General features: G+C 61.1%; 56 protein-coding genes, 1 other RNA gene and 1 riboswitch (2 of these 58 cut by a window edge). Of the genes, 39 read left to right on the top strand and 18 right to left on the bottom strand.

The features are described 5' to 3' along the window. The 8 genes from mlaD to hisC all read left to right on the top strand — a co-directional run. Positions 1–231, top strand: partial view of an outer membrane lipid asymmetry maintenance protein MlaD gene (mlaD, locus tag LIY45_RS12335; protein WP_017477724.1) — the 3' portion only. It extends 237 nt beyond the left edge of the window; 231 of the gene's 468 nt are visible here — the last part of the coding sequence; the start codon falls outside the window, past its left edge; the stop codon is at positions 229–231. 11 nt (positions 232–242) lie between these two features. Beyond that, positions 243–896 carry an ABC transporter substrate-binding protein gene (locus LIY45_RS12330; RefSeq protein ID WP_017477723.1) on the top strand — a complete coding sequence of 218 codons (654 nt, stop codon included), beginning with the start codon at positions 243–245 and terminating at the stop codon, positions 894–896. Continuing rightward, on the top strand, positions 893–1,198 hold the full coding sequence (locus LIY45_RS12325) for an STAS domain-containing protein (protein ID WP_010170571.1): 306 nt from the start codon (positions 893–895) through the stop codon (positions 1,196–1,198). Before LIY45_RS12330 ends, LIY45_RS12325 begins: the two co-directional genes overlap by 4 nt. A 114-nt stretch (positions 1,199–1,312) precedes the next feature. Beyond that, the gene (locus LIY45_RS12320) at positions 1,313–1,552 is read left to right on the top strand and encodes a BolA family protein (RefSeq protein WP_017477722.1); all 240 of its coding nucleotides are present in this window, start codon (positions 1,313–1,315) and stop codon (positions 1,550–1,552) included. A gap of 23 nt (positions 1,553–1,575) precedes the next feature. After that, positions 1,576–2,841 carry a UDP-N-acetylglucosamine 1-carboxyvinyltransferase gene (murA, locus tag LIY45_RS12315; RefSeq protein WP_017477721.1) on the top strand — a complete coding sequence of 422 codons (1,266 nt, stop codon included), beginning with the start codon at positions 1,576–1,578 and terminating at the stop codon, positions 2,839–2,841. Between the two features lie 247 nt (positions 2,842–3,088). Beyond that, positions 3,089–3,724, top strand: coding sequence for an ATP phosphoribosyltransferase (gene hisG, locus LIY45_RS12310; protein WP_003188599.1), 636 nt, complete (start codon positions 3,089–3,091; stop codon positions 3,722–3,724). 127 nt (positions 3,725–3,851) lie between these two features. Beyond that, on the top strand, positions 3,852–5,177 hold the full coding sequence (gene hisD / locus LIY45_RS12305; protein ID WP_017477720.1) for a histidinol dehydrogenase: 1,326 nt from the start codon (positions 3,852–3,854) through the stop codon (positions 5,175–5,177). Between the two features lie 3 nt (positions 5,178–5,180). Next, complete coding sequence (gene hisC, locus LIY45_RS12300) at positions 5,181–6,233, top strand: histidinol-phosphate transaminase (RefSeq protein WP_226476496.1); 1,053 nt, start codon at positions 5,181–5,183, stop codon at positions 6,231–6,233. 138 nt (positions 6,234–6,371) lie between these two features. On the opposite strand, the gene LIY45_RS12295 is transcribed toward hisC, so the two are convergent. Both LIY45_RS12295 and upp read right to left on the bottom strand, forming a co-directional pair. Then, entirely contained in the window at positions 6,372–7,646 is a 1,275-nt protein-coding gene (locus LIY45_RS12295; protein ID WP_226476495.1) for a uracil-xanthine permease family protein, read from the bottom strand. A 2-nt stretch (positions 7,647–7,648) separates the two neighbouring features. Continuing rightward, positions 7,649–8,287, bottom strand: a complete 639-nt coding sequence (gene upp, locus LIY45_RS12290) for a uracil phosphoribosyltransferase (protein WP_003216149.1) — start codon at positions 8,285–8,287, stop codon at positions 7,649–7,651. Positions 8,288–8,452: 165 nt separating this feature from the next. On the opposite strand from upp, the gene LIY45_RS12285 reads away from it, so the two are divergent. From LIY45_RS12285 to LIY45_RS12270, 4 genes are all read left to right on the top strand, one after another. Next, a complete protein-coding gene (locus tag LIY45_RS12285) occupies positions 8,453–9,010 on the top strand; it encodes a hypoxanthine-guanine phosphoribosyltransferase (protein WP_076014418.1) in 558 nt (185 codons plus the stop codon). Positions 9,011–9,013: 3 nt separating this feature from the next. Continuing rightward, positions 9,014–9,481 carry a WbuC family cupin fold metalloprotein gene (locus LIY45_RS12280; RefSeq protein ID WP_226476494.1) on the top strand — a complete coding sequence of 156 codons (468 nt, stop codon included), beginning with the start codon at positions 9,014–9,016 and terminating at the stop codon, positions 9,479–9,481. Positions 9,482–9,516: 35 nt separating this feature from the next. Beyond that, on the top strand, positions 9,517–10,002 hold the full coding sequence (locus LIY45_RS12275; protein ID WP_226476493.1) for a hypothetical protein: 486 nt from the start codon (positions 9,517–9,519) through the stop codon (positions 10,000–10,002). 208 nt (positions 10,003–10,210) lie between these two features. After that, on the top strand, positions 10,211–10,498 hold the full coding sequence (locus tag LIY45_RS12270; protein WP_063027173.1) for a PA4642 family protein: 288 nt from the start codon (positions 10,211–10,213) through the stop codon (positions 10,496–10,498). 94 nt (positions 10,499–10,592) lie between these two features. On the opposite strand, the gene mqo is transcribed toward LIY45_RS12270, so the two are convergent. Next, a complete protein-coding gene (mqo, locus tag LIY45_RS12265) occupies positions 10,593–12,101 on the bottom strand; it encodes a malate dehydrogenase (quinone) (protein ID WP_063027175.1) in 1,509 nt (502 codons plus the stop codon). A gap of 397 nt (positions 12,102–12,498) precedes the next feature. On the opposite strand from mqo, the gene LIY45_RS12260 reads away from it, so the two are divergent. Next, a complete protein-coding gene (locus LIY45_RS12260; protein WP_152416375.1) occupies positions 12,499–12,819 on the top strand; it encodes a hypothetical protein in 321 nt (106 codons plus the stop codon). An 8-nt stretch (positions 12,820–12,827) separates the two neighbouring features. On the opposite strand, the gene LIY45_RS12255 is transcribed toward LIY45_RS12260, so the two are convergent. Beyond that, complete coding sequence (locus LIY45_RS12255) at positions 12,828–13,061, bottom strand: hypothetical protein (protein ID WP_017477714.1); 234 nt, start codon at positions 13,059–13,061, stop codon at positions 12,828–12,830. Positions 13,062–13,245: 184 nt separating this feature from the next. Between LIY45_RS12255 and LIY45_RS12250 the strand changes: the two genes are divergently transcribed. Continuing rightward, positions 13,246–13,830, top strand: coding sequence for a YajG family lipoprotein (locus tag LIY45_RS12250; RefSeq protein ID WP_003216157.1), 585 nt, complete (start codon positions 13,246–13,248; stop codon positions 13,828–13,830). A gap of 103 nt (positions 13,831–13,933) precedes the next feature. Here LIY45_RS12250 and LIY45_RS12245 read toward each other — a convergent pair whose 3' ends face one another. Beyond that, a complete protein-coding gene (locus tag LIY45_RS12245) occupies positions 13,934–14,143 on the bottom strand; it encodes a hypothetical protein (RefSeq protein ID WP_008434269.1) in 210 nt (69 codons plus the stop codon). Between the two features lie 181 nt (positions 14,144–14,324). Here LIY45_RS12245 and LIY45_RS12240 point away from each other — a divergent pair, with 181 nt between their 5' ends. Further along, on the top strand, positions 14,325–14,582 hold the full coding sequence (locus tag LIY45_RS12240; RefSeq protein ID WP_226476492.1) for a hypothetical protein: 258 nt from the start codon (positions 14,325–14,327) through the stop codon (positions 14,580–14,582). Between the two features lie 134 nt (positions 14,583–14,716). On the opposite strand, the gene LIY45_RS12235 is transcribed toward LIY45_RS12240, so the two are convergent. After that, entirely contained in the window at positions 14,717–15,880 is a 1,164-nt protein-coding gene (locus LIY45_RS12235; RefSeq protein WP_226476491.1) for a 1-acyl-sn-glycerol-3-phosphate acyltransferase, read from the bottom strand. Positions 15,881–16,024: 144 nt separating this feature from the next. Between LIY45_RS12235 and LIY45_RS12230 the strand changes: the two genes are divergently transcribed. The 3 genes from LIY45_RS12230 to LIY45_RS12220 are packed head-to-tail and all read left to right on the top strand — an operon-like array spanning position 16,025 to position 17,132. Next, positions 16,025–16,204 (top strand): CPXCG motif-containing cysteine-rich protein, encoded by a 180-nt coding sequence (locus tag LIY45_RS12230; protein WP_017477711.1) that lies wholly within the window; start codon positions 16,025–16,027, stop codon positions 16,202–16,204. 10 nt (positions 16,205–16,214) lie between these two features. Beyond that, complete coding sequence (locus tag LIY45_RS12225; RefSeq protein ID WP_017477710.1) at positions 16,215–16,475, top strand: DUF2007 domain-containing protein; 261 nt, start codon at positions 16,215–16,217, stop codon at positions 16,473–16,475. Between the two features lie 36 nt (positions 16,476–16,511). Continuing rightward, entirely contained in the window at positions 16,512–17,132 is a 621-nt protein-coding gene (locus LIY45_RS12220; RefSeq protein WP_003216163.1) for an SOS response-associated peptidase, read from the top strand. 130 nt (positions 17,133–17,262) lie between these two features. Here LIY45_RS12220 and LIY45_RS12215 read toward each other — a convergent pair whose 3' ends face one another. Continuing rightward, positions 17,263–19,401, bottom strand: coding sequence for a methyl-accepting chemotaxis protein (locus tag LIY45_RS12215; protein ID WP_226476490.1), 2,139 nt, complete (start codon positions 19,399–19,401; stop codon positions 17,263–17,265). A 252-nt stretch (positions 19,402–19,653) separates the two neighbouring features. Between LIY45_RS12215 and LIY45_RS12210 the strand changes: the two genes are divergently transcribed. Then, entirely contained in the window at positions 19,654–20,472 is an 819-nt protein-coding gene (locus LIY45_RS12210; protein WP_076014407.1) for a M48 family metallopeptidase, read from the top strand. Positions 20,473–20,632: 160 nt separating this feature from the next. On the opposite strand, the gene LIY45_RS12205 is transcribed toward LIY45_RS12210, so the two are convergent. The 3 genes from LIY45_RS12205 to LIY45_RS12195 form a co-directional block, all read right to left on the bottom strand. Beyond that, positions 20,633–21,217 (bottom strand): TMEM165/GDT1 family protein, encoded by a 585-nt coding sequence (locus LIY45_RS12205; protein ID WP_017477707.1) that lies wholly within the window; start codon positions 21,215–21,217, stop codon positions 20,633–20,635. A gap of 88 nt (positions 21,218–21,305) precedes the next feature. Next, positions 21,306–21,425, bottom strand: a riboswitch (yybP-ykoY riboswitch). A 51-nt stretch (positions 21,426–21,476) separates the two neighbouring features. Beyond that, a complete protein-coding gene (locus LIY45_RS12200) occupies positions 21,477–22,475 on the bottom strand; it encodes a class I SAM-dependent methyltransferase (RefSeq protein WP_226476489.1) in 999 nt (332 codons plus the stop codon). A gap of 30 nt (positions 22,476–22,505) precedes the next feature. Beyond that, complete coding sequence (locus LIY45_RS12195) at positions 22,506–23,471, bottom strand: 2-hydroxyacid dehydrogenase (RefSeq protein WP_226476542.1); 966 nt, start codon at positions 23,469–23,471, stop codon at positions 22,506–22,508. 84 nt (positions 23,472–23,555) lie between these two features. On the opposite strand from LIY45_RS12195, the gene LIY45_RS12190 reads away from it, so the two are divergent. The 5 genes from LIY45_RS12190 (at position 23,556) to LIY45_RS12170 (ending at position 32,643) form a co-directional block, all read left to right on the top strand. Beyond that, positions 23,556–24,188, top strand: a complete 633-nt coding sequence (locus tag LIY45_RS12190) for a LysE family transporter (protein WP_226476488.1) — start codon at positions 23,556–23,558, stop codon at positions 24,186–24,188. Between the two features lie 131 nt (positions 24,189–24,319). After that, the gene (locus tag LIY45_RS12185) at positions 24,320–26,002 is read left to right on the top strand and encodes a fatty acid--CoA ligase (RefSeq protein ID WP_017477704.1); all 1,683 of its coding nucleotides are present in this window, start codon (positions 24,320–24,322) and stop codon (positions 26,000–26,002) included. A 330-nt stretch (positions 26,003–26,332) separates the two neighbouring features. Next, on the top strand, positions 26,333–28,195 hold the full coding sequence (locus LIY45_RS12180) for a DUF1302 domain-containing protein (protein WP_226476487.1): 1,863 nt from the start codon (positions 26,333–26,335) through the stop codon (positions 28,193–28,195). A 43-nt stretch (positions 28,196–28,238) separates the two neighbouring features. Then, positions 28,239–29,603, top strand: coding sequence for a DUF1329 domain-containing protein (locus tag LIY45_RS12175; protein WP_017477702.1), 1,365 nt, complete (start codon positions 28,239–28,241; stop codon positions 29,601–29,603). Positions 29,604–29,913: 310 nt separating this feature from the next. Further along, positions 29,914–32,643 carry a LuxR C-terminal-related transcriptional regulator gene (locus LIY45_RS12170; protein ID WP_226476486.1) on the top strand — a complete coding sequence of 910 codons (2,730 nt, stop codon included), beginning with the start codon at positions 29,914–29,916 and terminating at the stop codon, positions 32,641–32,643. On the opposite strand, the gene LIY45_RS12165 is transcribed toward LIY45_RS12170, so the two are convergent. From LIY45_RS12165 to LIY45_RS12150, 4 genes are read right to left on the bottom strand one after another with little or no spacing between them, the layout of a single operon-like run. Then, entirely contained in the window at positions 32,635–33,195 is a 561-nt protein-coding gene (locus LIY45_RS12165) for a PqiC family protein (protein ID WP_226476485.1), read from the bottom strand. The genes LIY45_RS12170 and LIY45_RS12165 overlap by 9 nt on opposite strands. A gap of 17 nt (positions 33,196–33,212) precedes the next feature. After that, entirely contained in the window at positions 33,213–34,868 is a 1,656-nt protein-coding gene (locus LIY45_RS12160) for an MlaD family protein (RefSeq protein ID WP_226476484.1), read from the bottom strand. Then, positions 34,849–35,493 carry a paraquat-inducible protein A gene (locus LIY45_RS12155; RefSeq protein WP_226476483.1) on the bottom strand — a complete coding sequence of 215 codons (645 nt, stop codon included), beginning with the start codon at positions 35,491–35,493 and terminating at the stop codon, positions 34,849–34,851. The genes LIY45_RS12160 and LIY45_RS12155 overlap by 20 nt, the downstream gene beginning before the upstream one ends. After that, positions 35,490–36,086: a paraquat-inducible protein A gene (locus tag LIY45_RS12150; RefSeq protein ID WP_226476482.1), complete on the bottom strand. Its 597-nt coding sequence runs from the start codon at positions 36,084–36,086 to the stop codon at positions 35,490–35,492. The genes LIY45_RS12155 and LIY45_RS12150 overlap by 4 nt, the downstream gene beginning before the upstream one ends. Positions 36,087–36,265: 179 nt before the next feature. Here LIY45_RS12150 and LIY45_RS12145 point away from each other — a divergent pair, with 179 nt between their 5' ends. Both LIY45_RS12145 and LIY45_RS12140 read left to right on the top strand, forming a co-directional pair. Further along, complete coding sequence (locus LIY45_RS12145; protein WP_226476481.1) at positions 36,266–36,910, top strand: MBL fold metallo-hydrolase; 645 nt, start codon at positions 36,266–36,268, stop codon at positions 36,908–36,910. A gap of 218 nt (positions 36,911–37,128) precedes the next feature. After that, on the top strand, positions 37,129–37,899 hold the full coding sequence (locus tag LIY45_RS12140; protein ID WP_026077998.1) for an OmpA family protein: 771 nt from the start codon (positions 37,129–37,131) through the stop codon (positions 37,897–37,899). Between the two features lie 67 nt (positions 37,900–37,966). Here LIY45_RS12140 and LIY45_RS12135 read toward each other — a convergent pair whose 3' ends face one another. The 4 genes from LIY45_RS12135 to LIY45_RS12120 all read right to left on the bottom strand — a co-directional run bounded on the left by LIY45_RS12135 (position 37,967) and on the right by LIY45_RS12120 (position 41,413). Continuing rightward, complete coding sequence (locus LIY45_RS12135; RefSeq protein ID WP_017477695.1) at positions 37,967–38,548, bottom strand: BON domain-containing protein; 582 nt, start codon at positions 38,546–38,548, stop codon at positions 37,967–37,969. Continuing rightward, entirely contained in the window at positions 38,545–39,138 is a 594-nt protein-coding gene (locus LIY45_RS12130) for a phosphoheptose isomerase (protein WP_003216190.1), read from the bottom strand. The genes LIY45_RS12135 and LIY45_RS12130 overlap by 4 nt, the downstream gene beginning before the upstream one ends. 92 nt (positions 39,139–39,230) lie before the next feature. Further along, positions 39,231–39,602, bottom strand: a complete 372-nt coding sequence (locus LIY45_RS12125) for a YraN family protein (protein ID WP_226476480.1) — start codon at positions 39,600–39,602, stop codon at positions 39,231–39,233. Then, positions 39,602–41,413 carry a penicillin-binding protein activator gene (locus LIY45_RS12120; RefSeq protein WP_017477693.1) on the bottom strand — a complete coding sequence of 604 codons (1,812 nt, stop codon included), beginning with the start codon at positions 41,411–41,413 and terminating at the stop codon, positions 39,602–39,604. Before LIY45_RS12120 ends, LIY45_RS12125 begins: the two co-directional genes overlap by 1 nt. 175 nt (positions 41,414–41,588) lie before the next feature. Here LIY45_RS12120 and rsmI point away from each other — a divergent pair, with 175 nt between their 5' ends. The 13 genes from rsmI to murC all read left to right on the top strand — a co-directional run. After that, positions 41,589–42,494 carry a 16S rRNA (cytidine(1402)-2'-O)-methyltransferase gene (gene rsmI, locus LIY45_RS12115; protein WP_177325523.1) on the top strand — a complete coding sequence of 302 codons (906 nt, stop codon included), beginning with the start codon at positions 41,589–41,591 and terminating at the stop codon, positions 42,492–42,494. 95 nt (positions 42,495–42,589) lie between these two features. Next, positions 42,590–42,943: RNase P RNA component class A (gene rnpB / locus LIY45_RS12110), an RNA gene on the top strand. Between the two features lie 355 nt (positions 42,944–43,298). Further along, positions 43,299–43,754 carry a division/cell wall cluster transcriptional repressor MraZ gene (gene mraZ / locus LIY45_RS12105; RefSeq protein WP_003171868.1) on the top strand — a complete coding sequence of 152 codons (456 nt, stop codon included), beginning with the start codon at positions 43,299–43,301 and terminating at the stop codon, positions 43,752–43,754. 2 nt (positions 43,755–43,756) lie between these two features. Further along, positions 43,757–44,698 carry a 16S rRNA (cytosine(1402)-N(4))-methyltransferase RsmH gene (gene rsmH, locus LIY45_RS12100; protein ID WP_085984641.1) on the top strand — a complete coding sequence of 314 codons (942 nt, stop codon included), beginning with the start codon at positions 43,757–43,759 and terminating at the stop codon, positions 44,696–44,698. Next, positions 44,695–44,988: a cell division protein FtsL gene (ftsL, locus tag LIY45_RS12095; protein ID WP_003216203.1), complete on the top strand. Its 294-nt coding sequence runs from the start codon at positions 44,695–44,697 to the stop codon at positions 44,986–44,988. Before rsmH ends, ftsL begins: the two co-directional genes overlap by 4 nt. Further along, complete coding sequence (locus LIY45_RS12090; protein WP_017477691.1) at positions 44,988–46,730, top strand: penicillin-binding protein 2; 1,743 nt, start codon at positions 44,988–44,990, stop codon at positions 46,728–46,730. Before ftsL ends, LIY45_RS12090 begins: the two co-directional genes overlap by 1 nt. Then, complete coding sequence (locus tag LIY45_RS12085) at positions 46,730–48,193, top strand: UDP-N-acetylmuramoyl-L-alanyl-D-glutamate--2,6-diaminopimelate ligase (protein WP_226476479.1); 1,464 nt, start codon at positions 46,730–46,732, stop codon at positions 48,191–48,193. The genes LIY45_RS12090 and LIY45_RS12085 overlap by 1 nt, the downstream gene beginning before the upstream one ends. Next, positions 48,186–49,556 (top strand): UDP-N-acetylmuramoyl-tripeptide--D-alanyl-D-alanine ligase, encoded by a 1,371-nt coding sequence (gene murF, locus LIY45_RS12080; protein ID WP_226476478.1) that lies wholly within the window; start codon positions 48,186–48,188, stop codon positions 49,554–49,556. Before LIY45_RS12085 ends, murF begins: the two co-directional genes overlap by 8 nt. Beyond that, complete coding sequence (gene mraY, locus LIY45_RS12075; RefSeq protein ID WP_017477688.1) at positions 49,556–50,638, top strand: phospho-N-acetylmuramoyl-pentapeptide-transferase; 1,083 nt, start codon at positions 49,556–49,558, stop codon at positions 50,636–50,638. The genes murF and mraY overlap by 1 nt, the downstream gene beginning before the upstream one ends. A 6-nt stretch (positions 50,639–50,644) precedes the next feature. Further along, positions 50,645–51,991 (top strand): UDP-N-acetylmuramoyl-L-alanine--D-glutamate ligase, encoded by a 1,347-nt coding sequence (murD, locus tag LIY45_RS12070; RefSeq protein ID WP_226476477.1) that lies wholly within the window; start codon positions 50,645–50,647, stop codon positions 51,989–51,991. An 8-nt stretch (positions 51,992–51,999) separates the two neighbouring features. Next, positions 52,000–53,211 (top strand): putative lipid II flippase FtsW, encoded by a 1,212-nt coding sequence (gene ftsW / locus LIY45_RS12065; protein ID WP_177020518.1) that lies wholly within the window; start codon positions 52,000–52,002, stop codon positions 53,209–53,211. Beyond that, a complete protein-coding gene (gene murG / locus LIY45_RS12060; protein WP_226476476.1) occupies positions 53,201–54,271 on the top strand; it encodes an undecaprenyldiphospho-muramoylpentapeptide beta-N-acetylglucosaminyltransferase in 1,071 nt (356 codons plus the stop codon). Before ftsW ends, murG begins: the two co-directional genes overlap by 11 nt. Then, positions 54,264–55,142, top strand: the 5' portion of a protein-coding gene (murC, locus tag LIY45_RS12055) for a UDP-N-acetylmuramate--L-alanine ligase (RefSeq protein WP_017477685.1). The gene runs 567 nt beyond the window's last position; only the first 879 of its 1,446 coding nucleotides appear in the window; its start codon is at positions 54,264–54,266; its stop codon lies off the right edge, out of view. The genes murG and murC overlap by 8 nt, the downstream gene beginning before the upstream one ends.

Raw genomic sequence — 55,142 nt, 5'->3', positions numbered from 1 at the left:
GGCCGGGTGACGATGCAAGTGAACAAGAAGGTCGATAACCTGCCGACTGACTCCACTGCGTCTATCCTCACCGCTGGTTTGCTGGGCGAGAAGTACATCGGTATCAGCGTGGGCGGGGAAACAGCTCTGCTCAAGGATGGTTCGACCATTCATGACACACAGTCGTCGTTGGTGCTGGAGGACTTGATCGGTAAATTCCTGCTCAATACCGTCAATAAAGACGCCAAATGAGGAATGTGTTGATGATCTCTACTTTGCGACGTGGCCTGTTGGTACTGCTCGCGGCACTGCCGTTGATGGCTAACGCCGCTGCCGGCGGCTCTGCACATGACCTGGTGCAGGACACCACCAACAAGATGTTGGCTGACCTGAGCGCCAACAAGGAAAAGTACAAGCAAGACCCGAGTCAGTTTTATAACGCGCTGAACACGATTGTCGGGCCTGTGGTGGATGCTGAAGGCATTTCCAAAAGCATCATGACCGTCAAATACTCGCGCAAGGCGACCCCGGAGCAGATGACCCGCTTCCAGGAAAACTTCAAGCGCGGCCTGTTCCAGTTCTATGGCAACGCATTGCTCGAGTACAACAACCAGGGCATTACGGTTGATGCGCCGAAGTCCGAAACGGGTGACCGTGCCGAAGTTGGCATGACCGTGAAAGGCACCAATGGCGCGGTGTATCCGGTGTCCTATACCCTGACGAAGATCAATGGCGAGTGGAAACTGCGTAACGTCGTGATCAACGGTATCAACATTGGCAAGCTGTTCCGTGACCAGTTCGCGGACGCCATGCAGCGCAATGGCAACGACCTGGACAAAACCATCAATGGTTGGGCCGGTGAAGTGGCCAAGGCCAAGGAAGAAACCGACAAAGCTGCCGGGAAGCCTGCCCAATGACCGAGTCGGCCATTCGCCTTGGCGAGTCCGGTGAGCTGCTGCTCAGCGGCGTGCTGGATTACAGCACCGGGCCAGCCCTGCGCAAGCAGGGCCAAGCGCTGATCAACGCCAGCACCGCGTCCGCGCTGGTGCTGGATTGCTCGGCGGTGGTGAAGTCCAGCAGTGTCGGCTTGTCGTTGCTGCTGTGTTTCATGCGTGATGCGCAGGCTGTCAAAAAGCCGGTGAGCATCCGTGCGCTGCCCGAAGACATGCGTGAAATCGCTGAAGTTTCCGGGCTGACCGAGCTGTTGGCGCATCCTTAATACGCATTATTAAAGAAGCCCCCCGTCAGAGTCCTGCTATGCGGGGTTCGCAGGCGCGGGGCTTTTTTGTATGATGTGCGACCCGCGCGCACTGGGCGCCGATAGAGGTTGAGCATGCAGGCCTTAGAAGTGAAGCGCTTTCTCGAAGAAAAGCTCCCCGAAACTCAAGTAGAAGTTGAGGGCGAAGGCTGTAACTTCCAGCTGAACGTGATTAGCGATGAACTGGCGGCATTGAGCCCGGTCAAGCGTCAGCAGCAGATCTATGCCCATTTGAACCCGTGGATCACCGATGGCAGCATCCATGCGGTCACTATGAAATTTTTCAGCCGCGCGGCCTGGGCCGAGCGCACCTGAGCCCCCAAGGCGTCGAGATTCTTATGGATAAATTGATTATTACCGGCGGTGCTCGTCTTGATGGCGAGATCCGTATTTCCGGGGCGAAGAACTCCGCCCTGCCGATCCTGGCAGCGACCTTGCTGTGCGATGGCCCGGTTACCGTGGCCAACCTGCCGCACCTGCACGACATCACCACCATGATCGAGCTGTTCGGTCGCATGGGCATCGAGCCGGTGATCGACGAGAAACTCAGCGTCGAAATCGACCCGCGCACCATCAAGACCTTGATCGCACCGTACGAGCTGGTGAAAACCATGCGCGCCTCGATCCTGGTGCTGGGCCCGATGGTTGCCCGTTTCGGCGAAGCCGAAGTCGCACTGCCTGGCGGTTGCGCCATCGGTTCGCGTCCAGTGGACCTGCACATCCGTGGCCTCGAAGCCATGGGGGCAACCATCGACGTCGAAGGCGGCTACATCAAGGCCAAGGCGCCGGAAGGCGGCCTGCGTGGCGCGAACTTCTTCTTTGATACCGTCAGCGTGACCGGTACCGAGAACATCATGATGGCTGCTGCCCTGGCCAACGGCCGCAGCGTCCTGCAAAACGCCGCGCGCGAGCCTGAAGTGGTCGACCTGGCCAACTTCCTGATCGCCATGGGCGCCAACATCACCGGCGCCGGCACCGACACCATCACCATCGAAGGTGTGAAACGCCTGCATTCGGCCACCTACAAAGTGATGCCGGACCGCATCGAGACCGGTACCTACCTGGTGGCTGCTGCCGTCACTGGTGGCCGCGTCAAGGTCAAGGACACCGATCCGACGATCCTTGAAGCCGTCCTGGAAAAACTCAAGGAAGCCGGCGCCGAGATCACCACCGGCGAAGACTGGATCGAGCTGGACATGCACGGCAAGCGGCCAAAAGCCGTCAACGTGCGTACTGCTCCGTACCCGGCGTTCCCGACCGACATGCAGGCGCAGTTCATTTCCCTGAACGCGATTGCCGAAGGCACCGGTGCCGTGATCGAGACCATCTTCGAAAACCGCTTCATGCACGTGTATGAACTGCACCGCATGGGCGCCAAGATCCAGGTCGAAGGCAACACTGCCATCGTGACCGGCATCGAGAAGCTCAAGGGCGCGCCAGTGATGGCCACCGACCTGCGTGCCTCGGCCAGCCTGGTGATCTCGGCGCTGTGCGCTGACGGCGACACCCTGATCGACCGCATTTACCACATAGACCGTGGTTACGAGTGCATCGAAGAGAAGCTGCAGATGCTCGGCGCGAAAATCCGCCGCGTACCGGGCTAGTTCCAGGAACTGCAAACACGGTCATTGTGTCGAGGGAGCTTGCTCCCGCTGGACTGCGCAGCAGTCCCCGTCTTTTTAAACAAAGACCAGGGCCGCTTCGCGCCCCAGCGGGAGCAAGCGCCCTCGCCACAGGACGATGTATGCTGTTAACTGATTTGTTTCAAATCGAGGCTGTAATGGCCTCGATCTGTGTCTGGCGCCGATTGCGACCGGACAGCAATAGCCTGATGAAGGACTGACGTTTCCCATGTTGACCATCGCACTGTCCAAGGGCCGCATCCTTGACGACACTTTGCCGCTTCTGGCTGAAGCGGGCATCGTGCCAACCGAGAATCCGGACAAGAGCCGCAAGCTGATCATCCCCACGACCCAGGACGACGTTCGCCTGCTGATCGTGCGTGCCACCGACGTGCCAACCTACGTTGAGCATGGCGCGGCCGACCTCGGCGTCGCGGGTAAAGACGTGTTGATGGAATACGGCGGCCAGGGCCTGTACGAGCCGCTGGACCTGCGTATTGCCCTGTGCAAGCTGATGACCGCCGGCCGCGTCGGTGACGTCGAGCCCAAGGGCCGCCTGCGGGTGGCGACCAAGTTCGTCAACGTCGCCAAGCGCTACTACGCCGAGCAAGGTCGCCAGGTCGACATCATCAAGCTTTACGGTTCGATGGAGCTGGCACCGCTGATCGGCCTGGCCGACAAGATCATCGACGTGGTCGACACCGGCAACACCCTGCGCGCCAACGGCCTGGAGCCCCAGGACTTTATCGCCGACATCAGCTCCCGCCTGATCGTCAACAAAGCTTCGATGAAAATGCAGCACGCCCGTATCCAGGCGTTGATCGATACCCTGCGCAAGGCAGTGGAGTCTCGACACCGCGGTTGACTCACCCGCGCGGCCCTAAGCCGCGCCCGTCTATCCGCCTCATAGCCAGAATTCTCAGGTGCCCAAGCGGAAACGACTGCTAGTTTAGGGCGCCTGAGTTTTTGCCAATTCTATTGAGGCCCTCGCTATGACCACGTCCACTGCAATTGCCCGACTCAACGCTGCCGACCCGGATTTCGCCCATCATCTGGATCATCTGCTGAGCTGGGAAAGCGTGTCCGACGATACGGTCAACCAGCGGGTGCTCGACATCATCAAGGCCGTGCGCGAGCGCGGTGACGCGGCGCTGGTGGATTTCACCCGGCAGTTCGATGGCCTGGACGTCGCCTCCATGGCCGACCTGATCCTGCCCCGCGAGCGCCTGGAACTGGCCCTGACCCGCATCACCGCGCCCCAGCGCGAAGCCCTCGAAGTGGCGGCCGCACGGGTGCGCAGCTACCACGAGAAACAGAAACAGGATTCCTGGAGCTACACCGAGGCCGACGGCACCGTACTGGGCCAGAAGGTCACGCCGCTGGACCGCGCCGGCCTGTACGTGCCGGGCGGCAAAGCGTCGTACCCGTCCTCGGTACTGATGAACGCGATTCCGGCCAAGGTGGCCGGCGTGACCGAAGTGGTCATGGTGGTGCCTACGCCGCGCGGCGAAATCAACGAACTGGTGCTGGCAGCGGCCTGCATCGCGGGCGTCGATCGCGTGTTCACCATCGGTGGCGCCCAAGCCGTGGCGGCCTTGGCTTATGGCACCGAAAGCGTGCCGAAGGTCGACAAGGTGGTGGGCCCGGGAAACATCTACGTGGCCACGGCCAAGCGCCATGTATTTGGCCAGGTCGGCATCGACATGATCGCCGGTCCTTCGGAAATCCTCGTGGTGTGTGACGGCCAGACCGACCCGGATTGGATCGCCATGGACCTGTTCTCCCAGGCCGAGCACGACGAAGACGCCCAGGCGATCCTGGTCAGCCCGGACGCCGAATTCCTGGACAAGGTGGCAGCGAGCATCGCCAAGCTGCTGCCGACCATGGAGCGCGCCGAGATCATCGAGAAGTCGATCAATGGCCGTGGTGCCCTGATCCAGGTGCGCGACATGGAGCAGGCCATCGAGGTGGCCAACCGCATTGCGCCGGAACACCTGGAGTTGTCCGTCGCCGACCCACAAGCCTGGCTGCCGCTGATTCGTCACGCGGGCGCGATCTTCATGGGCCGCCACACCAGCGAAGCCCTGGGCGACTACTGCGCGGGCCCCAACCACGTGTTGCCGACCTCGGGCACCGCGCGGTTCTCCTCGCCCCTGGGCGTGTATGACTTCCAGAAGCGCTCGTCGATCATCTTCTGCTCGCCCCAGGGCGCGTCGGAGCTGGGCAAGACCGCGTCCGTGCTGGCCCGTGGCGAGTCGCTGACCGCCCACGCCCGCAGCGCCGAATACCGCATCGTTGACGATAAGCAGGGGAACTGAAACATGAGCAAATTCTGGAGCCCGCTCGTCAAGGATCTCGTGCCTTACGTGCCCGGTGAGCAACCGAAGCTGACCAAACTGGTGAAACTCAACACCAATGAAAACCCCTACGGCCCATCGCCCAAGGCGCTGGCGGCCATGCAGGCCGAGCTGAACGACAACCTGCGTTTGTACCCGGACCCCAACAGCGACCTGCTCAAGCAGGCGGTGGCGAAGTATTACGGGATCGACGCGGGCAAGGTGTTCCTCGGCAACGGTTCCGATGAAGTCCTGGCGCACATCTTCCACGGTTTGTTCCAGCACGACCTGCCGCTGCTGTTCCCGGACATCAGCTACAGTTTCTACCCGGTGTACTGCGGCCTTTACCGCATTGCCTTCGACGCCGTGCCGCTGGATGAGCAGTTCCAGATCCGCGTGTCGGACTACGCCAAGCCCAACGGCGGGATCATCTTCCCGAACCCGAATGCGCCGACCGGTTGCGTAATGGCGCTGGACGCCGTGGAGCAAATCCTCAAGGCCAGCCCGGACTCGGTGGTGGTGGTCGATGAAGCCTATATCGACTTCGGCGGCGAAACCGCTATCAGCCTGGTGGACTGCTACCCGAACCTGCTGGTGACCCAGACCCTCTCCAAGTCGCGCTCCCTGGCCGGTTTGCGGGTGGGCCTGGCCGTGGGCCACCCGGACCTGATCGAGGCGCTGGAGCGGGTCAAGAACAGCTTCAACTCCTATCCGCTGGATCGGCTGGCGATTGTCGGCGCGGCCGCCGCTTTTGAAGACCGCGAATACTTCCAGAACACCTGCAAGTGGGTAGTCGACAGCCGTGAAAAGCTGGTGGCGCAACTGCAGGCCAAGGGGTTTGAAGTGTTGCCGTCTGCGGCCAACTTCATCTTTGCCCGTCACCCACGGCACGACGCTGCCGGGCTGGCGGCCAAAGTGCGGGAACAAGGGGTGATCGTGCGGCACTTCAAGCAGGAGCGGATTGCCCAGTTCCTGCGGATCAGCATCGGCACGCCAGAGCAGAATCAGGCGCTGATCGATGCGTTGGGCGAGCTGTAATCGTCATTGACTGAACCGGCGCCATCGCGGGCAAGCCCGGCTCCCACATTGGAATGCACTGTCAGAAAGAATGCAGTCCCCTGTGGGAGCCGGGCTTGCCCGCGATGAGGCCATCAGCAACACCGAAAAGCTAAAGCCTTACAGCAACGGCTCATCCGGCTTCTTGTGCTTCCAGCCGTCATTGCCCGGCAGCAGCAGATTCAATGCAATCGCTACCACCGCACACAGGGCAATGCCCTTCAGGCCAAAGTCATCCGGGCCGGTGCCGGTACCTACCAGCACGCCGCCAATCCCGAACACCAGGGTCACCGACACAATCACCAGATTGCGTGCTTCGCCCAGGTCGATCCTGTGGCGGATCAGGGTGTTCATCCCCACCGCAGCAATCGAACCGAACAGCAGGCACAGAATCCCGCCCATTACCGGGACTGGAATGCTTTGCAGCAGCGCGCCGAACTTGCCGATAAACGCCAGGCTGATGGCAAACACCGCCGCCCAGGTCATGATTTTCGGGTTGTAGTTCTTGGTCAGCATCACTGCGCCCGTCACTTCCGCGTAGGTCGTGTTGGGCGGGCCGCCGAACAGGCCGGCAGCGGTGGTGGCGATACCATCACCCAGCAGCGTGCGGTGCAGGCCAGGCTTCTTCAGGTAGTCGCGACCAGTCACGCTGCCCACTGCAATCACACCACCGATGTGTTCGATGGCCGGGGCCAGGGCTACCGGGACGATAAACAGGATCGCCTGCCAGTTGAATTCCGGCGCGGTGAAGTGGGGCAGGGCGAACCACGGTGCGGCAGCGATCTTCGCTGTATCGACTACACCGAAGTAGAACGACATGGCGAAACCCACCAGCACGCCGGAGATGATCGGCACCAGGCGGAAAATGCCTTTGCCGAACACCGCCACGATCAGCGTGGTCAGCAGCGCCGGCATCGAGATCAGCATGGCGGTCTGGTAGTGGATCAACTCGCTACCGTCACCCGCCTTGCCCATCGCCATGTTGGCGGCAATCGGCGCCATGGCCAGGCCGATGGAAATGATCACTGGCCCGATCACCACCGGCGGCAGCAGCCGGTCGATGAAACCGGTGCCCTTGATCTTCACCGCCAGGCCCAGGAAGGTGTAAACGAAACCTGCCGCCATCACGCCGCCCATGGTCGCCGCGAGGCCGAACTGGCCCTTGGCGAGAATGATCGGAGTGATAAACGCAAAGCTCGACGCCAGGAACACCGGCACTTGGCGCCCGGTGACCACTTGGAACAACAAGGTGCCCAAGCCTGCGGTAAACAGGGCGACGTTTGGATCGAGACCGGTGATCAGCGGCATCAACACCAGCGCGCCAAATGCTACGAAGAGCATCTGTGCGCCAGACAGGATCTGGCGCCAAAGCGGGTCGTTGAATTCATCCTGCATGGTCACGCGTCCTTCTGCTTGGTACCGAAGATCTTGTCGCCGGCGTCGCCCAGGCCCGGGATGATGTAGCCGTGTTCGTTCAGGCGTTCATCGATCGAGGCGGTGTAGATCAGCACGTCCGGGTGGGCTTTCTCGACGGCGGCGATGCCTTCGGGGGCGGCCACCAGCACCATGGCGCGGATGTCCTTGCAGCCGGCTTTTTTCAGCAGGTCGATGGTGGCAACCATCGAGCTGCCGGTGGCGAGCATCGGGTCGATGATCATCGCCAGGCGCTCGTCGATTTCCGGTACGAGTTTTTCCAGGTAGGTGTGGGCCTGCAGTGTCTCTTCGTTGCGGGCCACGCCCACGGCGCTGACCTTGGCGCCCGGGATCAGGCTGAGTACACCTTCGAGCATGCCGATACCGGCGCGCAGGATCGGTACCACGGTAATCTTCTTGCCGGCGATTTTCTCGACCTGGACGGGACCACACCAACCGGCGATCTCGTAGTTTTCCAGGGGCAGGTCTTTGGTCGCCTCGTAGGTGAGCAGCGCTCCGACTTCCTGAGCAAGCTCGCGGAAGTTCTTCGTGCTAATGTCGGCGCGGCGCATAAGGCCGAGTTTATGTCGGATCAGCGGGTGGCGGATCTCACGGATGGGCATGGGGAAAGGCTCCGGCGGCGGGCAAAAAAAGCGGCCTAGATTAATCTATCCGAGGGTGTTGTCCTATAGACATCTAGTACGTTAGTCCATTAAGGCTTGAACGTTGCGCCTCACATGCGTACCTTTGCCCGCTTTTCTTGCCACAGCACCCCCTTGGAGAGCGCCATGTCCGCTGATCTCGAGCATATCCGTCAAATCATGCGCGAGGCTGACTGCCTGTACACCGAAGCGCAAGTCGAAGAGGCCATCGCCAAGGTCGGCGCGCACATCTCCCGTGAAATGGCCGACACCAACCCGGTGGTCTTTTGCGTGATGAACGGTGGCCTGATTTTCGCCGGCAAATTGCTCACCCATCTGCAATTCCCGCTGGAAGCGTCCTACCTGCACGCCACCCGCTATCGCAACGAAACCAGCGGCGGCGACCTGTTCTGGAAAGCCAAGCCGGAAGTCTCGTTCATCGACCGCGATGTGCTGATCATCGACGACATCCTCGACGAAGGACACACCCTGGGCGCGATCATCGACTTCTGCAAACACGCTGGCGCGCGTAAAGTGCACACCGCCGTGCTGATCGACAAGAACCACGACCGCAAGGCCCGTCCGGACCTGAAGGCCGATTACGTAGGCCTGCCATGCATTGACCGTTACATCTTCGGTTACGGCATGGACTACAAAGGCTACTGGCGTAATGCCAATGGGATCTACGCCGTTAAGGGGATGTAATCAATGGCCAGCTTTCTTGATCAAACGCTGTTTGCAGAGTTGGCCGAGAGAGCGGCTGACAGTCCTCGTGGCCGGCATCACCACAACTTTCATCAGATGGAAGAGCCATGCCATCGCATGGTCGTCGCAATGCAGCCCAACACCTATGTGCCGCCTCATCGTCATCTGAGTGCCGATAAGGCGGAAACCTTGCTGGTGCTGAAGGGCCGTCTTGGCTTGTTGATTTTCAGCGAGACCGGCGAGGTGCTGGCCAAGCGCGTGATGCAGGCGGGCGGTGAGTGCCAGGGCGTTGATTTGCCGCCCGGGGTGTTTCACGGCCTGGTGGTGCTGGAGCCCGATACTTTGATGTTCGAATGCAAAGCCGGACCGTATCGACCGGTGGGCGAGGGTGAGCTGGCCAGTTGGGCTCCCCGTGAAGGCGACGCTGAAGTGGCTGAGTATCAGCGCTGGATGCTTGCCCAGTTCGATTGAGCTAAAGTGCTGGGCCATCTTCCACGGAGCGGCCCATGCGCCTTTTGATCCGCAGTTGCGCCGCCCTGGCGCTGACCCTCAGTTTGCCCCTGGCGGCCGCTCCGGCGCCGTTGCACAGCCAGTTCCTGCCGCCTGACGACCTGACCTTGCGCGCCGAAGCTGCGGACCAGCAGCAATTGCTGCAAGTCACCGAGTATTCGGTGGTGGTCGGCAACCAACGCCAATCCACCCAGCAGCCGATCCCGGTGACCTCGCCGTTGATGATCCGCCTCAAGGGCAAGCCCCTGAACAAGGGCGCGACCCTCGCCCAGGTGATCCTCAACTTCGATGCCGAAAGCAAAAGCCTGAAAAAACCGGTGTTCGACGATAAAAGCAAAACCCTGACCTTGTCGTACCCGATGACCCAGTATCGGGTGATCGTCGATCTGCTGCGCAACGACACGGTCTATGTGCAGTTCCTCAGCTACGCCAACGGCCATATCTGGGCCGATTTGCACACCGGGGCGGTGCGCGCCAAATAATCCAGCCGACGCGGATTCGGTGGCGTAAATACAGTCAATGTGGAAGCTGGCTTGCCTGCGATAGCGGTGGGTCCGTTGGCTCATCTGTTACTGATGCACCGCTATCGCAGGCAAGCCAGCTCCCACATTGGTTCGCGTCGCTTTCGAAGCCGCTGTGCCGCAGGTAAACTGCTTTTCCCGTGTAAATGTCTGCAGGCTGGAGTCGGTAATGCGTAAAGATAAGAAACAGGTGATTGGTGATGAAATCGGCGACGAGCAAATCAAGCTGTTCCTGGATTTCGAGCCGGTAGACGCCACTTCGCCGTCCCTGCACAAGCTGATCAAGGCCTACCGTGGCCTGCGTATCGACGACTTCGAGCGCTTCCTGGGCTTTTTCAAGGAAGCCGGCCTGGACCTCGATGGCAAGGACGAGCATGGCCAGACCTTCGTTGAAGTGATCAAGGACCAGCGCAACGCTGCTGAGTACATCGAGCTGATCGAACAAGCTCGCGGCTGATTGTTGCGGGCGAAAAAAAACGCCCCGTTCGGGGCGTTTTTCGTTCCTGCGTTCTGCGTGGGAATGCATCAACTGACGCTCTGCGTCACGACGCTCAAGCGTAGCTTTCGGTCTCGCTGCTCTGCTCAACCAGTTCCAGGCTGATGTTGTTCTGCGTGTTGATCTTGCGATACAGCTCGGCATCGGTCTCCAGGACCTTTTCCCGAGCCGGGAAGATCTCGTGCAGCTTGGCAGCCCATTCACCGGCCGCTTTGGTCGGGAAGCAGCGTTCGATCAGTTCCAGCATGATCGACACCGTCACCGAAGCGCCTGGGGATGCGCCCAGCAGGGCGGCCAACGAACCGTCCTTGGCCGCAACCAGTTCGGTACCGAATTGCAGCACGCCGCCTTTCTTCGGGTCTTTCTTGATGATCTGCACCCGTTGGCCGGCCACTTCCAGGCGCCAGTCTTCGGCTTTCGCCTCGGGGTAGAAGCGACGCAGGGATTCCAGGCGCTGCTCCATGGACTGGCGCACTTCGCTGACCAGGTACTTGGTCAGGTCCATGTTGTCCCGGGCCACGGCCAGCATCGGGCCGATGTTGCCGGCGCGAATCGACAGGGGCAGGTCAAGGAACGAGCCGTGTTTGAGGAACTTGGTGGTGAAGCCGGCGTAGGGCCCGAACAGCAGGGACTTCTTGCCGTCGACCACACGGGTGTCCAGGTGCGGCACCGACATCGGTGGCGAACCCACGGCCGCCTGACTGTAGACCTTGGCCTGGTGATGCTTGACCACTTCCGGGTTGTCGCAACGCAGCCACTGGCCGCTGACCGGGAAACCGCCGAAGCCTTTGCTTTCTTCGATGCCCGAGGCTTGCAGCAGCGGCAGGGCCGCGCCACCGGCGCCGAGGAACACGAACTTGGCGTCCACATCACGGGAATTGCCGCTGTTGACGTCCTTGATGCTCACGGTCCAGCCGGCGCCGTTGCGCTTGAGGCCGGTGACGCGCTTGCTGTACTTGACCTGGGCATCCGGTGCGCTGGTCAGGTGCGAGAGCAGTTGGTTGGTCAGGGCGCCGAAGTTGACGTCGGTGCCGTTCATCACGCGGGTGGCAGCAATTTTTTCGTCCAGCGGGCGGCCGGGCATCATCAGCGGCATCCACTCGGCCATCTCGCTGCGGTCTTCGGTGTAGTGCATGTCCGAGAACGCGTGGTGCTGGCTGAGGGTTTCAAAGCGCTTCTTGAGGAACGACACGCCTTTCTCACCCTGTACGAAACTCAGGTGCGGCACGGGGCTGATAAAGGACTTGGACGAGCCAAAGGTGCCTTTCTTGGTCAAGTAAGCCCAGAACTGCTTCGACACCTCGAATTGGGTGTTGATGTGCACGGCTTTCTTGATGTCGATGGAGCCGTCAGCGGCCTGCGGTGTGTAGTTCAGCTCACACAGCCCGGCGTGGCCGGTACCGGCGTTGTTCCACGGGTTGGAACTTTCCGCGGCACCCGAATCCATCAGCTCAACGACTTCCAGCTTGAGGCCGGGGTCGAGCTCTTTGAGCAGTACGGCGAGGGTGGCACTCATGATGCCCGCACCTACCAGTACTACGTCGACTGCTTCGTTATGCGCCATTTAACGCGTCTCCAAAATCTGCAGCACCAAATTGACGGCATGGCTGCCAGGAGTGACGGGGCGGTTCACGTGATGCCCCAGGTTACCCATGGCCAGGATCGCCATGTCCGATTCTTCGCAATTTATCGCAAGCGGACGCTGCCGACCGGGCCTGATCTGCGTATGAACGCATTTAAGGGCACCTGTGGCAATTCGACTTATGGTCAAGCTCGTCCGATCGTGCAACCAAATCCGTAGCGGACAGGCTTCAAGCTCCGGTTTTTGAGGAGTACTCGGTCCTGTGTGGTGGGGCTGTTCCAGACGCTGATGGTGCTTGTACAAACGCAAAACTATTCATTTGCTCGCCACACTCTTGTGAAGTTGTGAAAACCCGTTTTTTTCACGCTCTTTTGAAGACGTGAACCTCAAAAAAGGGCTGCCCCAGCCTGGCACCTGGCCCGAAATCACTGCCGGCAAGCGGCAAAACGGGCAAACAACTCAAGTGGCCGAGCGCATGGCAGCTCTGGCAGATTCGGGTAAAGACGATGGTTTGCAGAGAAAACAGCAAGCTCGCCAGCTTCACTCGATCTGTGTGGGCGGCTCTCTGTGGGCGGTGCGGGGAGCTAATACCAGTGCATTAGCGATGCTGCGAGGCCCGATCAGGAGACGTCCTTATAATCGGGGGGAGATTGTAGCGAAGAAATGCGCGCAAATGGGCGTGTTTAATGACTTTTATTAGCAGTCTGGTCAGGAGGCCAACACATGCCGTTGCTGTGGCTGCGAAACCCGTGGGTTGATGCGGGCGCTGGCCGGCAGCGGGCGGTGCATCCAGCTCAGGCGAGTCTCTTCGACTTCGACCCAGCCTTCGCCGACGGGCGGCAGGCTGCACTGCTTGAAGGCCTGGCAGCAGCCTTGGGCGTCGAGCAGGGCGAAATGGCGAAGATGGTCGTGGGAAAAGAACAATGATTTGAGAAGGCGCATTATTTTGTACCCGGTTCGTTACATGCTGCGAAGATTGGCAGTCTGGCATGACAGTGGGGTGACGGTTCTGTGTGAAAATTGTAATTTCGCTGACAGTTCAGGCGCCGTTCAGGAATTCTGGTGAGTGGCGAGCGCTCACCGTTATACTGGCGCCCTGTTTGCATCTAGTCCTGGAGAAATGAGTATGTTGCAACGCCTGTTGTTCGGTTTGATCACTGTGACCAGTTTGACCCTGGTTGGCTGCGCCCACAGCCCGCAACAACTCAGCCCGCAACCGAAAATCACCACCCAGCTGGCGCCTGTCGGCCATGGCCAGCCGGTGTCGGTGCGTGTGGTTGATGGGCGTCCGTCGCCGACCCTCGGCACCCGTGGCGGCCTGTACCCGGAAACCAGTGCCATCACGGTGACCGGTGCGGACGTGCTGCCCAAGCTGCAAGCCCAGGCCGAAGCGGCCGTGCGCCTGTTGGGCTTCACCCCGTCCAACTCGCCCGGTGCTCCACAACTGACCATTACCCTGGCCGAGCTGAAGTATCAGTCGCCCAAGGAAGGCCTGTACGTGACTGAAGCCACCATCGGCGCGACCTTCAAGTCCGACGTGACTGCCGGCACCCGTCGCTACAGTGGCCGTTACGGTGCCTCCCTGGACCAGCGCTTCGGCATGGCGCCGAATCAGGAAACCAACACCAAGCTGGTCAGCGATGTGTTGAGCGATGCCCTGACGCGTCTGTTCAAGGACCCGAGTATCGGTTCGCTGCTCAGCTCGCAATAACTGTCAGGCGGGCGCGGAGCGCCCCAGTCGGCATTCCTTTGCGGCGCGTGGGAACGATCAACCGGGCTCAGCGATGAGCCCGGTTTTTTTACGCCTGCGGTTTTCATGCCGCCGTTTCGACATAAAAGTCCAGCACACTCACCCCAGTCAGTAAATCCAGCTCCGGCAGGTCGGCATGCTGATGCCCGCCGAGGGCGCAATACACCAGCCAGTGGCGGTCCTGCACATTGAACGCGAGGCCGCCTACCAGCGCCTCTTGTTCGTCGCTTGGGGCAATCAAATACAGTCGATCCTGGTTCTGCGCGTGCAACATGACAAGCTCCCGGGCTTTCGAAGGGCAACAGAGTGGCTTGTTAAGGTGACGTTCAGGTGACGCTGTAAATTACTGGATACATTAGCCGTCAATGGGGAAGGAGTAATAACGCGCAGGCGGCGCATATCATTCAGGTTTGTATCTGAACTGATACCAAGACACTGAAACATCGAGGTTTGCGATGTCGCTGACCGCACTACTGCTCAATTCCCTTGCCCTGTTGCTGGCCTGCCCGGCGGCTTGGTTGCTGTTTATCACGCGCCTGCGGGAACAGCGCGCGATAGCCAGGCTTGCCGCGCAAAGCGAGCTGCGTGCCATTGATCAACCGATGCTGTTTCTTGATGTGCTGACCCAGCGTACCCATCGCCTGTTCTACCGGCTGGGGTTTGCCTGTCTGGGGCTGGCATTGCTGGTGTCCTTGTTCAGTACCCGATTGTAAGAGCACCCTGAAACAAATGTGGGAGCGGGCTTGCTCGCGAAAGCGCGGTGTCAGTCAATAGATGATTGGCTGATCCACCGCCTTCGCGAGCAAGCCCGCTCCCACATTAGGTTTGCGCGGTTGCGGGTACCGGGCTACAGGGCAATCCCGGCCCTGACCCGGTACTGATTCCTCACTGGCGTCGCGTATTGCAGCACCAGATACGGCCGATGCTCGGCCGGGCACGCATTCAAGCGCCGCTCCCACTCGGCTTTCGCCTTGGCCAACTCATCTGCCGGGAATACCTCGGCTGCGGTCGGCACCTGCAATTGCGGGTCGGCATCGCTCCATTGGGCGTACGCCAGGTAATGCACCGGGAACAACCGATAACCGCCCAGGATCTGCCGGTCCATCTCGATCGCCAGCAGCTTGGTGTCTTCGAAGGCCTGGGTGATCGGTGGCGCGAAGTTGACGTGTACCCGGCCCTTGTAGCCGGTGATACCCAGGGCAATGCTCACGTCATCTTCCCCCGGCGCCTTGCTGTAGGTGCCGGTGGTGGCGCGGATGTATAGCTCGCGGGCCTTGGCTGCGTCGCACGGGTCGTATTCGTAGCTGATGGACACCGGCGTCAGGTTCAGTGACTGAATGACCTCGGCGAACGGCTCGTCCTTGCGGCTCATGTGGAACATCTTGAGGATCGCCGACTCGGTGCGATCATCCCCATCCTTGGCGCGGCCTTCGGCCTGGGCGATCCAGATCGACTGGCAGTCGTTGCGAATCGAATGGTTGATGTACGCCGACAACAACTGATAAGCCGCCATCTTCTCTTTGCGCCCGGTAATCGAGCGGTGCACGATGAAACTCTTGTTCAGGCGCATCAGGTCGCTGACAAACGGCTTTTGCAGCAGGTTGTCGCCGATGGCGATGCGTGGCGTGGGCAGGCCGGCGTGGTACACGGCGTAGTTGACGAAGGCCGGGTCCATCACGATGTCGCGGTGGTTGGCCAGGAACAGGTAGGCGCTGCCAGACTTGAACTGCTCGACGCCGGTATAAGTTACGCCGTCGGTCGCTCGCTCTATAGTGTGGTCGACGTAAAATTCGACTTTGTCCTGCAGCGTGGCCACGGTGGTGACGCCGGCGAACTCACGGCGCAGTTTATGGGCGATCATCGGCTTGAGCAGCCAGCCGAAGGCGCCGGCAAAGCGCGGGAAGCGAAAGTGGGTCAGGATGTCCAGAAAGGCCTTGTCACTGAACAGTCGGGCCAGCACTGCCGGGACTTCGCTGTCGTTGTAAGGTCGGATGGTATCGAATTCGCCCATCATGCTCTCTTGTTAGAAACGGCTAGGGTAAGTAAAGGGTTGGAACAATAAATATCAGGGCGTGGTCCGGGCAATTGGCCGGGACGAAAAATAGCCCTGTAAATAGACCGGCGATTATACGCACAAGTCACCTTGGAGACCGCGATGGAAGAGGAGTCGTACGAATGTCCTTATTGTGGCGAGGTAGTCACGGCGTTACTGGACCTGTCGGCAGGCGATCAGGAATATATAGAAGATTGCCCGGTGTGCTGCCGGCCCATCGTTTTCGAACTGCAGGTGCATGGCGACGAATGGATGCTCAACGTGCGCAGCGAGAACGAATAAAGGTACGCCCATGCAGCGAATCTACGAGCCGGAAAACCTGATGGAAGGCGAGCTGCTGCAAGGCATGCTCGAAAGCGAGGGCATCACCGCGCATCTGGTAGGACGCGATTTGCTCGGTGGCACGGGCGAATTACCGATCTATGGTCTCCTGGCCTTGGCGGTGGAGAACGACCAGGCCGCTTATGCCCGCGAGCTGATTACCGCCTACAACGGTGCGCAACCGTTGCCCGGTGATGAACCCGACAGCTTCCCCGACGTGTTGGTCTGTTAGGCTGTCGGCCAGTTTCTCCAAGAGTCGTGTTGCCCCATGTGTGGACGTTATGCCCTGTTTCGCTGGAACCCCGCGTTTGCTGCCTTGCCGGGCTTTCCGGCCGACCAGCAGGCCCAGTGGAACATTTCTCCGAATGATTCGGTGCTGATCCAGCGCCTGAGCGACGGCCAGCACACCCTGGCGCGGGCGCGCTGGGGCCTGACGCCGCCCTGGCTGACCGATCTCTCGCGCACCCCGGCCCATGCCCGGGCGGAAACCCTGGCAGAGCAACCGATGTTTCGCGAAGCCTTTCGCCAGCGCCGCTGCCTGTTGCCGGCCAATGGGTTCTACGAATGGCGCGGCACCCAGCGCAAGCGCCCGTACTGGCTGACGCCGGGGGAGGGCAGCACGCTGTTCTTTGCGGCGATCTGGGAAGCGTATCCGGTGCAGGAACAGGTGTGGCTGAGTACGGCGGTGGTGACCCAGGCGGCGCAGAGCCAGCGCCGGCCGCTGATCCTGGATGCGGCGGGGCAGGCAGCCTGGCTGAACCCCGAGACGCCGTTGCACACCTTGCAGGCTTTGTTGGCCAGTGAACCCACCGCGTTGCGCGAGCGGGTGTTGGCCAATATGGTCAACGACCCGAAGCTGAATGGACCGGAGTGCCTGACTCCGGGTTGAGTTAGATGTTGAATCAGCTGGCCTCTTCGCGAGCAAGCCCGCTCCCACATTTGATTGCATTCCACAGGTGAAAATCGGTCGAATGTGGGAGCGGGCTTGCTCGCGAAGGCGGCCTGAAGGGCGCCGCCAGCTAAACCTTGAACTGATTGATCAACCGCCGCTGCTGCTCCGCCAGCTTGGTCAGGTCCGCGCTGGCCGCGCTCGACTCATCCGCCCCACCAGCGACTTCATTGGCCACCTGCCCGATATTGATCACGTTACGGTTAATGTCCTCGGCCACCGCGCTCTGTTCCTCGGCGGCGCTGGCGATCTGGGTGTTCATGTCGTTGATCACCGACACCGCCTGGGTAATGGTCTCCAGCGCCTGAGCCGCCTTGGCCGCGTGTTGCACGCTTTCATCGGTACGGTTCTGGCTGTCTTCCATCACCCGCACCACGTCGCGGGTGCCTTGCTGCAGTTGCTGGATCATGGTCTGGATTTCTTCAGTGGCCTTTTGAGTCTTCTGCGCGAGATTGCGCACCTCGTCGGCCACCACCGCAAACCCGCGTCCCTGTTCTCCGGCCCGTGCGGCTTCGATCGCTGCGTTGAGCGCCAGCAGGTTGGTCTGCTCGGCAATTCCGCGAATCGCTGTAAGGATGGCATTGATGTTTTCGCTGTCCTTGGCCAGCGCCTGCACCACACCGACCGCCTTGCCGATTTCCTCGGCGAGGGCACCGATGGAGGTGGAGGTGTCGCGCACAATCTGCATGCCCTGGCTCGCCGCTTGATCAGCGTGGCTGGCGGCTTGTGCGGCCTGGGTGGCGTTGCGTGCCACGTCCTGGGCGGTCGCGGTCATCTCGTGCACGGCGGTGGCCACCTGGTCGATCTCGACCATTTGCTTGTGCACGCCCTGGTTGGTGCGAATCGCGATGTCGGCGGTGTGCTCCGACGAGTCGCTGACCTTCTGCACCGAACTCACCACCTGGGTAATCATCCCCTGCAACTTGGCCAGGAACGTGTTGAAGCCGCTGGCAATCGCCCCCAGTTCGTCGGCGCGATCACTGGTCAGGCGTCGCGTCAGGTCACCTTCGCCCTGGGCGATGTCATTGAGCATCGCCACCATTTGCTTGAGCGGCCGGGCAATCCCGTGACCCACCAGCCAGATCACCAGCAAGCCAATGCCGGCGATCAGCAGCCCGGCCACGGCCATGCCGAAAATATCGGTTTTGCGCTGGGCGTCGAGGTCGTGTTGCATCGCCTGCAAGTCCGCCATCACCGCGCTCAAGGGCAGTTGCAGCAACAGGGTCCAGCGGGCATCGGTCTGGCCGATGTTGAACGGCAGGAACAACTCGATATGCCCGTGTTCCTTATCCACGTCGTAACGCACTTCGCCGATCTTTAACTGGCCGAGGTTGGACAGCTCGTTGCTGTCGAGCAGGTCGCTGGCTTTTTCCCCCAGCTTGCTGGCGTCCTTGGTATAGGCCACCAGGCGGCCGTTGCTGGAGATCAGCGCCAGTTCACCGGCGCCGTTGTACAAATTCTGATCAGCCTTGGTGAGCATTTCCTGGATGAAGTTCACCGACAGGTCGGCGCCGACGATGCCCTGGAAGGTGCCGTCGATCATGATCGGTTCGATAAACGAAGCAAGCATCACCATTGCGTTGCCCACCTTGTAAGGGGCCGGGTCGATGGCGCAGGGCTTTTTGCTTTCCTTGGAGCACAGGTAGTACTCACTGGCGCGCACACCCGTGGACAGGATGGTCTGGTCCGCCACGTCGGCGAGTTTATCCAGGCCCAGGCTGCCGTCGGCATTACGGAACCACCACGGCAGGAAGCGCCCGTTGGTTTCGATACCCACCACCGGGCTGTTCACGTAGGCGGCGTCGTTGTGGTCGATGGCGTTGGCTTCCCAACCAATATAGGCGCCGAGAATCTTCGGGTTACGCACCACGGTTTCGTGGATCAGGTTGATCAGTTGTTCGCGGGAAACGGTCAGTTGCGGGTTGCCGTTGGCGTCCTTCATGCCCATCAGGGCGTTGACGGTGGCCAGGCCCTTGGCCGTCACCAGCGGTGCTTCGAGTTCGCGCTGGATCAGCGTCGCCTGGGTGTGTGCCAGCGCCGTCAGGCGTTGTTCGATGATCTGTTCGAATTGCCCTTGGGTGCGTTCCTGCACCATCTCCTGGGTGCGCGCGCCGGCGAACAAGGCGTACAGCACCAGCACCGCCACCACGCTCAGGACAATGGCCCCGGCCAGGGCTGCGACAGAAAATTGAATCGACTTGAACTTCATGACGGCTCCGAGCGCGGGGTGAGATTAGCTGCTTGTTTGTATCGGCCGCGGGCGGGGGAGACATGAGGGCGACACCCTCGAAATGACTGTGCCGGATCGGCGAATGTCGCAAATGGAATGATTGCCAGCGTTTATGAATTTTTTGCGGCAGTGTGGGATGTATCTGAAAATAGACGGCTACACGTCTGTTGTATCTGGCGTCGATACAATTGGCCGACTACGATACGCGCCATGTTTTCAGGGAGCAGGTTGATGAAAAAGACAGTAGCGGTATGTGCATTGGGCGCGGCGGTATTGCTCGCCGGTTGCCAGTCGGTCAACACCACCAGCGGCGGTGCCGTGGGCGTTGAGCGCAAGCAGTACATGTTCAGCATGTTGTCGAGCCAGGAAGTCGACCAGATGTATGCGCAGTCGTACCAGCAGACCCTGGGTGAAGCCAGCGGCAAAGGCCTGGTGGACAAGACCAGTGCCAACGCCAAGCGGGTGCAGGCGATCGCCAACCGCTTGATCGCCCAGGCGCCCACTTTCCGCCCGGACGCGGCGCAGTGGAAGTGGGAAGTGAACCTGATCAAAAGTGACGAGATGAACGCCAACTGCGGGCCAGGCGGCAAGATCTTTGTCTACAGCGCGTTGATCGACAATCTCAAACTGACCGACGACGAACTCGCCGCCGTGATGGGCCATGAAATTGCCCACGCCTTGCGTGAACACGGCCGCGAAGCCATGTCCAAGGCCTACGGTATCGAAATGGCGAAGCAGGGGGCCGGTGCCTTGTTCGGCCTGGGTCAGGACAGCCTGGCGCTGGCCGATACCGTGGCCAACTACGGCATGACCTTGCCCAACAGCCGCAGCAACGAAAACGAAGCGGACCTGATTGGCCTGGAGTTGTCGGCGCGTGCCGGTTACAACCCGAACGCGGCGATCACCCTGTGGAACAAAATGGCCAAGGCCTCGGAAGGTTCGCCACCTGAGTTCATGAGCACTCACCCGGCCTCCGACAGCCGGATCGCCTCGTTGCAGGCGGCGATTCCGAAGGTGATGCCGTTGTATCAGCAGGCCAAAAAGTCCTGATTTATAAGACTGAAATGCAAATCTGAATGTGGGAGCCCGGCTTGTGTGGGAGCCGGGCTTGCCCGCGATGCAGGCACCTCGGTGTGTCAGTTGCACCGAGGTGATGCTATCGCAGGCAAGCCAGCGCCCACCAAAGCTCAGCCCCCCTATCGGGTTGCGTTTAGATCCAGCCGCTGCTCTGCATGGCCTTGTACACCGCAACAATGGCCAGGATGAAAAACGCCGTAGCCGCCAGTCGACGAATCAGCGTCAGCGGCAATTTATCCGCTGCAAAATTCCCCGCCAGCACCACGGGTACGTTGGCAATCAACATGCCCAGGGTCGTGCCGATAATCACCAGCCACAGTTCCGGGTATTGCGCCGCGAGCATCACGGTAGCGATCTGGGTCTTGTCGCCGATTTCCGCGAGGAAGAACGCGATCAGGGTGGTCAGGAAGGGCCCGAACTTGCGTGCAGTACTGGTTTCGTCATCGTCGAGTTTGTCGGGTACCAGGGTCCAGAGCGCCGTGGCACAGAAACTCGCCGCGAGGATCCAGTGCAACACCGCATCCGAGAAGAAACTCCCGAACCAGGCCCCCACGGCACCGGCGGCCGCATGGTTGGCGAGGGTCGCGGCAATGATGCCGGCGATGATCGGCCAGGGTTTGCGAAAGCGTGCAGCGAGAACGAGTGCGAGCAGTTGCGTCTTGTCGCCAATTTCGGCCAAGGCAACGATTGCGGTAGGGACGAGCAGAGAATCCAGCATCAGGTAGGTTCCAGGGGCGGGTCGACACGGCTATGACACGTACAGCCTTCCCGCCCCGGGTAAGGTGTTCGTGTCATAGGTCTTGTCAAACCCCGGTCCGTCTGTGCGGACTCCTGGGTCGCATACGCCATGGCCTGTTGACCAAGTATGTTGACGTATGCCGGACGAGCGTGGCGCTCGTGGGAGACTACTCCCCTAGGACGGAGCGGATTCTGCCTAGGCAAAATCCATTCGGCAAGCCTTCTTTCGGAAAAAGATTTCAGCCACGCTTGGCACGGTAAACGCGGAAACCCTGGCCTTCTGCCTTGATTGCGCACACGCCAAGATGCTCTTCAATCAGCGGCTGATACTTCAGGAAGCTGTTTGCAACCAAGCGCAGTTCACCGCCTTTTGCCAGATGTTTGGCCGCTTTTCGCAGCAAGTTCTCTGTGGCGAAATAATCGGTGTGCACCCCGACATGAAACGGTGGGTTGCTCAGAATCGTGTTCAGATTCATCGGCGCTGCGTCGATGCCATCACCGGTCAACACCTCGGCTTCCAGACCGTTGGCCGCCAAGGTCAGGCGACTGCTGGCGGCGGCAAAGGCATCCACGTCGAGCATCGTCACCGTGTTATGCGGGTAGCGACGTTTCACGGCGGCTCCAAGCACGCCCGCCCCACAACCGAAATCCAGCAAGTGACCGCTTGGCAACTTGTCCAGATGCTCCAGCAGCAGCGCAGTACCGCGATCCAGGCGACCGTGACTGAACACGCCCGGCAAGCTCACCACCTTGAGTGGCCCTTCAGCCAGCGGCACCTCGAACACCTGCGCCAGGCTTTCCAGCTCGACTGGCGCGGGGGCGTTGGCCACCGTGACCAGCCACAGCTGGCAGTGCCGCGCATTGTCGAGCTTGCGCGGTTTACCGAACGGGTTCAGTTGCTTGGCCGCGCTTTCGATACCGCCTTTTTTTTCTCCAACCAGGTACAACTCCTTGCCGGGCAAACGCGCCGCCACGGCATTGAGCAGGTAGTCGGTGAGGTCCTTGGACTTGGGCAGGAACACCACCGCCGTGTCGAACGAACGCTCGGGCACGTTCACGCCGAACTGGCTGCGCTCGGCAAAACGCGCGTCCAGTGCGGCCTGGTCGCCGGCATGCCAGCTCCAGCCATGGGCATTGGGCAGGCGGCCCAGCAGGTCGTCGGCGGGCAAGCCCACCAGCAGCACGTCGCCCTGAAAAAGTTCGGCCTGGCGAAGCAGTACTTCACTGCGCGGATCCATGGTCTGCTCCTTGAAAAGGGGCGCAGTTTATCAACTGACGACCCGCAGCGGGGCGCCGCTGAAAAAGCCTTGGGCGTTTTCGATCAATTGGCCGACGATCCGCTGCCGCGCTTCGCGGCTGCCCCACGCATTGTGGGGCGTGACGATCAGGCGCGGTATGTCGCCGGCCAACAATGGGTTGCCGTTGACCGGGGGTTCCACACTCAACACATCGGTCGCCGCGCCGCCCAGATGACCGCTGCGCAGGGCATCGGCCAAGGCTTGTTCATTGATCAGACCACCGCGGGCCGTGTTGACGATGAAGGCGCCGGGCTTGAGCAAGGCCAGTTCACGGGCACCGATAAAGTCGCGGGTGTGCTCGTTGAGCGGGCAGTGCAGGGTCAGCGCGTCGACCTGCGCCAGCAACTCGTCCAGCGGCACGCGATCGGCACGGGCCGGACGGCCTGGAATCGCACCCAGGATCACGCGCATACCAAAGGCTTCAGCCAGGCGCGCAACGGCACCGCCCAATTCGCCATGGCCCAGCAGCCCGAGGGTTTTGCCTTCCAGCTCGACGATCGGATGGTCCAGCAGGCAGAACTGCTTGGCTTTTTGCCAGAGCCCCGCCTGCACATCCCGCTGATAGTCGTTCAGGCGCGTCACAAGATTGAGCAGCAGCATGATCGTATGCTGCGCCACCGACGGCGTGCCGTAACCCTGGCAATTGCTCACGGTAACGCCGTGGGCGCGGGCGGCGACCAGGTCGACGTTGTTGGTGCCGGTGGCGGTCACCAGGATCAGCTTCAGCTCGGGGCAGGCCGCCAGGGTCTCGGCATTCAGCGCGATCTTGTTGCTGATGGCCACCTGCGCGCCTTGCAGGCGTTCGACAATGTTTTCGGGTGTGGTCTGCTGGTGCAGGCTCAGCTCGCTGAAGAGTGCCCGCAACCCGCTGAGGTCCAGGTCCCCGAGGTCCAGGGAGGGGTGATCAAGGAAGACGGCGCGGCGATTGTTCATTATCAACTGTACCTTTTGCGACGAGGTTCGAAGGCGTAATCTGCCGAGCCTATCAGATGAAATAATCAGTTACTTCCTGGAGTCTGCATGTACCTCACCGAGTTCTTGACCGTGGCACTGATTCACCTGTTGGCGGTGGCCAGCCCTGGCCCGGACTTTGCCGTGGTGGTGCGTGAAAGCGTGACCCATGACCGGCGCGCCGGCACCTGGACGGCGTTGGGCGTCGGCTCGGCGATTTTCCTGCACGTGGGGTATTCACTGCTGGGCATCGGCTTGATCGTGTCCCAGTCCATCGTGCTGTTCAACGCATTGAAATGGGCGGCCGCGGCCTACCTGCTGTACATCGGCTTCAAGGCCCTGCGCGCCCAGCCGGCCAAGCCTGCCAGCGAAGAAGACCTGCACCTGGAAGTGGGCGAGCGCACCGCCCGTGGCGCGTTCACCTCGGGTTTTGTGACCAACGGCTTGAACCCCAAGGCCACGCTGTTCTTCCTGTCGCTGTTCACTGTGGTGATCAATCCCCACACGCCGCTGGCGATCCAGGCCGGTTACGGCGTGTACCTGGCCGTGGCCACCGCGATCTGGTTCTGCCTGGTGGCCATGCTGTTCAGCCAGCAGCGGGTACGTGCCGGTTTTGCACGCATGGGCCACTGGTTCGACCGCACCATGGGCGCGGTGTTGATTGCCATTGGTGTGAAGCTGGCGTTTACCAGCATGAAATAAGCTGGATGCTGGCGCAAAGCTAGCATTCATTGGGCTCTGCAAATCATTCCTTTGGCTGATTTGGCTGAAACATAAGCGCTCTACAGTGCAGATGTTTCAGCCAAGACCGTGCAGTCAGATAAGGGATTCGTATGTTGCAGACTCGTGTTATCCCGCCCGCCGAAGGCGCCTACCAATACCCGTTGTTGATCAAACGCCTGTTGATGTCCGGGACACGCTATGAGAAGACCCGGGAAATCGTCTACCGCGACCAGTTGCGTTACACCTATCCGACCCTGATCGAGCGCGTCGCCCGCCTGGCCAATGTGCTGACCGAGGCGGGCGTCAAGGCTGGCGACACCGTGGCCGTGATGGACTGGGACAGCCACCGCTACCTGGAATGCATGTTTGCTATCCCGATGATTGGCGCGGTGATCCACACCATCAACGTGCGCCTGTCGCCGGAGCAGATTCTGTACACCATGAACCACGCCGCGGACCGTTTTGTGCTGGTCAACAGCGAGTTCGTGGGCCTTTACCAAGCTATCGCCGGCCACCTCACCACCGTCGACAAAACCCTGCTGCTCACCGATGGCGCGGACAAAACCGCCGAGCTGCCCAACCTCGTAGGCGAGTATGAAACGCTGCTGGCAGCAGCAAGCCCGCGCTACGATTTCCAGGATTTCGACGAAAACTCCGTCGCCACCACCTTCTACACCACCGGCACCACGGGCAATCCCAAAGGAGTGTATTTCACCCACCGCCAATTGGTGCTGCACACCATGGGCGTGGCGACCATCATGGGCAGCGTCGACAGCGTGCGCCTTCTGGGCACCAACGACGTCTACATGCCGATCACCCCGATGTTCCATGTGCACGCCTGGGGCTTGCCCTATGTGGCGACCATGCTCGGCCTGAAGCAGGTTTATCCCGGCCGCTACGACCCCGAATACCTGGTGGAGCTGTGGCGCAAAGAGAAGGTCACGTTCTCCCATTGTGTGCCGACCATCCTGCAAATGGTGCTCAACGCCAAGGCCGGCCAGGGCGTGGACTTCGGCGGCTGGAAAATCGTCATCGGCGGCAGCGCCCTCAATCGTTCGCTGTATGAAGCGTCGAAGGCTCGCGGGATTCAGCTGACGGCGGCGTACGGCATGTCCGAGACCGGGCCGCTGGTGTCCTGCGCCCACCTCAATGAAGAATTGATGGCCGGCACCGAAGACGAACGCACCACCTACCGCATCAAGGCCGGCGTGCCCGGGCCATTGGTGGAGGCGGCGATCATCGACGGCGACGGCAACTTCCTGCCTGCCGACGGCGAATCCCAGGGCGAACTGGTGCTGCGGGCGCCATGGCTCAGCGAAGGCTATTTCAACGAGCCGGAGAAGGGCGCCGAGCTGTGGGCCGGCGGCTGGATGCACACCGGCGACGTGGCCACCCTCGACGCCTTCGGCGTGATCGATATTCGCGACCGCATCAAGGACGTGATCAAGACCGGCGGCGAGTGGATTTCCTCCCTGGCGCTGGAAGACTTGGTCAGCCGCCACCCGGCGGTACGTGAAGTAGCGGTGGTGGGGATTGCCGACCCGCAGTGGGGCGAACGCCCGTTTGCGTTGCTGGTGGTGCGTGATGGCCATGTGATAGGGGCCAAGGAGCTCAAGGAGCATCTCAAGCCATTCGTGGAGTTGGGCCACTTGAGCAAGTGGGCGATTCCAAGCCAGATCGCCGTTGTTACGGAAATTCCCAAGACCAGTGTCGGCAAGCTCGACAAAAAACGTATCCGTATCGACATCATCGAATGGCAGGCCAACAACAGCACCTTCCTCTCCACCCTCTGACGCTGCTTGCCGTGCCCTCGCGGGCACGGCAGCGCTCTAGTCCAAGCCTTCACTTGTGATTTGCCAATTTTCAGCCATCCTTCTCGCGCTGGTCTTCGCCAGCATGGCGAAAGGGTTGTGGCAGACGGGTTGGTGATGCAAATCACACTTTAGAGGGATCAAGCGCTACCCCCTGCTGGCTATAGTCCATCCCAGAGTTTTTCAAGGTGCGGTGCTGTGAACCTGGCGGGTTCATCTGTTCGCCCGGCATTGGAATCGTTGTATTCCGGCCGTTACAAGCCCTTAGAAACGACTCACTGCCATAACAATAATGCACATGGAGTAGCGTCGATGATCTCAGCACACCAGTTCTGGCGCCGGGCAAGACTGCCCTTGGCCGTCAGCCTCGCCTCTACGCTCGCCGGGCCTGCATTCGGCGTCAGTTTCAACATCGGTGAAATCGAAGGCAGCTTCGACTCGTCCCTGTCGGTCGGGGCCAGTTGGTCGACCGCAGGTCGCAATAAAGACCTGATCGGTGCCAACAACGGTGGCAGGGGGTTGTCGCAAACCTCGGATGACGGTCACCTGAACTTCGACAAAGGTGATTCCTTCTCGAAGATCTTCAAAGGCATTCATGACCTTGAGTTGAAATACGGCGACACCGGCGTGTTTGTCCGGGGCAAGTACTGGTATGACTTCGCGCTGCAAAACGAAGACCTGGATTTCAAGAACGTCAGTAACGACCATCGCCCAACCGGCGCGCGGTCTTCCGGCGGGCAGATTCTCGATGCCTTCATCTACCACAACTACTCGATTGCCGATGAGCCGGGTTCCGTGCGTCTGGGCAAGCAGGTAGTGAGTTGGGGCGAAAGCACCTTTATTGGTGGCGGGATCAACGCCATCAACCCGATTGACGTGTCCGCGTTCCGTCGTCCGGGGGCCGAGATCAAGGAAGGCCTGATTCCGGTCAACATGTTCTACCTGTCGCAAACCTTGACCGATAACTTGTCGGCTGAGGGCTTCTATCAGATTGGTTGGGACAAGACCGTTACCGATAACTGCGGCACGTTCTTCTCGCAGCCGGACATCGTTACGACGGGCTGTAACGACAACTTGCGGGTACTGAACAAGCGCTCGACGATCAACCCGGCCGCTATACCGACCTTGAATGGCTTGGGCGTGGACATCAACGACGAAGGTGTTTTGGTGCGCCGCGGTCCGAACCGTAACGCCCGCGACGGCGGGCAGTACGGTTTCGCGATGCATTACAACTTTGAGCCGCTGGACACCGAGTTCGGTGCCTACTACATGAACTATCACAGCCGTGCGCCGATTTTCAGTGCCACCGGCGCCTCTCAGTCGGTCTACAACAGGGCGCCCTTTTTGGGGACGGCTGCTCCGTTGGTCGTGGCGGGTAACTCGCAATACTTCATGGAGTATCCCGAAGACATCCATCTCTTTGGTTTGAGCTTCTCTACCACATTGCCTACGGGGACGGCCTGGAGCGGCGAGGTCAGCTATCGGCCGAACGCACCTGTGCAGTTGAACTCTACAGACATCCTGTATGCCGGCGTGGTGCCTTTGGGCGGCCCGGTGTTGGGCAACGCCTCGCTGTTGAAAGGGGTGCCGGGGCAGGACCTGCATGGTTACAACCGCAAGGAGATCACCCAACTCCAAACCACCTTCACCCACTTCTTTGACCAGGTCATGGGCGCCAGCCGCCTGACGCTGGTGGGCGAAGTCGGCATGACCTATGTCGGTGGCTTGGAGAGCAAATCCAAAGTGCGTTACGGACGTGATCCGGTGTTCGGCCCAGGCACTCTGCCTAACGGCGCATGCCCTGCGCTCAACAACTCCACCGCCCAAGGCGCCGGCCTGCCTAACGCCAATGGCCTGAATACCAACTGCAACAATGACGGCTTCACCACCGCGACTTCCTGGGGCTACCGCGGCCGGGCGATCTGGGAATACCCGGACGTGTTTGCCGGTGTAAACCTCAAACCTAACGTGGCCTGGTCGCACGACGTCAAAGGCTACTCGCCTGGCCCTGGCGGCAACTTCGAAGAGGGCCGCAAGGCGGTCAGCCTCGGCCTGGATGCTGAATACCAGAACACCTACACCGCAAGCCTGAACTACACCAACTTCTTCGGTGGCGACTTCAGCACCGTGGATGATCGCGACTTTATCGCCTTAAGCGTCGGCGTGAACTTCTAAGCACACTCTCTTTAAGCAGTATGTTTTAAGGAAGAACCAGAACATGAAAATAACTAAAAATCTGTTGCAGGTGGGTGTGCTGGGGCTGTCGATCATGGCGGGTAGCGTCATGGCGGCAGTCTCGGCCGATGAAGCCGCCAAGCTCGGCACGACCCTGACCCCGATGGGCGCTGAAATGGCCGGCAACGCGGCCGGTACCATCCCTAAATGGTCGCCACTGCCCACCAACGCCGGCGCCGTGGATGCCCGTGGCTTCCTGGCCAACCCGTACGCCAGCGAACAACCGCTGTTCACCATCACCGCGCAGAACGTCGAGCAGTACAAGGACAAGCTGGCGCCGGGGCAGTACGCGATGTTCAAGCGCTACCCGGACACCTTCAAGATGCCGGTCTACACCACCCATCGCGGCGCCACGGTGCCGGCTGATGTGTTCGCCGCCATCAAGAAGAACGCCACCAGCACCAACCTGGTGTCCGGCGGCAACGGCCTGGAAAACTTCGAAACCGCCGTGCCATTCCCGATTCCGAAAAGCGGCGTTGAAGTGATCTGGAACCACATCACCCGCTATCGCGGTGGCAGCGTGACCCGCCTGGTGACCCAGGCCACGCCGCAGACCAACGGCTCGTTCAGCCTGGTGTACTTCCGCGACCAGTTCGTGTTCCGCGACAAGATGAAGGATTACGACCCGAAAAATCCGGGCAACATCCTGTTCTACTTCAAGCAGCAAGTGACCGCGCCGGCACGTCTGGCCGGTGGTGTGCTTCTGGTGCACGAAACCCTCGACCAGGTGAAAGAACCACGTTCGGCGTGGGTCTACAATGCCGGCCAGCGCCGTGTGCGCCGGGCACCGCAAGTGTCCTATGACGGCCCGGGTACCGCCGCTGACGGCCTGCGTACCTCCGACAACCTCGACATGTTCAACGGTGCACCGGACCGCTACGACTGGAAACTGGAAGGCAAGAAAGAGCTCTACATCGCCGAAAACAGCTACAAACTCGACGATCCGAAGCTCAAGTATGTCGACATCATCAAGGCCGGCCACATCAACCAGGACCTGGCGCGCTACGAGCTGCGCCGTGTGTGGCATGTGGTTGCAACCCTGAAGGAAGGCCAGCGCCACATCTACGCCAAGCGTGATTTCTTCATCGACGAAGACACCTGGCAAGCTGCGGTCATCGACCACTACGACGGTCGTGGCCAATTGTGGCGCGTGGCGGAAGCCCATGCCGAGAACTACTACGACAAGCAAGTGCCGTGGTACGCCCTCGAAACCCTCTACGACCTGCAGTCCGGCCGCTACCTGGCACTGGGCATGAAGAACGAAGAGAAACAGGCCTATGACTTCGGCTTCACCGCCACCACCAGCGACTTCACCCCGGCGGCCCTGCGCCAGGATGGTGTTCGCTAACCCGCTGTAAACGAGGCCGCATCCTCGAAAAACGCCCCGACTGGTTCGGGGCTTTTTTTTGCGGGACCACTGTGGCGAGGGAGCTTGCTCCCGCTGGGCTGCGTAGCAGCCCCAAAAACGGGAGCGCTGCGCACTCCAGCGGGAGCAAGCTCCTTCGCCACAGAGTGTCGGTCGTTTCAGAAGAAGTCCGGATATTTTTTGTCGTAGTCTTTTTCAGACAATTGTTGCAAAGATCTACAAAGCTGCCGTTTTTACCGCTAGTCTGCGGACATCTGCAATGCCGACAACAGCCTTCTACAAGAGCCCGGCGATGACTGATCTGTCCCGAATTCAAGGGCCTGCCAGCGCGGTGATTCCGACCCTGGAAGGGCGCTTCTATCGACCCCCACTGCCTGACGGCTACGTGTTGCGACCGCGCCTGTGCGAACGGCTGAGTGAAGGATTGGCCGGGCGCTTATTGCTGGTGAGTGCGCCGGCCGGGTTCGGCAAGAGTTCGCTGGCGGTGGAGTTCTGCCAGAGCCTGCCGGCCCACTGGCAAAGCCTGTGGTTGGGGCTCAGCCCCCGGGACAACGACCCGGGACGTTTCCTTGAACGCCTGCTCGATGGCTTGCAGCAATACTTTCCGCAGTTGGGCGCCCAGTCCCTGGGCTTGCTGAAAATGCGCCAGCGTCATCAACCCTTCGCCTTTGAAGAATGGCTCGACGGCCTGCTGGATGAACTGACGGTGCACCTGTCGACCCAGGCGCCGCTGTTGCTGGTGCTGGATGACTACCATCTGGCCCAGGGCCCGGTGCTCGACCGCTGCCTGCAATTTTTCCTTAATCATCTGCCCGACGGCCTGCTGGTGCTGGTGACCAGCCGCCAGCGCCCCGACTGGCACCTGGCGCGCCTGCGCCTGTCCCGCCATTTGCTGGAGCTGCACGAGCAGGACCTGCGCCTGACTCACGCCGAATCCCTGGCCCTGCTGGATCGCCACAGCAGTTCATTACGCGGCGAAGCCCTGGATAACCTGATCCGGCGCAGCGAAGGCTGGGTGGCCGGCCTGCGTTTCTGGCTGCTGGCGGCCTCCGAAGCCGGCAGCGAAGGTACGCTGCCCCAGGGTTTGCACGGCGGGGAAGGGCTGATCCGCGATTACCTGCTTGAAGAAGTCATCGACTGCCTGCCCTCGGAAGTCCAGGCGTTCCTCTACGACACCGCGTCCCAGGAGCGCTTTTGCAGCGAACTGTGCGACGCCGTGCGCGAAGCCCACGACAGCAGCGAAATCCTGCGCTACCTGCAAGCCCACCAGGTATTCCTGGTGCCGCTGGACGAGCAGGGCCATTGGTACCGTTATCACCATCTGTTTTCCGACCTGCTGCGCACCCGGCGCGCGAGCAATGCTGTGTTGCCGGCCGCCAGTCTGCACCTGCGGGCCTGCCGTTGGTTCAATGCCCAGGGCTTGATCGATGAGGCGGTGGAGCAGGCGCTGCGTGCCGGCCACCTGGACGTGGCGGCAAACCTGGTGCAGAACCTCTCCGAAGAGCAACTGTTGGCGGAGCAGAACGTCGGCATGCTGCTGCGCTGGAAAATGGACTTGCCCGACAGTCTGTTGATGAGTACGCCACGTCTGATCGTGCTCTACAGCTGGGCATTGGGGTTGGCCTGCCAACTGGACGCAGCGCAAGAGTTGGCCAGCCATCTCAGCCGCTTTCTGCCGGCGCCATCGGCCACTGCGCAAAAATCGATGTTGGCCCAATGGCTGGCCCTCAGCGGCATCATCGCCCGGGGCCGTGGCGATCGCGAGTTGACCCAGTTGTATTGCAGCGAGGCCCTGGAAAGCCTGCCGCACAAACGGTATGGCCAGCGGTTGATGTGCCTGTCGACCCTGTCCAACCTGGCCATCGTCGACGCTGACCTGTGGCGCGCCCGGGGTTTGAATCGCGAGTCTCTGGAGCTGGCGCAGCGCGTCGGCAATCCGTTATTTGAAGCCCTGGCCCATTACGACCGCGCACGCGTACTGCAGGCCCGTGGCGAGATCCTGCGTTCCCTGGATGAAGTGCGCCAGGGCCTGCAACGTTTGCAAGGCCTGGCGCCGCAACGGCTGTACGCGGTCCGTGCGCGTTTGGCGCTGTACGAAGGCTACCTGCTGCTGATGCGCTGCCAGCCAGAAGCCGGGCTCGCTCGACTGCGCGCCGGGTTGACCGAGGCGCGAGCCTGCCGGGATATCAGCGTGTTGATCGGCCATTGCGTGATCGCCAGCTTCGAAGGCCGCCGGGGCGACTTCCCCACGGCCTTTGCCGAACTGGCCGAGGCCGAGCGCTTGATGCATATCTGGGACGTGCCGCCGATTTTCTATCTGGCGATGATTACCCTGGTCAAATGCGAACTGTGGCTGGCCCAGGGTCGCACCGATCTGGCCGATGCCTGGCTGACGCGGCTGGGGCAAACCTACAACGGTGAACAGGCCGCGGCCGCGCCGGAGTTTCACCCGCACCTGGCGCAACACATCGAGCTGCAACAGGCGGCGCTGGACGCGATCCGTCAGCAGCCGGCGGCCTCACTGCAACGGCTCGACGAGCTGGCGCGCCAGGCCCATAACAGCGGCCGGCAGATGATCAGCCTGATGGCGCTGACCCAGCAGGCGCAGTTACTGCTGGACGGCGGTCAGGAAGCGTTGGCCCGCCCGGTGTTTGCCCGCGCGCTGGAAGCGGCTGCCGGCGGCGCGATGCAGCCTTTCCAGCGCTTGCTGGAGCGTTATCCCGACTGGACGCGGGAGCAGCTGTCGCGGGATCCCCATGACCTGCTGAACCAAAGCCTGCTGGCACGCTTGCCGAATGTTGCGGTGGTGGAAGCCCCACACACCCTTGAAACCCTGAGCACCCGCGAGCTGGCAGTGCTGCACTTGATCGCCCAGGGTTGCTCGAACCAGGAAATCAGCAATCAGCTGTTTATCTCCCTGCACACCGTGAAAACCCACGCCAGCCATATCAACAGCAAGTTGGGAGTGGAGCGACGCACCCAGGCGGTGGCGCGCGCTCAGGAGATGGGGTTGTTAGGGTAGATTCGCGGGCGGGCATTCACTCGGTGATTTGTCGGCGGCCTGGCTGAGCAGCGCGGCGAACCGTTTGACGTTGTTTTGCTGCGCAATCACCAGGTCATCAATGGTCGGACCTGCGGGCGACTGCACCACCGTCCGGCACGTCAGCGGCGTGCGTTCGTCGGTGCCCGTCTGGCGAAGTCGCCATTTGGCGTCGAGCAGGGCGTACTGCCCGGGAATCGAGTCAAAGCGCTGCACTTCAATGCGCACCGCCAGGTTTTTCCGGTTGCTGGCGAGTTGATCCACCAGTGCGCTGCGCAGCTCATCCACCAGGCTGGCGGCCCACCATTGCGTCTCAAGAATCGCCACGCCGCTGTCGCCCTGGCGGATGACAATCTGCGGTCGGTCGACCTGGGGCGGGACCGTGATGCTTTCAATGCGGATCTCACCACCGGCGGCCAGTGACGCAGTGCTGCGATGCACCGGCGTCAGGGTGTGAAATTGAATCGGCTCGCTGCGGCACGCCGCCAGCAGCAGCAACCCGGCGAGCAATGTGATCTTCAGCGGGAAAGCCATGGTGGTTGCTCCTGTGGTCATTTGCGCGGTGGCCCTTGCAAGTCCGATGGCGCAGCGTTGTCGGGGCGACCGCGAATCAGTGATTCGGGATGGCGTGCCAGGTAGTCCGAGAGCTCTCGCAGGGAGCGCGACATGCGGCTCAGTTCATCCAGGGTCTGGGTCAACTGTTCCCGTTGTGGCGAATCTTCGGCCAGGGTCGAACTGGCTGACTGCAAGGTTTTACTCACGTCGGCCAGGGTGTTCTGCACGCCCGGCAGTGTCTTGGCGTTGAACTGGCCGAGACCTTTGCGCAGTTCCACCAGGCTGCCGTCCAGGTTGCCGGCAATCCGCTCGATCGGCAGCTGGTTGATCTTGTTGACGATGCCTTCGAGTTTTTCCTGCAGTTGTTCCAGGTTGCCGGGGATGGTCGGAATGCTGACGGGGCGCAGGTTCGGGTCGAACACGACTTTGTCGGCCTTGGGGAAGAAGTCCAGGGCGATGTACAGCTGGCCGGTGAGCAGGTTGCCGCTGCGCGCCTGGGCCCGCAGGCCGTGTTCAATGAAGCTGCCTATCAGGCGCACACCGCCGGCCTCATCGTTAGGGTCATGTTTCAGGACCGTGAGCATTTTGGTGTTGGCTTCGCCGAGACGCTGCGGGTAGATGACGATGCCGACGTTAACGGGGAAGCTACGTTTTTTCTCGTCGAAATCCAGGTTGATCGACACCACTTTGCCGAACTCAATCCCCAAAAACTCCACCGGCGCACCCACTGTGAGCCCGCGCAAGGCTTGATCGAAACGCAGGGTCAGGTATTGCCCCTTGCCATTGGGTGGCGCCAGCGCCGTTTGCTGATCGGCGAACAGTTCATAGGAATGCTCCTCACTGGCCGGCTTGTCGTCGGGGCTGTAGGGCGGCGCCAGGAAAGCGATGCCGCCCACCAGCATGGACGACAAGGATTCGGTCTTCAGCGCAAACCCGTTGGCGCCGACACTCACATCAATCCCGCTGGCGTTCCAGAAACGGGTGTTCTCGGTCACGTAGGCATCATTCGGTGCATGCACGAACACGTCGATGTTCACGCCTTTTCCATCGGCGTCCAAGGCATAGGCGACCACTTGGCCGACGGGAATTTTGCGGTAATAGACGGGGGAACCGATGTCCAGCGAGCCCAAATCCTGGGTGTGCAAGGTGAAGCGTTTGCCAGGTTCGCCATAGGTAATGGGTGGCGGGTTTTCCAGGCCGGTGAACTGGTTGGCCCGTGTATCGGACCGGCCGATGTCGGCGCCGATGTAATCCCCGGAGAGCAGCGTGTCGATACCGGAAACGCCACCGGCGCCGATACGTGGGCGCACTACCCAGAACTGCGAGTCTTCACGGGTGAAGCTTTCAGCCTGCTTGGACAGTTTGATCGTGGCGTTGACGCTTTTCTGGTCGTCGCTCAACTCCACGTCAGTCACCTGGCCGATCACCACGTTGCGGTATTTCACGTCGGTCTTGTTGGCGGTCAGGCCGCTGCCGGTCTTGAAGGTAATGGTAATGCTCGGCCCTTGCTGAAGGACGCTGTGCACCACCAGCGAAATGCCCACCAGCACCGCGACAATCGGCACGATCCACACCAGCGACACGCTGAAGCGCCGCGTCTTGATCGCCGGAGAGCCCGGCGGCAGCGGTTTGTCAGGGGTTTGCGACGCCATCCGGCATCTCCTCGTTGTGGTGGTTTTCCCAGATCAGGCGGGGGTCGAAACTCATGGCCGAGAGCATGGTGAACACCACCACCAGGCCAAAGAACAGAATGCCCAGGCGCGGCTCGATGGTGCCCAGGGCCTGGAAACGCACCAAGGCGGCTACCAGCGCCACCACGATCACATCCAGCATCGACCAGTAGCCAATCACTTCGACGAAGCGAAACAGCTTCGAGCGCTCCTTGCGTGCCCACTGGTTATTGCGCTGCACGGTAACCAGCAGCAACGTCAGCGCGACGAACTTGATGCCCGGCACCGCGATGCTGGCGATGAAAATGATCAGGGCAATGTCCCAGGCGCCATGCTGCCAGAACTCCAGCACGCCGCTCATGATGGTGCTGTCGGCGCCGGAGCCGAGCATCGAGGTATTCATCACCGGCAGTAGATTGGCGGGCACATAAAACGCCAGCGCCGTCAGCATGTAGGCCCAGGTACGGGTCAGCGAGTGGACCTTGCGCCGGTGCAGGGGCGCGCTGCAACGCTCGCATTCGTCGGGGTTGGCGCTGACGTCGCAGGCCTGGCCGCAGCTGTGGCACAGGCACAGGTTCAGCTCGCTGGCGGTCGGTGGCCGGCTCATACGGTGTCCCACAGGTCGCGAATATCACGCCCGGCGATGCGGATCAGCAACAGGCTGAGCGCCGCCAGGGCAAACAGGCCGGTGCCGGGCAGCACATCCAGCATCCCGGCGAGCTTGAACACCGCCACCATGGCGCCCAGCAGGCAGACTTCCAGCATGCTCCAGGGGCGGAGCGCTTCGAGCCAGCGCATGCACAGCTTGAACGCCGGCGAGCGCCTGCCCTGCATCGCAAAGCCCAGCACCCACATTAGTAGCAGCAACTGGAAGACCGGCGCGATGATGATGGAAATGGCCGCCACCAGCGCGATAAAGGTAATCGGCCCCTGAGCCAGCGCCACTACTGAGTCCCACAAGGTGGCGCTGCTTTTCAGGCCCTGGAGGCTGATGCTCATCACCGGGTAGAAGTTGGCGAAGACCCACAGCACGGCGGCGGTCAGGGTCAGGGCCAGGCGCTGTTCCACCGACAGCCCGTTGTAGCGCTGGAGCACGCCTGCGCAGCGGGTGCAGAGGGTCTTCTGATGTTTGGCGAGCGTGACTTTTTCATACACGCAATCGCAGTGTTCGCAGATGATCAATGGGCTGAGGGTCGCCATGAGTCCCACTCCAAGCGCTCTATGTTGCGCGTTGTATGACTGGCGCCAGCGTAGCTTAGCAGTTGGCGGTTTTGATACCTGTGCGCTTGTGGGCGCTTTCGGATCGGGCGCATCGTCGAACATACTGTGCGCCAGAATGCAGTACAAAAGAGTGTGCCTTTGAATTTGCAGGAATGCCCATGAATATTCAGTCCCCCGCGCTGATCCGCGAAACCTTCCCGGTCGGCCCGTTGCAGTGCAACTGCACGATCATCGGCGACCCCGTCACCAAAAAAGCCATCGTGGTCGATCCGGGTGGCAACCACGAGTTGATCCTGGCGCGCCTCGATGCGCTGGGCTTGAAAGTGGTCAGCATCATTCACACCCACGCCCATCTCGATCACTTCCTGGCTTCCGGGCAGTTGAAGGAAAAGACCGGGGCTACCTTGCACTTGCACAAGGAAGACCAGTTTCTGTGGGACAACCTGGAAATGCAGTGCCAGATGTTCCGCGTGCCTTATACGCCAGTGCCGTCGCCGGATCGCTGGCTGGAGGATGAAGAAGAGCTGGCCTGTGGTTGCGGGGTGGCCTTGCACACACCTGGACACACACCGGGCTCGATGAGTTTCTGGTTCGCCGATGCGAAGTTGTTGATTGCCGGTGACACCCTGTTTCGGCGTGGGGTAGGGCGTACGGATTTATGGGGCGGTGACCAAGCCACCATCGTGCGTTCGATCAAGCAACGGCTCTACACCCTGGATGAGACGGCGGTTGTGGTGGCGGGGCATGGTCCGGATACACGCCTGGGAGATGAAATGCGTGAGAATCCATTCGTGCGGGCGTGAAGGGAAACCGGGGTAGTTTTTCGGATACCAAATGGCGACTATCGGACGAGCCTTATAGAAAAAATGACAATTCCCGTTCAGCAAGTCTCTGCTAGGGTTTGAGTGCGGCCGGGCTTGTGTGGAGATGGAATTTTTACCGTTTGTCGTGTTCCAAACTCGGCACAGGTCCATTGCCAATGTCCTCTGCATCACAGAATGCAAAAGTAGGAGCTTCCTTCATGTTCACTTCTCGTCGTCTGCTTGTTGTCGCTACCGCCGTAGCCCTGTTGTCGGGCTGCGCTTCACCTAATCCTTATGACGGCAGCCAGGCACAGGGCGGTGGCTCTTCTGGTGTGAGCAACACCGCCAAGTACGGTGGCCTGGGCGCCCTGGCGGGTGCACTGGCCGGTGCCGCCATCGACCACAACAACCGCGGCAAAGGTGCGCTGATCGGCGCTGCCGTCGCCGGTATCGGTGGTGCGGGTTACGGCTACTACGCCGACCAGCAGGAAAAGAAACTGCGCGCCAGCATGGCCAACACCGGTGTCGAGGTGCAGCGCCAGGGCGACCAGATCAAACTGATCATGCCGGGTAACATCACCTTCGCCACCAACTCGGACGCGATCTCCAGCAGCTTCTACACGCCGCTGAACAACCTGGCGAACTCCCTCAAGCAGTTCAACCAGAACACCATCCAGATCGTTGGCTACACCGACAGCACGGGCAGCCGCCAGCTCAACATGGACCTGTCCCAGCGCCGTGCGCAGAGCGTGGCTAATTACCTGACCTCCCAAGGTGTCAGCCCGACCAACCTGAGTGCTCGCGGTGCCGGCCCGGATAACCCGATCGCCAGCAACGCCGACGTCAATGGCCGTGCCCAGAACCGTCGCGTAGAGGTCAACCTGGGCCCGATCCCTGGCCAGCAGTACGGTCAGCCAGGTGCCCAGCAGCAACAGGCGCCACAGCAGAACAACCAGTTCCAGGGCAACCCGTACCAGCAGTACCAGTAACCGTCAGTCACTAAAAAGGGCGCCGTGCAGTCAATGCACGGCGCCCTTTTTTGTGGCTGCCGAGGACTCAGTCGATGTATTCGAACAGCTTCACAATCTTCTGTACGCCGGACACGCCCTGTACCAGGTTGGCGGCGCGAGTGGCTTCTGCCTGGGTCAACAGGCCCATCATGTAGACGATGCCGTTATCGGTGACGATCTTGATCCGAGAGCCAGGGATTGCACTGTCGGTCAGCATCTGCGTCTTGATCTTGGTGGTCAGCAGGGCGTCGTTGCTGATGGCCAGCAGGGTGATCGGGTCCATCACCTGCAATTCGTTGTGGACCTTCTTGACCCGTTGAACCGTGGCGGCGGCTTGTTCAGCCTGGGCCTTCAAGTCAGCGCGCGGGGTTTGGCCGGTGAGCAGCACCACGCCGTTGAAACTGACGACCACAATGCGCGAGGCGCCGTTGCCCAAGTCCGGAGCGGCCTTGGATACGTTGACGGAAACCTTGGTTTCGATCAGCGAGTCATCGATTTTGCTGCCGAAAGTGCGGGTGCCTTTATCGTCCTGGATAGGCGTGTCGCGGCTCGCTTCGATTACCGAGCTGCAGCCGCTGATGCCCAGGCACAGCGTGATTGCCAATAGGCTAAGGCGTTTAACGGTCATTCTTCACTCCCGAACAGTTGGCTGTCGATCAGATCGCACAGGCAGTGGATCGCCAGCAGGTGGACTTCCTGGATACGTGCGGTGACATTGGCCGGGACGCGAATTTCCACGTCTTCGGGCAGCAGCAGCGAGGCCATGCCGCCGCCGTCGCGTCCGGTCAATGCTACGACAATCATTTCACGATCATGTGCGGCCTGGATCGCTTGAATAATGTTCGCCGAGTTACCGCTGGTGGAGATCGCCAGCAGTACGTCCCCCGGCTGGCCAAGGGCGCGAATCTGTTTGGAGAAGATTTCGTTGTAGCTGTAGTCGTTGGCGATCGAGGTGATCGTCGAGGTGTCGGTGGTCAATGCGATGGCCGGCAGGCTCGGGCGCTCACGCTCGAAGCGGTTGAGCAGCTCGGAGGAGAAATGCTGGGCATCGCCGGCCGAACCGCCGTTGCCGCACGAAAGCATTTTGCCCTCGTTGAGCAAGGCGTTGACCATGACCTGACTGGCTTGCTCGATGTGCGGTGCAAGTACGTCCATCGCCTGTTGCTTGGTATCGATACTGGCCTGGAAAAGCTGGCGAATTCGGGATTGCATGTCCATCTGTGTGACCTTAAGTAGCGCGGCTGTTTGGCACAGGAATGTGCAGCCCGCAAAGCAAAGAGCAAAAGTGTGCGGTGTAGATGTCCGGCGAATCAGCTGTCAAAGGCATCTTGCAGCCAGTTCAGATCGGCTGCTCCCCGGGGAGTGCTTTCTATGGCAACCACATCGAAACGGCAGGGGTGATCGGCCCAGCGACGCTCTTTGAGCAGGAAAAACTGCGCGGCGAGTATCAGCTTCTGGCGCTTGCGCCCGTCGATACTGGCGAGCGCGCCACCCCATTGTGCGTGTTTTCTGTAGCGGACTTCGACAAATACTACTGTATCGCCGTCAAGCATGACCAGATCAAGCTCGCCGCGCTTGCATAACCAGTTCTGCGCCAGCAGGCGCAGACCCTGTTGTTGCAGGTACTCGAGGGCTTGAAGTTCGGCGTCCTTGCCGCTTTGTGCGCTTGACCGCTCGGGCATCAGCGCGGGGTATCAGGCAGGCGCTGGATCTCGCCACCCACGAACTTGGCCCATGGCATCTGGCGGTCGACACGCTGGTTGGCGCTGACGCCCAGGTTGCCCGACAGACCGTCAACACGAGTGTCCGGCAGTGCCTTGAGTTGCCCCAGGCGCGGCGCCAGGCGGTAGGCATCCACACCCATCGCGTACAGGCGACCGAGGCTGCCGTTGGCTTGTGGCCATTGGGCGGCAACCTGGTTGCGCAGCGGGTCGGTGGTGTTCAGGAGCCAAGGGGTTTCGCAGAACATCACGTTGGTCATGTCCAGGTACTGGTTCTTGTCGCCACTGGCGCTGAACACATGGGACGTCGCATACACCGGCACGTCGCCAGCGTATTGGAAGTTCAGGGTTGGCTTGATCTGCTGGGCCAGTTGCGGGGTTACGGCGAGGAAGATGAACTCGATGTCCTGGCGGCGCGACGGCTGGGCGGAAACATCCGAACCGACGGTGCTTTGCAGGCTCTTCGCACGGCCTTCGCTTTTGCGCAGCTGGAACAGGTCGGCGATCTGTTGGGCCAGGGCTACCGGCTGGTCGACGTACTCGACGCCCACCACGGTGCCGCCATTGGCTTCCCAATCCTGACGGAAGGCTTTGTAGACGCGCTCGCCCCATTCGCCTTTCGGCACCATGGCCGCGGCGCGGTGCAGGCCATCGGCGCGAGCACGACGGGACACTTCACGGGCCTCGTCTTCAGCGGCCAGGCCAAACTGGAACAGCTGCGCCGGGTTCTGGTCGGCTTCGCTGTAGTTCAGGGCCAGGGTGGTAATCGGCAATTGCGGGCGTGCGCTGAGTTGCTTGACCAGCGGTTTCTCCAGCGGGCCGACCACCAGTTGCACGCCGGCGGCCTGGGCTTTGGCGTAGAAGTCGTCGATGGAGGTCAGGCGCGAGCTGTCGTAGAACTCGATCACTGGTGGCTTCTGCCCGGCTTGTTCAGCCTGGTAGTGCGCGGCCATGAAGCCTTCGCGCAGCGCTTTGGCAACGCCGGCCAGCGGACCTTCCTGCGGGAGCAGCAGGGCGATCTTGTTCAGCGGCTGGCTGGCCAGTTCCTTGAGCTTGGTCAGTGGCTGCGGCAATTGCGAAGCTGCCGGATGGCCCGGGTTCTGGGCGCGCCAGGTGTCGATGGCTGCCTGCTGTTGCTCCAGAGTGCCGGCGCCCTTGACCGCCTGGGCCAGGCTGATCCAGCCGTCCAGCGTCGGGTTGCCGCTGGCTTGCAGTTGATCGGCAGGCAAGGCGGCAATCAGTGCCCAGATGGCCTCGTGGTTGCTGTTGTAGGCGTCGCCCGTCAGCAGCGGGGCCATGGCCACACGCTCACGAGCGGCGGCCAGGGTCTGGCCGTCGGCCTCATAGGCGCGGGCGTGCACGGTGCCGGTGCGGATCTGCTGTTCAGGCGGCAGCTCCTTCAGGCTTTGCAGGCTCGGGTGGTTCAACGCCGTCAACGCGGCCTTGGGCTGATTGCGGGCCATCGCCAGTTCGGCCGACAGGGTGCTGGCAAATACCTGCGCCGCCGGCTTCAGGACGTCCAGTGGCACTTGGGCAAGGATCTGCGCCGAGCGTCCCGGATTGTTTTGGTGGAACGCCAGGTCTGCCGCACTCAAGCGCAACAGCGCGGCTTTTTCCGGAGTCTTGGCCGAAGTCGCCTGTTCGAGCAGTTGCTCGATGCTGGCATCCGGGGTTCGGGGGAGGTCGCCAAGGCTGGACGACGGCGAGCTGGCGCAAGCCGCCAACAGGGCAGCGAGGCAGAGGGCAGAGAACAGCCGCAGGCAAGCGATCATGTAGTGTTCCTGATACCGATCAAATTAGCGTGGAATTGTACCCAAGCACTGGCCGGGGCGCGATGTTACTGGCGTGAAACCGTCTATTTAGGTCGTGTAAATGTTGCAAGAGCCTACAGATAGCTGAAATGGAGCTTGCCCCGAGGGCATATATTCACTGCATCTACGCGCTACAATGCGGCTTTTGCCAATCATCGAGGTGTGCGCTTTGACTGCTCCAGGTCCTTTGAATTCCACTGCTGGCTCGCTTTTTGTCGTGGCGACGCCCATTGGCAACCTGGACGACATCAGTGCGCGGGCACTGAAAGTGCTGCGTGACGTAAAGCTGATCGCCGCCGAAGACACTCGGCACTCCCAGCGGTTGATGCAGCATTTTGGCATTCCGACCCCCCTGGCCGCGTGCCACGAACACAACGAACGTGAAGAAGGCAGTCGTTTTATCACCCGTTTGTTGGCGGGTGATGACGTGGCGTTGATCTCGGACGCGGGTACGCCGCTGATTTCCGACCCTGGCTATCACCTGGTTCGCCAGGCGCGGGCGGCTGGTATCAATGTAGTGCCTGTTCCGGGAGCCTGCGCGCTGATTGCTGCATTGTCTGCAGCCGGCTTGCCGTCGGACCGGTTTATCTTTGAAGGCTTCCTGCCGGCCAAGGCCGTTGGTCGCCGGGCGCGCCTGGAGTTGGTGAAGGAAGAACCACGCACGCTGATCTTCTACGAAGCCCCGCACCGCATCCTTGAGTGCCTGCAAGACATGGAGCTGGTGTTCGGTGGTGATCGCCTGGCGCTGCTGGCGCGGGAAATCACCAAGACCTTCGAAACCCTCAAGGGCCTGCCGCTGCAAGAGCTGCGCGAATTTGTCGAAGGCGACAGCAATCAACAGCGTGGCGAGTGCGTGGTGTTGGTGGCGGGCTGGTCGGCGCCGGAAAGTGAAGAGGCGGTGGGCGGCGAGGCAATGCGCATTCTGGATCTGCTGCTCAAGGAGATGCCATTGAAGCGCGCCGCCGCCCTGGCCGCGGAAATTACCGGCGTACGCAAGAACGTGCTGTATCAAGTCGCGCTGGATAAACAAAAGGGCGAATAGTTCCGGGTGCTAACTTGCACTCCGTCTGAACATGATGGCATTCGTGTCTTTTAATACTTGTTCTAACGCCGCCGTGCCGTTAACCTTCGCGGCGGAGAGTCGATTGGACAGTCGCTGCCTTCTATGAAAATTAGAGGGGGGAGGAAAGTCCGGGCTCCATAGGGCGAAGTGCCAGGTAATGCCTGGGAGGCGTGAGCCTACGGAAAGTGCCACAGAAAATAACCGCCTAAGTACTTCGGTACCGGTAAGGGTGAAAAGGTGCGGTAAGAGCGCACCGCACGACTGGCAACAGTTCGTGGCTAGGTAAACCCCACTTGGAGCAAGACCAAATAGGGTCCCAAGGCGTGGCCCGCGCTGGGACCGGGTAGGTTGCTAAAGATGTCCAGTGATGGCCATCGTAGACGAATGACTGTTCAAGACAGAACCCGGCTTACAGATCGACTCTCCACCTTTTTTCCTTCTGTCCGAATCTCGGGCAGGAACCTGGTAGTAACGCGAGAATCCCTCCCTGCTGAATCATCAGCAGATGCGTCTTCGTAATACCGAAAAAATCTTACTCTTAATAAATTACTTTAACTTTAAACCCTAGCTCTTTGAGCTATTTGGTGTTGTTGAGTCAAAATCGCCGTCAAACTCTCGTTTCTCCTCCCTTTACCTTCCTAAATCTCCGTTCTGTAAGGCTTTTCCTTGAATCCGCGCCTTGACGGTGTGGTGGGCGCATTCCTATAGTGTGCGCAAGTGGCGGAAAGTGGCACAAAGTGGGTTTTTTGAACGTAAAACGCTAAAATTTGGAGAAACGCATCTGTGTTTCGCGGAGCTAACGCTATCAGTCTCGATGCAAAAGGCCGTCTCGCCATGCCGAGCCGGTATCGTGACGAGCTCATTTCGCGAAGTTCCGGGCAATTAATCATCACCATTGATGCCGTTGATCCTTGTTTGTGTGTGTACCCGCTCGATGAGTGGGAGCTGATTGAAACCAAGTTGCGTGCACTGCCTTCACTGCGTGAAGAGAACCGCCGCCTGCAACGCTTGCTGATTGGTAATGCCGTCGACCTCGAACTCGATGGCAGTGGTCGTTTCCTGGTTCCACCGCGTCTGCGCGAATACGCCAAGTTGGACAAGCGCGCGATGCTGGTAGGCCAACTGAACAAGTTCCAATTGTGGGACGAAGATGCCTGGGATGCTGTTTCTGCAGCTGACCTGGCTGCTATTCAACAACCGGGCGCCATGCCTGATGAACTGCGTGATTTGATCCTGTGACTATTGATAGCGGCTTTAACCACATCACCGTACTGCTTGACGAAGCCGTTGAGGCTCTCGCCGTACGCGCGGATGGCTGCTATTTGGATGGCACCTTCGGCAGGGGCGGGCACAGTCGGCTGATTCTCAGCCAGCTTGGTCCGGACGGTAAGCTCCTCGGGTTCGACAAAGACCCTCAAGCGATTGCCACCGGGCAAGCGCTAGCGGCCGAAGACGGCCGCTTTGTCGTTGTGCAGCGTAGCTTTGCCGAACTCGGCGCAGAAGTGGCCGAGCGTGGCATGGCAGGCAAGGTGGCCGGGGTTCTGCTGGACCTGGGCGTGTCTTCGCCGCAACTGGACGACCCTGAGCGTGGCTTCAGTTTCATGAACGACGGCCCGCTCGACATGCGCATGGACCCAAGCCGTGGCATCAGCGCCGCGCAGTTCATCGCCACCGCGCCCCACGAAGAAATCACCCGTGTGTTCAAGGAATACGGCGAAGAGCGCTTCGCTGGCCGCATGGCGCGTGCCGTGGTCGAACGCCGGGAAATCCAGCCGTTCGAACGCACCGCCGACCTGGCTGAAGTGCTGAAAGTCGCCAACCCTGCGTGGGAAAAGGGCAAGAACCCGGCAACCCGTGCGTTCCAGGGGCTGCGCATTCACGTCAACAACGAATTGGGCGATCTGGAAGCTGGCCTCGAAGCCGCCCTGGAAGCCTTGGAAGTGGGCGGTCGACTGGTGGTGATCAGCTTCCACTCCCTGGAAGACCGCATCGTCAAATTGTTCATGCGTCGTCTGGTCAAGGGCGAATCCGACAACCTGCCGCGCAACCTGCCGGTACGTTACGAAGCCTTTGTGCCGAAAATCAAAATCCATGGCAAAGCGCAGTTCGCTTCCGAAGCCGAACTCAAGGCCAACCCACGTGCCCGTAGCGCTGTCATGCGCGTTGCGGAGAAGTTGCGGTGAGCAAGCTTTTCGCCAAGCCCCTCCCGGGCGGCAGCTTCTTTATGTTGCTGCTGTTTGTTGGCGTCCTGGTATCCGCGATTGCGGTGTCCTACAGCGCCCACTACAACCGCCAGTTGCTCAATACCCTGTACGGGGAACTGAGCGTGCGCGACAAGGCGCAGGCGGAGTGGGGCCGGTTGATCCTCGAGCAAAGCACCTGGACGGCCCACAGTCGTATCGAAGTGCTGGCCACTGAACAGCTGAAGATGCACATCCCGGGCGCTGCAGAAGTTCGTATGGTGGCGCCATGATGAAACTCGAGGGCGCACTCTACCCGTGGCGTTTCCGCGTAGTGCTGGGGTTGCTGGCACTGATGGTAGGCGCGATTGCCTGGCGGATTATCGACCTGCAAGTGGTGGACCGTGACTTCCTGATCGGCCAGGGCGATGCCCGCAGCCTGCGGCATATCCCGATTCCTGCGCACCGTGGCCTGATCACCGACCGTAATGGCGAGCCTCTGGCCGTCAGTACCCCGGTGACCACCCTGTGGGCCAACGCCAAGGAAATGCAGACCGCCAAGGACAAGTGGCCGGAACTGGCTGCCGCCCTGGGTCAGGACCCGAAAGCCCTGAGCGAGCGTCTCGAAGCCCAGGCCAACAAAGAATTCATCTACCTGGTTCGCGGGCTCACCCCCGAACAAGGCCAGCAAGTGCTCGACCTTAAAGTCCCCGGTGTCTACGGCATCGAGGAGTTTCGGCGTTTCTACCCGGCCGGCGAAACCACTGCCCATATGGTGGGCTTCACCGACATTGATGATCACGGTCGCGAAGGCGTGGAACTCGCCTACGACGAATGGCTGGCCGGGGTTCCCGGCAAACGGCAGGTCATCAAGGATCGGCGCGGCAGACTGATCAAGGATGTCCAGGTCACCAAAAACGCCAAGGCCGGTAAGCCCTTGGCGTTGTCGATTGACCTGCGCCTGCAATACCTGGCCAACCGTGAGCTGCGTAACGCGATCATCGAGAACGGTGCGAAAGCCGGCAGCCTGGTGATCATGGACGTGAAGACCGGCGAGATTCTCGCCATGGTCAACCAGCCCACCTACAACCCGAACAACCGTCGCAACCTGCAGCCGGCGATGATGCGCAACCGCGCCATGATCGACGTGTTCGAACCAGGTTCGACCATGAAAGCCATCTCCATGAGTGCCGCCCTGGAAACCGGGCGCTGGAAGCCCTCCGACAAGGTCGAGGTGTACCCGGGCACGCTGCAGTTGGGCAAATACACCATTCGTGACGTGTCCCGTACCGAAGGTCCTGTGCTGGATCTGACAGGTATCCTGATCAACTCCAGTAACGTGGGCATGAGTAAAGTCGCCTTCGATATCGGCGGCGAAGCCATCTACCACCTCGCGCAGAAAGTCGGCCTGGGGCAACCCACCGGCCTGGACTTCCCGGGCGAACGTGTGGGCAACCTGCCGAACTACCGCGACTGGAAAAAGGCCGAGACCGCCACGCTTTCCTACGGTTATGGCCTGTCGGTGACGGCCATCCAGCTGGCCCACGCCTTCTCGGTATTGGCCAACAATGGCCGCATGGTGCCGCTGAGCCTTATCCACCTGGACGAGGCACCGCCTGCGACCCAGGTCATCCCGGAAAACGTCGCCAAGACCATGCAAGGCATGCTGCAACAAGTGATCGAAGCCCCGCGCGGCGTGTTCCGTGCCCAGGTGCCGGCGTATCACGTGGCAGGCAAGTCCGGTACCGCGCGTAAAACCGCCGTGGGCACCAAGGGCTACGCCGAAAACTCCTACCGCTCGCTGTTCGCAGGCTTCGGCCCGATGAGCGATCCGCGTTACGCCATCGTTGTGGTGATCGATGAACCGAGCAAAGCCGGTTACTTCGGTGGCCTGGTATCGGCGCCGGTGTTCAGCAAGGTGATGTCCGGGACGCTGCGCCTGATGAACATCACGCCGGACAACCTGCCGGCGACCCAACAAGCGAACGCCGGCCCGCCGGCCGCTGCTGTAAAAGCCAATGGAGGGCGCGGCTGATGTCCCTTAGCCTGAACAAGATTTTTGCCCACGCCGGCCGCGATCTGCTGATTCGCGAGTTGACCCTGGACAGCCGTAATGTGCGCGCCGGAGACTTGTTCCTGGCCGTGCCGGGTGGCAAGTTCGATGGCCGTGACCATATCGCCGACGCATTGCAACGCGGCGCGGCGGCCGTAGCCTATGAAGTGGAAGGCGCCACTGTGCTGCCGATCACCGACGTGCCATTGATTCCGGTCAAGGGCCTGGCGGCTCAACTGTCGGACATCGCCGGGCGCTTTTATGGCGACCCGAGCCGCACTCTGAACCTGGTGGGCGTCACCGGCACCAACGGCAAGACCAGCGTGACCCAGTTGGTTGCCCAGGCGCTCGACCTGCTGGGCCAACATTGCGGCATCGTCGGCACCCTGGGCACCGGTTTCTATGGCGCGCTGCAAAGCGGCCTGCACACCACGCCTAACCCGATTGCCGTGCAGGCGACCCTGGCCGACCTGAAAAAGGCCGGTGCCAAGGCCGTTGCCATGGAAGTCTCGTCCCACGGGCTGGACCAGGGGCGCGTCACTGCCCTGGCGTTCGATGTGGCGGTGATGACCAACCTGTCCCGGGACCACCTGGATTACCACGGGACCATGGAGGCATACGCTGCCACCAAGGCCCGGCTGTTTGCCTGGAATGACCTCAAGTGCCGGGTAGTTAACCTGGACGACGAATTCGGTCGCCAACTCGCCGCCGCCCAAGGTGACGGTCGCTTGATCAGCTACAGCCTGGAAGATTCCAGCGCCTACCTGTATTGCCGTGAAGCCACCTTTGATGACGAAGGTGTGCGCGCCACCCTGGTGACGCCGCAGGGCGAGCACCATTTGCGCAGCACCTTGCTCGGGCGTTTCAACCTGAGCAACGTATTGGCCGCTGTGGGTGCCTTGCTCGGCCTGGATTACGCCCTCGACGAAATCCTGCGCGTGCTGCCGAAGCTGGAAGGCCCGGCCGGTCGCATGCAGCGCCTCGGCGGCGGCACCCAGCCGCTGGTGGTGGTCGATTACGCCCACACCCCAGACGCCCTGGAAAAAATCCTGCAGGCCCTGCGTCCCCACGCCAAGGGCAAGTTGCTGTGCCTGTTCGGCTGTGGCGGTGACCGCGATCGCGGCAAGCGCCCGCTGATGGCTGAAATCGTCGAGCGCCTGGCCGATGGCGTTCTGGTCACTGACGACAACCCGCGCAGCGAAGACCCAAGCCAGATTTTCGATGACATTCGTGTCGGCTTTAAAGATGCGTCCAAGGCGACGTTCGTTGCCGGTCGCGGTGCAGCTATCGCCCAATTGATCGCCAGTGCAAGTGCTGACGACGTGGTGGTGCTGGCCGGTAAAGGTCACGAGGACTATCAGGAAATCAACGGCGAACGCCACGCCTTCTCCGATCTGGTCGAGGCTGATCACGCCTTGACCGCATGGGAGGTGGCCCATGCTTAAGGCGCTTAAATTCAGCGAACTGACCCAGGCCTTGTCGGCCCGCGTGCTGTCGGCAGATTGCAGCTTTGATGGCGTCAGCATCGACAGCCGTACCATTAAGCCCGGGCAACTGTTTGTCGCCTTGGCCGGCCCGAGTTTTGATGGCCATGACTACCTGAATGAGGTGGCTGCCAAAGGCGCTGTCGGCGCTCTGGTGCAGCGCGAGGTCGCTGACTCGACGCTGCCGCAATTGCTGGTCGCCGACACCCGCCTGGCCCTCGGCCAACTGGGTGCGCTGAACCGTGCCGCCTTCACCAATCCTGTTGCGGCCATCACCGGCTCCAGCGGCAAGACCACGGTGAAGGAACTGCTGGCCGGCATCCTGCGCACGCGCGGCCCGGTCCTGGCGACCCGTGGCAACCTGAACAATGACTTCGGCGCTCCGCTGACCCTGCTTGAACTGGCCCCGGAACACACGGCGGCCGTCATCGAGCTGGGTGCGTCGCGCATCGGCGAAATCGCCTACACCGTGGCCATGACCAAGCCTCATGTCGCGGTGATCAGCAATGCTGGCACCGCCCACGTCGGCGAGTTTGGCGGCCCTGAAAAGATTGTTGAAGCCAAGGGCGAAATCATCGAAGGCCTCGACGCATCCGGCACTGCCGTGCTGAACCTCGACGACAAGGCCTTCGAAACCTGGCGTGTACGTGCCGCCGGTCGCAAGGTCTTGAGCTTCGCGGTGCACAACGCCGCTGCCGATTTCCATGCCTCGAATATCAAGGCCGACGCCCGTGGTTGCCCGTCCTTCACCCTGCATACCCCGCAAGGTGACGAGCACGTACAACTGAACCTGCTGGGCAACCACAACGTCGCCAATGCCCTGGCGGCCGCCGCCGCTGCCCATGTGCTGGGCGTGTCGTTGTTTGGTATCGCCACCGGCCTTGGCGCGGTGCAACCGGTCAAGGGCCGCACCGTCGCGCAACTGGCCAGCAACGGCATGCGCGTGATTGATGACACCTACAACGCCAACCAATATTCGATTTGCGCTGCCATCGACCTGTTGACTGGTTTCGCCGGTCGCAAGGTGCTGGTACTCGGGGATATCGCCGAGTTGGGCGAGTGGGCCGAACAGTCTCACCGTGACGTCGGCGCGTACGCGGCCGGCAAGGTCGATGCCCTGTACGCCGTTGGGCCGAACATGCTTCACGCCGTGGACACCTTTGGGCCGGGCGCCAGGCATTTCGCCAGCCAGGCCGAGCTGATCCAGGCACTGAGCGCAGCTGAACAAGACAAACACACCACTATTTTGATCAAGGGATCGCGCAGCGCGGTGATGGAAAACGTCGTCGTGGCCTTGTGTGGCTCAAGTACGGAGAGACATTAATGCTGCTGCTGCTGGCTGAGTATCTGCAACAGTTCCACAAAGGCTTCGCGGTCTTTCAGTACCTGACCCTGCGCGGGATTCTGGGTGTGCTGACCGCGCTGTCGTTGTCGCTGTTCCTCGGGCCATGGATGATCCGTACCCTGCAAAACCTGCAGATTGGCCAGTCCGTGCGCAACGACGGCCCGCAGTCGCACCTGTCCAAGTCCGGCACCCCGACCATGGGTGGTGCGTTGATCCTGTCGTCCATCGGTATCAGTACGCTGCTGTGGGCCGACCTGCATAACCGCTATGTCTGGACCGTGCTGCTGGTGACCCTGCTGTTCGGCGCCATCGGTTGGGTGGATGACTACCGCAAGGTGATCGAGAAGAACTCCAAGGGGCTGCCAAGCCGCTGGAAGTATTTCTGGCAGTCGGTGTTCGGCCTGGCGGCGGCGATCTTCCTTTATACGACTGCGCCAAGCGCGGTCGAGACCACCCTGATCATCCCGATGCTCAAGGACGCCAGCATCCCGCTGGGTGTTGGCTTCGTGGTCCTGACTTACTTCGTGATCGTCGGCTCGAGCAACGCGGTCAACCTGACTGACGGCCTCGACGGCCTGGCGATCATGCCGACGGTGATGGTGGGCGGCGCGCTCGGCATCTTCTGCTACCTGTCGGGTAACGTGAAATTCGCTGAATACCTGCTGATTCCGTATGTACCGGGCGCGGGTGAACTGATCGTGTTCTGCGGCGCGTTGATCGGTGCGGGCCTGGGCTTCCTGTGGTTCAACACCTATCCGGCACAAGTCTTCATGGGCGACGTCGGCGCACTGGCGCTGGGCGCGGCCCTGGGCACCATCGCGGTGATCGTCCGCCAGGAAATCGTCCTGTTCATCATGGGCGGTGTGTTCGTGATGGAAACCCTGTCGGTGGTGATCCAGGTTGCCTCCTTCAAATTGACCGGGCGCCGCGTGTTCCGCATGGCGCCGATTCACCACCACTTTGAACTCAAGGGCTGGCCTGAGCCGCGAGTGATCGTCCGTTTCTGGATTATCACCGTGATTCTGGTTCTGTTCGGCCTTGCCACCCTGAAACTGAGGTAGAAACGAGTGTCCCTGATCGCTTCAGACCACTTCCGCATCGTTGTCGGCCTCGGCAAGAGCGGCATGTCCCTGGTTCGCTTCCTGGCGAACCGGGGCACGTCGTTTGCCGTGGCCGATACGCGGGAAAATCCACCGGAGCTGGTCACGCTGCGCCGTGACTACCCGCACGTGGAAGTGCGTTGTGGCGAGCTGGATGTCGAGTTTCTGTGCCGTGCCGATGAGCTCTACGTGAGCCCCGGCCTGGCCCTGGCGACCCCGGCCCTGCAAGCGGCGGCGGCCCGTGGGGTGAAGTTGTCCGGCGACATCGAGCTGTTCGCGCGTAACGCGAAGGCGCCGATCGTGGCCATCAGCGGTTCCAACGCCAAAAGCACCGTGACCACCCTGGTGGGCGAGATGGCGGCTGCGGCCGGCAAGCGCGTGGCCGTGGGCGGCAACCTCGGTACGCCGGCCCTGGACCTGCTCAGCGACGACGTCGAGTTGTACGTGATGGAGCTGTCGAGTTTCCAGCTGGAAACCACCGACCAGCTCAACGCCGAAGTGGCCACCGTGCTCAACGTCAGCGAAGACCACATGGACCGTTACAGCGGCCTGCCGGCCTATCACCTGGCCAAGCACCGGATCTTCCGTGGCGCGCGGCAAGTGGTGGTGAACCGCCAGGATGCCCTGAGCCGTCCGCTGATCGGCGAAGGTTTGCCGTGCTGGACCTTCGGCTTGAACAAGCCTGACTTCAAGGCCTTCGGCCTGCGGGAAGAGAATGGCGAGAAATACCTGGCCTTCGAATTCCAGAACCTGATGCCGGTGCGTGAACTGAAAATCCGTGGCGCCCACAACCAGGCCAATGCCCTGGCGGCGCTGGCACTCGGTCACGCGGTCGGCTTGCCGTTCGACGCCATGCTCTCGGCCCTGCGTAGTTTTGCCGGCCTTGAGCATCGCTGCCAGTGGGTTCGCGAGCTGGATGGCGTTGGCTATTACAACGATTCCAAGGCCACCAACGTCGGTGCGGCACTCGCTGCCATCGAAGGTTTGGGTGCCGACATTCAAGGCAAGGTCGTGCTGATCGCCGGTGGCGACGGCAAAGGGGCCGACTTCAAGGACCTTAAAGGCCCGGTCGCTGCCAACTGCCGCGCCGTGGTGTTGATGGGCCGTGACTCCGGCTTGATCGCCGATGCCCTGGGCGACGCCGTACTACAGGTGCGCGCGCAGTCCCTGGACGACGCCATCGCCCAATCCAAAGCCTTGGCTCAGCCGGGCGATGTGGTGCTGCTGTCGCCTGCCTGCGCGAGTTTCGACATGTTCAAGAACTACGAAGAGCGCGGCCAGCTGTTCGCCCGCGCCGTGGAGGCCTTGGCATGAGTATCAATTTGCGCAACATCATCAAGCCGTACCCGTCGCCGATCATTACCGGGCGCGGTATCGACCTGGATTTCCCGATGCTCGCCGGCTGCCTCGCGCTGCTGGGGCTTGGCTTGGTAATGATTACCTCGGCGTCCTCGGAAGTGGCCGCGGTGCAGTCGGGCAACACCCTGTACATGATGATCCGTCACCTGGTGTACCTGGTGATCGGCCTTGGTGCGTGCATCGTCACCATGATGATCCCGATCGCCACCTGGCAGCGCCTGGGTTGGCTGATGCTGGTGGGCGCGTTCGGCCTGCTGGTGATGGTGATCCTGCCCGGCATCGGGCGTGAGGTGAACGGTTCGATGCGCTGGATTGGCTTCGGCGCGTTCAACGTGCAGCCGTCGGAAATCGCCAAGGTGTTCGTGGTGATCTACCTCGCCGGTTACCTGGTGCGGCGCCAGAAAGAAGTACGCGAAAGCTGGATGGGCTTCTTCAAGCCGTTCATCGTGCTGCTGCCCATGGCTGGCCTGTTGCTGATGGAGCCGGACTTCGGTGCCACCGTTGTAATGATGGGGGCGGCGGCGGCGATGCTGTTCCTCGGTGGCGTGGGCCTGTTCCGCTTCACCTTGATGGTGGTGCTGGCGGTGGCTGCCGTGACGATTCTGGTGCAGGCGCAACCCTACCGGATGGCGCGTCTGATTACCTTTACCGACCCGTGGTCCGATCAGTTCGGTTCTGGCTACCAACTGACCCAGGCGTTGATCGCCTTCGGTCGCGGCGAGTGGCTGGGCGTTGGCCTGGGCAACAGCGTGCAGAAGCAGTTCTACCTGCCGGAAGCCCACACCGACTTCGTGTTCTCGGTACTCGCCGAAGAGCTGGGCGTGGTCGGCTCGCTGTGCACCGTCGCGCTGTTCGTATTCGTGTGTGTTCGCGGCATGTACATCGGCTTGTGGGCTGAAAAGGCCAAGCAATATTTCGCCGCTTACGTGGCGTACGGCTTGTCGTTCCTGTGGATCGGCCAGTTCCTGATCAACATCGGGGTGAACGTCGGCCTGCTGCCGACCAAGGGCCTGACCTTGCCGTTCCTCAGTTACGGTGGCAGTTCGTTGGTGATTTGCTGCGCCTGTCTCGGGTTATTGCTGCGCATCGAGTGGGAGAGTCGAACCCACCTGGGCAGCGAAGAGATGGAGTTCAGCGAAAGCGACTTCGCCGAGGAGCCGAACCATGGGCGCTAATGTGCTGATCATGGCGGGCGGCACCGGTGGCCACGTGTTCCCGGCGCTGGCCTGTGCCCGCGAGTTCCAGAACCGCGGCTACACCGTGCATTGGCTCGGTACGCCCCGTGGCATCGAAAATGATCTGGTACCGAATGCCGGCTTGCCGCTGCATTTGATCAACGTCACCGGCCTGCGTGGCAAGGGCAAATTGTCCCTGCTCAAGGCGCCGTTCGTGTTGCTCAAAGCGGTGTGGCAGGCGCGCAAAGTGATCCGTGAAGTAAACCCGGTATGCGTGCTGGGTTTTGGCGGTTACGTGACGGGCCCTGGCGGTGTCGCGGCAAAACTCGCCGGCGTGCCGGTGATCGTCCACGAGCAGAACGCCGTGGCCGGCACCGCCAACCGTCTGCTGGTGCCCTTGGCTGCCCGGGTGTGCGAGGCCTTCCCGAAGACCTTTGGTGCCGCGGACAAACTGCGCACCACCGGCAACCCGGTGCGTACCGAACTGTTCATGGACATCGCCCGCCAGCCATTGGCCGGTCGCAAGGCGCACCTATTGATCCTGGGTGGAAGCCTGGGCGCCGAACCCTTGAACAAATTGCTGCCTGAAGCGGTGTCGCAACTCCCTGTGGAGCTGCGCCCGGAGATCTTCCATCAGGCCGGCAAGAACCACGATGAAGTGACCGCCACGCGCTACCGCGAAGCGGGTGTGGAGGCGAATGTGCAGCCCTTCATCAAAGACATGGCCCAAGCCTATGGCTGGGCCGACCTGGTGGTCTGTCGCGCCGGCGCGCTGACCGTCAGTGAACTGGCTGCCGCCGGTCTGCCGTCCTTGCTGGTGCCTTTGCCCCACGCGATCGACGATCACCAGACCCGCAACGCCGAATATTTGGCCGGGGAGGGCGCTGCCTTCCTGCTGCCGCAAAGAACGACTGGCGCCGCCGATTTGGCCGCACGCCTGACCGAGGTTTTGATGCAACCGGAACGACTGAACAGCATGGCGAGCACCGCAAGCCGCCTGGCCAAACCTGACGCAACCCGCACCGTGGTCGATATCTGCCTGGAGGTGGCTCATGGTTGAGAATCAGAAAGCCATGCCACAACCGGAAATGCGCCGCATCCGTCGCATCCACTTCGTCGGTATCGGCGGTGTGGGTATGTGCGGGATCGCCGAAGTGTTGCTGAACCTGGGTTACCAGGTGTCCGGCTCCGACCTGAAAATGTCGCCGGTCACTGAGCGCCTCGAGTCGTTTGGCGCGAAAATCTTCATCGGCCACCGTGCCGAGAACGCTGCTGAAGCCGATGTGCTGGTGGTCTCCAGTGCCGTGAACACCTCCAACCCGGAAGTGGCCACCGCCCTTGAGCGCCGCATTCCCGTGGTGCCGCGCGCCGAGATGCTGGCCGAGCTGATGCGCTACCGCCACGGCATTGCCGTCGCCGGTACCCATGGCAAGACCACCACCACCAGCCTGATCGCCTCGGTGTTCGCTGCCGGTGGCCTGGACCCGACGTTCGTGATCGGTGGCCGCCTGAATGCAGCCGGCACCAATGCACAACTGGGGACCAGCCGTTACCTGATCGCCGAAGCCGATGAAAGCGACGCCAGCTTCCTGCACCTGCAACCGCTGGTAGCCGTGGTGACCAACATCGACGCCGACCACATGGCGACCTACGACGGTGACTTCAACAAACTGAAGAAAACCTTCGTCGAGTTCCTGCACAACCTGCCGTTCTACGGTTTGGCCGTAGTGTGCCTGGACGATCCGGTGGTGCGCGAAATCCTGCCGCTGGTGAAGCGTCCTACCGTGACCTACGGCTTCAGCGAAGACTGCGACGTGCGCGCAATCAATGTGCGCCAGCAGGGCATGCAGACCTTCTTCACCGTGCTGCGCCCTGACCGCGAGCCGCTGGATGTCTCGGTGAACATGCCGGGCAACCACAACGTACTCAAC

It is taken from the genome of Pseudomonas sp. MWU16-30323 (assembly GCF_020515595.1).
Lineage (GTDB): Bacteria > Pseudomonadota > Gammaproteobacteria > Pseudomonadales > Pseudomonadaceae > Aquipseudomonas > Aquipseudomonas yamanorum.
This window is presented reverse-complemented; position numbering and strand designations above follow the sequence as displayed.

Bases quoted from the DNA above. Each gene is read 5' to 3' on its own strand.
- murF (WP_226476478.1), top strand. From the start codon at position 48,186: ATGCTTAAGGCGCTTAAATTCAGCGAACTGACCCAGGCCTTGTCGGCC.
- rsmI (WP_177325523.1), top strand. From the start codon at position 41,589: ATGCGGCTTTTGCCAATCATCGAGGTGTGCGCTTTGACTGCTCCAGGT.
- LIY45_RS12145 (WP_226476481.1), top strand. From the start codon at position 36,266: ATGAATATTCAGTCCCCCGCGCTGATCCGCGAAACCTTCCCGGTCGGC.
- LIY45_RS12165 (WP_226476485.1), bottom strand. From the start codon at position 33,195: ATGGCTTTCCCGCTGAAGATCACATTGCTCGCCGGGTTGCTGCTGCTG.
- murG (WP_226476476.1), top strand. From the start codon at position 53,201: ATGGGCGCTAATGTGCTGATCATGGCGGGCGGCACCGGTGGCCACGTG.
- LIY45_RS12280 (WP_226476494.1), top strand. From the start codon at position 9,014: ATGGCCAGCTTTCTTGATCAAACGCTGTTTGCAGAGTTGGCCGAGAGA.
- LIY45_RS12240 (WP_226476492.1), top strand. From the start codon at position 14,325: ATGTCGCTGACCGCACTACTGCTCAATTCCCTTGCCCTGTTGCTGGCC.
- LIY45_RS12150 (WP_226476482.1), bottom strand. From the start codon at position 36,086: ATGGCGACCCTCAGCCCATTGATCATCTGCGAACACTGCGATTGCGTG.
- hisD (WP_017477720.1), top strand. From the start codon at position 3,852: ATGACCACGTCCACTGCAATTGCCCGACTCAACGCTGCCGACCCGGAT.
- LIY45_RS12255 (WP_017477714.1), bottom strand. From the start codon at position 13,061: ATGCGCCTTCTCAAATCATTGTTCTTTTCCCACGACCATCTTCGCCAT.
- LIY45_RS12160 (WP_226476484.1), bottom strand. From the start codon at position 34,868: ATGGCGTCGCAAACCCCTGACAAACCGCTGCCGCCGGGCTCTCCGGCG.
- LIY45_RS12225 (WP_017477710.1), top strand. From the start codon at position 16,215: ATGCAGCGAATCTACGAGCCGGAAAACCTGATGGAAGGCGAGCTGCTG.
- LIY45_RS12120 (WP_017477693.1), bottom strand. From the start codon at position 41,413: ATGATCGCTTGCCTGCGGCTGTTCTCTGCCCTCTGCCTCGCTGCCCTG.
- LIY45_RS12155 (WP_226476483.1), bottom strand. From the start codon at position 35,493: ATGAGCCGGCCACCGACCGCCAGCGAGCTGAACCTGTGCCTGTGCCAC.
- mraY (WP_017477688.1), top strand. From the start codon at position 49,556: ATGCTGCTGCTGCTGGCTGAGTATCTGCAACAGTTCCACAAAGGCTTC.
- LIY45_RS12190 (WP_226476488.1), top strand. From the start codon at position 23,556: ATGTACCTCACCGAGTTCTTGACCGTGGCACTGATTCACCTGTTGGCG.
- LIY45_RS12085 (WP_226476479.1), top strand. From the start codon at position 46,730: ATGTCCCTTAGCCTGAACAAGATTTTTGCCCACGCCGGCCGCGATCTG.
- LIY45_RS12180 (WP_226476487.1), top strand. From the start codon at position 26,333: ATGATCTCAGCACACCAGTTCTGGCGCCGGGCAAGACTGCCCTTGGCC.
- LIY45_RS12170 (WP_226476486.1), top strand. From the start codon at position 29,914: ATGACTGATCTGTCCCGAATTCAAGGGCCTGCCAGCGCGGTGATTCCG.
- LIY45_RS12270 (WP_063027173.1), top strand. From the start codon at position 10,211: ATGCGTAAAGATAAGAAACAGGTGATTGGTGATGAAATCGGCGACGAG.
- LIY45_RS12275 (WP_226476493.1), top strand. From the start codon at position 9,517: ATGCGCCTTTTGATCCGCAGTTGCGCCGCCCTGGCGCTGACCCTCAGT.
- LIY45_RS12235 (WP_226476491.1), bottom strand. From the start codon at position 15,880: ATGGGCGAATTCGATACCATCCGACCTTACAACGACAGCGAAGTCCCG.
- LIY45_RS12215 (WP_226476490.1), bottom strand. From the start codon at position 19,401: ATGAAGTTCAAGTCGATTCAATTTTCTGTCGCAGCCCTGGCCGGGGCC.
- LIY45_RS12185 (WP_017477704.1), top strand. From the start codon at position 24,320: ATGTTGCAGACTCGTGTTATCCCGCCCGCCGAAGGCGCCTACCAATAC.
- LIY45_RS12130 (WP_003216190.1), bottom strand. From the start codon at position 39,138: ATGGACATGCAATCCCGAATTCGCCAGCTTTTCCAGGCCAGTATCGAT.
- LIY45_RS12135 (WP_017477695.1), bottom strand. From the start codon at position 38,548: ATGACCGTTAAACGCCTTAGCCTATTGGCAATCACGCTGTGCCTGGGC.
- LIY45_RS12205 (WP_017477707.1), bottom strand. From the start codon at position 21,217: ATGCTGGATTCTCTGCTCGTCCCTACCGCAATCGTTGCCTTGGCCGAA.
- LIY45_RS12285 (WP_076014418.1), top strand. From the start codon at position 8,453: ATGTCCGCTGATCTCGAGCATATCCGTCAAATCATGCGCGAGGCTGAC.
- hisC (WP_226476496.1), top strand. From the start codon at position 5,181: ATGAGCAAATTCTGGAGCCCGCTCGTCAAGGATCTCGTGCCTTACGTG.
- mqo (WP_063027175.1), bottom strand. From the start codon at position 12,101: ATGGCGCATAACGAAGCAGTCGACGTAGTACTGGTAGGTGCGGGCATC.
- LIY45_RS12230 (WP_017477711.1), top strand. From the start codon at position 16,025: ATGGAAGAGGAGTCGTACGAATGTCCTTATTGTGGCGAGGTAGTCACG.
- LIY45_RS12325 (WP_010170571.1), top strand. From the start codon at position 893: ATGACCGAGTCGGCCATTCGCCTTGGCGAGTCCGGTGAGCTGCTGCTC.
- LIY45_RS12295 (WP_226476495.1), bottom strand. From the start codon at position 7,646: ATGCAGGATGAATTCAACGACCCGCTTTGGCGCCAGATCCTGTCTGGC.
- LIY45_RS12245 (WP_008434269.1), bottom strand. From the start codon at position 14,143: ATGTTGCACGCGCAGAACCAGGATCGACTGTATTTGATTGCCCCAAGC.
- upp (WP_003216149.1), bottom strand. From the start codon at position 8,287: ATGCCCATCCGTGAGATCCGCCACCCGCTGATCCGACATAAACTCGGC.
- murA (WP_017477721.1), top strand. From the start codon at position 1,576: ATGGATAAATTGATTATTACCGGCGGTGCTCGTCTTGATGGCGAGATC.
- LIY45_RS12330 (WP_017477723.1), top strand. From the start codon at position 243: ATGATCTCTACTTTGCGACGTGGCCTGTTGGTACTGCTCGCGGCACTG.
- LIY45_RS12320 (WP_017477722.1), top strand. From the start codon at position 1,313: ATGCAGGCCTTAGAAGTGAAGCGCTTTCTCGAAGAAAAGCTCCCCGAA.
- LIY45_RS12250 (WP_003216157.1), top strand. From the start codon at position 13,246: ATGTTGCAACGCCTGTTGTTCGGTTTGATCACTGTGACCAGTTTGACC.
- hisG (WP_003188599.1), top strand. From the start codon at position 3,089: ATGTTGACCATCGCACTGTCCAAGGGCCGCATCCTTGACGACACTTTG.
- LIY45_RS12140 (WP_026077998.1), top strand. From the start codon at position 37,129: ATGTTCACTTCTCGTCGTCTGCTTGTTGTCGCTACCGCCGTAGCCCTG.
- LIY45_RS12125 (WP_226476480.1), bottom strand. From the start codon at position 39,602: ATGCCCGAGCGGTCAAGCGCACAAAGCGGCAAGGACGCCGAACTTCAA.
- LIY45_RS12175 (WP_017477702.1), top strand. From the start codon at position 28,239: ATGAAAATAACTAAAAATCTGTTGCAGGTGGGTGTGCTGGGGCTGTCG.
- LIY45_RS12200 (WP_226476489.1), bottom strand. From the start codon at position 22,475: ATGGATCCGCGCAGTGAAGTACTGCTTCGCCAGGCCGAACTTTTTCAG.
- LIY45_RS12090 (WP_017477691.1), top strand. From the start codon at position 44,988: ATGAAACTCGAGGGCGCACTCTACCCGTGGCGTTTCCGCGTAGTGCTG.
- LIY45_RS12220 (WP_003216163.1), top strand. From the start codon at position 16,512: ATGTGTGGACGTTATGCCCTGTTTCGCTGGAACCCCGCGTTTGCTGCC.
- LIY45_RS12210 (WP_076014407.1), top strand. From the start codon at position 19,654: ATGAAAAAGACAGTAGCGGTATGTGCATTGGGCGCGGCGGTATTGCTC.